This window comes from Streptomyces sp. NPDC127197 (assembly GCF_042672405.1).
Taxonomy (GTDB): Bacteria; Actinomycetota; Actinomycetes; order Streptomycetales; family Streptomycetaceae; genus Streptomyces; species Streptomyces flavusporus.
In genome coordinates this window covers 114,095-171,765 of the sequence record NZ_JBHXVG010000013.1, presented here as the reverse complement: position 1 = coordinate 171,765, position 57,671 = coordinate 114,095, and the positions used below count along the sequence as shown (strand labels likewise).

General features: G+C 69.8%; 49 protein-coding genes, 2 tRNA genes and 1 pseudogene (2 of these 52 running past the window's edge). 32 read left to right on the top strand and 20 right to left on the bottom strand.

The genetic code is table 11. From position 1 onward, the window contains the following. Positions 1-9: the 3' end of a TIGR03767 family metallophosphoesterase gene (locus ACFVJQ_RS21980; protein WP_385786015.1), read on the top strand. 1,761 nt of this gene lie to the left of the window's left edge; 9 of the gene's 1,770 nt are visible here — the last part of the coding sequence; its start codon lies beyond the left edge, outside the window; it ends in the stop codon at positions 7-9. 72 nt (positions 10-81) lie between these two features. On the opposite strand, the gene ACFVJQ_RS21975 is transcribed toward ACFVJQ_RS21980, so the two are convergent. Both ACFVJQ_RS21975 and pepN read right to left on the bottom strand, forming a co-directional pair. After that, positions 82-1,131: a hypothetical protein gene (locus tag ACFVJQ_RS21975; protein ID WP_385510354.1), complete on the bottom strand. Its 1,050-nt coding sequence runs from the start codon at positions 1,129-1,131 to the stop codon at positions 82-84. 357 nt (positions 1,132-1,488) lie between these two features. Further along, positions 1,489-4,068, bottom strand: a complete 2,580-nt coding sequence (pepN, locus tag ACFVJQ_RS21970; RefSeq protein ID WP_385786012.1) for an aminopeptidase N — start codon at positions 4,066-4,068, stop codon at positions 1,489-1,491. Positions 4,069-4,240: 172 nt separating this feature from the next. Here pepN and ACFVJQ_RS21965 point away from each other — a divergent pair, with 172 nt between their 5' ends. After that, the gene (locus tag ACFVJQ_RS21965; RefSeq protein ID WP_385786009.1) at positions 4,241-4,906 is read left to right on the top strand and encodes a DsbA family protein; all 666 of its coding nucleotides are present in this window, start codon (positions 4,241-4,243) and stop codon (positions 4,904-4,906) included. A gap of 115 nt (positions 4,907-5,021) precedes the next feature. Here ACFVJQ_RS21965 and ACFVJQ_RS21960 read toward each other — a convergent pair whose 3' ends face one another. Then, on the bottom strand, positions 5,022-5,663 hold the full coding sequence (locus tag ACFVJQ_RS21960; protein WP_385510358.1) for a superoxide dismutase: 642 nt from the start codon (positions 5,661-5,663) through the stop codon (positions 5,022-5,024). 106 nt (positions 5,664-5,769) lie between these two features. Continuing rightward, positions 5,770-7,155, bottom strand: coding sequence for an amino acid permease (locus ACFVJQ_RS21955; protein WP_385510360.1), 1,386 nt, complete (start codon positions 7,153-7,155; stop codon positions 5,770-5,772). Positions 7,156-7,539: 384 nt separating this feature from the next. Here ACFVJQ_RS21955 and ACFVJQ_RS21950 point away from each other — a divergent pair, with 384 nt between their 5' ends. Then, a complete protein-coding gene (locus tag ACFVJQ_RS21950) occupies positions 7,540-8,124 on the top strand; it encodes a biotin transporter BioY (protein ID WP_385786006.1) in 585 nt (194 codons plus the stop codon). Positions 8,125-8,304: 180 nt separating this feature from the next. On the opposite strand, the gene ACFVJQ_RS21945 is transcribed toward ACFVJQ_RS21950, so the two are convergent. Beyond that, positions 8,305-9,030, bottom strand: a complete 726-nt coding sequence (locus ACFVJQ_RS21945) for a hypothetical protein (protein WP_385786003.1) — start codon at positions 9,028-9,030, stop codon at positions 8,305-8,307. A gap of 107 nt (positions 9,031-9,137) precedes the next feature. Here ACFVJQ_RS21945 and ACFVJQ_RS21940 point away from each other — a divergent pair, with 107 nt between their 5' ends. Continuing rightward, on the top strand, positions 9,138-10,943 hold the full coding sequence (locus ACFVJQ_RS21940) for a protein kinase (protein WP_385786000.1): 1,806 nt from the start codon (positions 9,138-9,140) through the stop codon (positions 10,941-10,943). A gap of 298 nt (positions 10,944-11,241) precedes the next feature. Here ACFVJQ_RS21940 and ACFVJQ_RS21935 read toward each other — a convergent pair whose 3' ends face one another. Further along, a complete protein-coding gene (locus ACFVJQ_RS21935; protein ID WP_385510365.1) occupies positions 11,242-12,696 on the bottom strand; it encodes an amino acid permease in 1,455 nt (484 codons plus the stop codon). A gap of 228 nt (positions 12,697-12,924) precedes the next feature. Between ACFVJQ_RS21935 and ACFVJQ_RS21930 the strand changes: the two genes are divergently transcribed. Next, entirely contained in the window at positions 12,925-13,410 is a 486-nt protein-coding gene (locus ACFVJQ_RS21930) for a ribose-5-phosphate isomerase (protein ID WP_385510366.1), read from the top strand. Positions 13,411-13,595: 185 nt separating this feature from the next. After that, positions 13,596-14,441, top strand: a complete 846-nt coding sequence (locus ACFVJQ_RS21925) for an Fpg/Nei family DNA glycosylase (protein ID WP_385510367.1) — start codon at positions 13,596-13,598, stop codon at positions 14,439-14,441. 31 nt (positions 14,442-14,472) lie between these two features. On the opposite strand, the gene ACFVJQ_RS21920 is transcribed toward ACFVJQ_RS21925, so the two are convergent. Beyond that, complete coding sequence (locus tag ACFVJQ_RS21920; RefSeq protein WP_385785995.1) at positions 14,473-15,726, bottom strand: GNAT family N-acetyltransferase; 1,254 nt, start codon at positions 15,724-15,726, stop codon at positions 14,473-14,475. 163 nt (positions 15,727-15,889) lie between these two features. On the opposite strand from ACFVJQ_RS21920, the gene ACFVJQ_RS21915 reads away from it, so the two are divergent. Both ACFVJQ_RS21915 and ACFVJQ_RS21910 read left to right on the top strand, forming a co-directional pair. Next, entirely contained in the window at positions 15,890-17,074 is a 1,185-nt protein-coding gene (locus ACFVJQ_RS21915) for a PP2C family protein-serine/threonine phosphatase (RefSeq protein WP_224735897.1), read from the top strand. 12 nt (positions 17,075-17,086) lie between these two features. Beyond that, positions 17,087-17,557 (top strand): HD domain-containing protein, encoded by a 471-nt coding sequence (locus tag ACFVJQ_RS21910; RefSeq protein ID WP_385785992.1) that lies wholly within the window; start codon positions 17,087-17,089, stop codon positions 17,555-17,557. Between the two features lie 7 nt (positions 17,558-17,564). On the opposite strand, the gene ACFVJQ_RS21905 is transcribed toward ACFVJQ_RS21910, so the two are convergent. After that, on the bottom strand, positions 17,565-18,629 hold the full coding sequence (locus ACFVJQ_RS21905; protein WP_385785989.1) for an acyltransferase family protein: 1,065 nt from the start codon (positions 18,627-18,629) through the stop codon (positions 17,565-17,567). Positions 18,630-19,071: 442 nt separating this feature from the next. Between ACFVJQ_RS21905 and ACFVJQ_RS21900 the strand changes: the two genes are divergently transcribed. Continuing rightward, complete coding sequence (locus ACFVJQ_RS21900) at positions 19,072-19,266, top strand: hypothetical protein (RefSeq protein WP_129802323.1); 195 nt, start codon at positions 19,072-19,074, stop codon at positions 19,264-19,266. Positions 19,267-19,359: 93 nt separating this feature from the next. On the opposite strand, the gene ACFVJQ_RS21895 is transcribed toward ACFVJQ_RS21900, so the two are convergent. Next, positions 19,360-19,430: transfer RNA gene (locus tag ACFVJQ_RS21895), tRNA-Gly, on the bottom strand. A 164-nt stretch (positions 19,431-19,594) separates the two neighbouring features. Here ACFVJQ_RS21895 and ACFVJQ_RS21890 point away from each other — a divergent pair. From ACFVJQ_RS21890 to clpX, 5 genes are all read left to right on the top strand, one after another. Continuing rightward, a tRNA-Pro gene (locus ACFVJQ_RS21890) sits at positions 19,595-19,671 on the top strand. 170 nt (positions 19,672-19,841) lie between these two features. After that, positions 19,842-21,236, top strand: a complete 1,395-nt coding sequence (gene tig, locus ACFVJQ_RS21885) for a trigger factor (protein WP_385510372.1) — start codon at positions 19,842-19,844, stop codon at positions 21,234-21,236. A 335-nt stretch (positions 21,237-21,571) separates the two neighbouring features. After that, on the top strand, positions 21,572-22,183 hold the full coding sequence (locus ACFVJQ_RS21880) for an ATP-dependent Clp protease proteolytic subunit (RefSeq protein ID WP_165396475.1): 612 nt from the start codon (positions 21,572-21,574) through the stop codon (positions 22,181-22,183). Between the two features lie 76 nt (positions 22,184-22,259). Continuing rightward, positions 22,260-22,940, top strand: coding sequence for an ATP-dependent Clp protease proteolytic subunit (locus ACFVJQ_RS21875; protein WP_129802326.1), 681 nt, complete (start codon positions 22,260-22,262; stop codon positions 22,938-22,940). Positions 22,941-23,132: 192 nt separating this feature from the next. Continuing rightward, the gene (clpX, locus tag ACFVJQ_RS21870; protein ID WP_129802327.1) at positions 23,133-24,419 is read left to right on the top strand and encodes an ATP-dependent Clp protease ATP-binding subunit ClpX; all 1,287 of its coding nucleotides are present in this window, start codon (positions 23,133-23,135) and stop codon (positions 24,417-24,419) included. Between the two features lie 74 nt (positions 24,420-24,493). On the opposite strand, the gene ACFVJQ_RS21865 is transcribed toward clpX, so the two are convergent. Beyond that, positions 24,494-25,456 (bottom strand): hypothetical protein, encoded by a 963-nt coding sequence (locus ACFVJQ_RS21865; RefSeq protein ID WP_385785985.1) that lies wholly within the window; start codon positions 25,454-25,456, stop codon positions 24,494-24,496. A gap of 136 nt (positions 25,457-25,592) precedes the next feature. Between ACFVJQ_RS21865 and ACFVJQ_RS21860 the strand changes: the two genes are divergently transcribed. The 12 genes and pseudogenes from ACFVJQ_RS21860 to ACFVJQ_RS21805 all read left to right on the top strand — a co-directional run bounded on the left by ACFVJQ_RS21860 (position 25,593) and on the right by ACFVJQ_RS21805 (position 43,642). Further along, on the top strand, positions 25,593-28,217 hold the full coding sequence (locus ACFVJQ_RS21860; RefSeq protein ID WP_385785982.1) for a valine--tRNA ligase: 2,625 nt from the start codon (positions 25,593-25,595) through the stop codon (positions 28,215-28,217). Positions 28,218-28,459: 242 nt separating this feature from the next. Further along, positions 28,460-29,980, top strand: coding sequence for a bifunctional folylpolyglutamate synthase/dihydrofolate synthase (locus tag ACFVJQ_RS21855; RefSeq protein WP_385510383.1), 1,521 nt, complete (start codon positions 28,460-28,462; stop codon positions 29,978-29,980). Positions 29,981-29,985: 5 nt separating this feature from the next. Beyond that, positions 29,986-30,339, top strand: a complete 354-nt coding sequence (locus tag ACFVJQ_RS21850; RefSeq protein WP_385510384.1) for a DUF4233 domain-containing protein — start codon at positions 29,986-29,988, stop codon at positions 30,337-30,339. Between the two features lie 69 nt (positions 30,340-30,408). Beyond that, a complete protein-coding gene (gene ndk, locus ACFVJQ_RS21845) occupies positions 30,409-30,822 on the top strand; it encodes a nucleoside-diphosphate kinase (RefSeq protein WP_129802331.1) in 414 nt (137 codons plus the stop codon). A 324-nt stretch (positions 30,823-31,146) separates the two neighbouring features. Then, positions 31,147-32,166 carry a rod shape-determining protein gene (locus tag ACFVJQ_RS21840; RefSeq protein WP_046734341.1) on the top strand — a complete coding sequence of 340 codons (1,020 nt, stop codon included), beginning with the start codon at positions 31,147-31,149 and terminating at the stop codon, positions 32,164-32,166. A gap of 165 nt (positions 32,167-32,331) precedes the next feature. Next, positions 32,332-33,294, top strand: coding sequence for a rod shape-determining protein MreC (mreC, locus tag ACFVJQ_RS21835; protein WP_385510385.1), 963 nt, complete (start codon positions 32,332-32,334; stop codon positions 33,292-33,294). Positions 33,295-33,308: 14 nt separating this feature from the next. After that, entirely contained in the window at positions 33,309-33,986 is a 678-nt protein-coding gene (gene mreD / locus ACFVJQ_RS21830; RefSeq protein WP_385510386.1) for a rod shape-determining protein MreD, read from the top strand. Between the two features lie 82 nt (positions 33,987-34,068). Beyond that, complete coding sequence (gene mrdA, locus ACFVJQ_RS21825; RefSeq protein WP_385785977.1) at positions 34,069-36,324, top strand: penicillin-binding protein 2; 2,256 nt, start codon at positions 34,069-34,071, stop codon at positions 36,322-36,324. Next, on the top strand, positions 36,321-37,520 hold the full coding sequence (gene rodA / locus ACFVJQ_RS21820) for a rod shape-determining protein RodA (protein ID WP_385510389.1): 1,200 nt from the start codon (positions 36,321-36,323) through the stop codon (positions 37,518-37,520). The genes mrdA and rodA overlap by 4 nt, the downstream gene beginning before the upstream one ends. 66 nt (positions 37,521-37,586) lie before the next feature. Further along, on the top strand, positions 37,587-39,089 hold the full coding sequence (locus tag ACFVJQ_RS21815) for a CHAD domain-containing protein (RefSeq protein ID WP_385785974.1): 1,503 nt from the start codon (positions 37,587-37,589) through the stop codon (positions 39,087-39,089). A 69-nt stretch (positions 39,090-39,158) separates the two neighbouring features. Continuing rightward, the gene (locus ACFVJQ_RS21810) at positions 39,159-41,114 is read left to right on the top strand and encodes a TIGR03960 family B12-binding radical SAM protein (RefSeq protein ID WP_385785971.1); all 1,956 of its coding nucleotides are present in this window, start codon (positions 39,159-39,161) and stop codon (positions 41,112-41,114) included. Positions 41,115-41,585: 471 nt separating this feature from the next. Beyond that, positions 41,586-43,642, top strand: a pseudogene (locus ACFVJQ_RS21805) (restriction endonuclease). 114 nt (positions 43,643-43,756) lie between these two features. Here the strand turns inward: ACFVJQ_RS21805 and ACFVJQ_RS21800 are convergent. The 10 genes from ACFVJQ_RS21800 to ACFVJQ_RS21755 are packed head-to-tail and all read right to left on the bottom strand — an operon-like array spanning position 43,757 to position 49,176. After that, positions 43,757-44,164 (bottom strand): gas vesicle protein K, encoded by a 408-nt coding sequence (locus tag ACFVJQ_RS21800; RefSeq protein ID WP_385785968.1) that lies wholly within the window; start codon positions 44,162-44,164, stop codon positions 43,757-43,759. Further along, positions 44,148-44,405, bottom strand: coding sequence for a gas vesicle protein (locus tag ACFVJQ_RS21795; protein WP_385260864.1), 258 nt, complete (start codon positions 44,403-44,405; stop codon positions 44,148-44,150). Before ACFVJQ_RS21795 ends, ACFVJQ_RS21800 begins: the two co-directional genes overlap by 17 nt. After that, on the bottom strand, positions 44,402-45,211 hold the full coding sequence (locus ACFVJQ_RS21790; RefSeq protein WP_385785965.1) for a GvpL/GvpF family gas vesicle protein: 810 nt from the start codon (positions 45,209-45,211) through the stop codon (positions 44,402-44,404). Before ACFVJQ_RS21790 ends, ACFVJQ_RS21795 begins: the two co-directional genes overlap by 4 nt. A gap of 4 nt (positions 45,212-45,215) precedes the next feature. Then, complete coding sequence (locus tag ACFVJQ_RS21785) at positions 45,216-45,692, bottom strand: gas vesicle protein (RefSeq protein WP_385785962.1); 477 nt, start codon at positions 45,690-45,692, stop codon at positions 45,216-45,218. Between the two features lie 43 nt (positions 45,693-45,735). Further along, a complete protein-coding gene (locus ACFVJQ_RS21780) occupies positions 45,736-46,842 on the bottom strand; it encodes an SRPBCC family protein (protein WP_385785959.1) in 1,107 nt (368 codons plus the stop codon). Beyond that, entirely contained in the window at positions 46,835-47,320 is a 486-nt protein-coding gene (locus ACFVJQ_RS21775; protein WP_385785956.1) for a hypothetical protein, read from the bottom strand. Before ACFVJQ_RS21775 ends, ACFVJQ_RS21780 begins: the two co-directional genes overlap by 8 nt. 37 nt (positions 47,321-47,357) lie before the next feature. Further along, positions 47,358-47,615: a gas vesicle protein GvpG gene (locus ACFVJQ_RS21770; RefSeq protein ID WP_385785953.1), complete on the bottom strand. Its 258-nt coding sequence runs from the start codon at positions 47,613-47,615 to the stop codon at positions 47,358-47,360. Positions 47,616-47,656: 41 nt separating this feature from the next. Beyond that, the gene (locus ACFVJQ_RS21765) at positions 47,657-48,370 is read right to left on the bottom strand and encodes a GvpL/GvpF family gas vesicle protein (protein ID WP_385513813.1); all 714 of its coding nucleotides are present in this window, start codon (positions 48,368-48,370) and stop codon (positions 47,657-47,659) included. A gap of 3 nt (positions 48,371-48,373) precedes the next feature. Further along, positions 48,374-48,850: a gas vesicle structural protein GvpA gene (locus ACFVJQ_RS21760; RefSeq protein ID WP_385785950.1), complete on the bottom strand. Its 477-nt coding sequence runs from the start codon at positions 48,848-48,850 to the stop codon at positions 48,374-48,376. Positions 48,851-48,882: 32 nt separating this feature from the next. Beyond that, positions 48,883-49,176: a gas vesicle protein gene (locus tag ACFVJQ_RS21755; RefSeq protein ID WP_385785947.1), complete on the bottom strand. Its 294-nt coding sequence runs from the start codon at positions 49,174-49,176 to the stop codon at positions 48,883-48,885. A gap of 150 nt (positions 49,177-49,326) precedes the next feature. On the opposite strand from ACFVJQ_RS21755, the gene ACFVJQ_RS21750 reads away from it, so the two are divergent. The 6 genes from ACFVJQ_RS21750 to obgE form a co-directional block, all read left to right on the top strand. After that, on the top strand, positions 49,327-50,436 hold the full coding sequence (locus tag ACFVJQ_RS21750) for a hypothetical protein (RefSeq protein ID WP_385785944.1): 1,110 nt from the start codon (positions 49,327-49,329) through the stop codon (positions 50,434-50,436). 48 nt (positions 50,437-50,484) lie between these two features. Beyond that, entirely contained in the window at positions 50,485-51,279 is a 795-nt protein-coding gene (locus ACFVJQ_RS21745; RefSeq protein ID WP_385513809.1) for a TIGR03936 family radical SAM-associated protein, read from the top strand. Positions 51,280-51,544: 265 nt separating this feature from the next. After that, positions 51,545-55,666, top strand: coding sequence for a ribonuclease E/G (locus ACFVJQ_RS21740; RefSeq protein ID WP_385785940.1), 4,122 nt, complete (start codon positions 51,545-51,547; stop codon positions 55,664-55,666). Positions 55,667-55,897: 231 nt separating this feature from the next. After that, entirely contained in the window at positions 55,898-56,218 is a 321-nt protein-coding gene (rplU, locus tag ACFVJQ_RS21735) for a 50S ribosomal protein L21 (protein WP_004931419.1), read from the top strand. A gap of 14 nt (positions 56,219-56,232) precedes the next feature. After that, positions 56,233-56,487, top strand: a complete 255-nt coding sequence (gene rpmA, locus ACFVJQ_RS21730) for a 50S ribosomal protein L27 (RefSeq protein ID WP_030051735.1) — start codon at positions 56,233-56,235, stop codon at positions 56,485-56,487. A gap of 131 nt (positions 56,488-56,618) precedes the next feature. Then, on the top strand, positions 56,619-57,671 hold the 5' portion of the coding sequence (gene obgE / locus ACFVJQ_RS21725; protein ID WP_385513807.1) for a GTPase ObgE. The gene runs 384 nt beyond the window's last position; 1,053 of the gene's 1,437 nt are visible here — the first part of the coding sequence; the start codon lies at positions 56,619-56,621; the stop codon falls past the right edge of the window.

The window sequence follows — 57,671 nt, the reverse complement described above, 5'->3', positions numbered from 1 at the left end:
AAGGGCTGAAACCCTATGAGGAGGGGCCGCCGGGTTCGGCGGCCCCTCCTCTCCCCTCCTGGTGACCGTCCCGGTCCGTCACTACCGGGGCAGCACCACGACATACGCCGCCGGGTCCCGGTCCGCCGACGCCATCAGCGCCGTACGGACGACGGTCGCCTGCTGTTCCATCGAGTCCCGCAGCTTCTTCGGCGTGACGTGGACGACCGTGATGCCCAGCCGCTCCAGGTGCTCACGCTTGCGGGCGTACTCCGACCACAGCCCGTCGTCGTCCTGCCGATGGCCCTGACGCGGCGCCCGGGTGTCCAGCTCGAGCGCGACTGCCTGCTCCGGCCAGTAGGCGTCCAGACCGCCGAGGTGGGGGCCGCCCGGCAGCCGCAGATCGACGTTCCAGACCGGGTCCGGCAGACCGTACTCCCGCACCATCCGGTACAGCCGGTCCTCCGCGATCGCCCGGCCCTCGGCCAGCAGCGAGTCCACCGCGTCCACCACATGCGGTCGGCTCAGCAGCTTCGCGTTGGTCAACTCCCGTACCACCACCGCCGGTTCGCAGTGCCGGCCGCGCACCGCCTCGGTCAGCAGCCGGCGCACGGCGCCCGCATCCGCCAGATCCGCCACCGCGTCGGCCAGCGCGCGCGGCACCGGAGCCACCGGTACGCCGGTGACCTGCTGGGGGGTGGGCAGGGCCGAGGTGCGGACGATGCGCACGCAGCCCGTCGAGCGGAGCCGGCGCAGCCGGGGGACCAGGACGTCGATACGGTCCAGGGAGAGCAGCGGGGGAGCGGCCGAGAAACCGTGCAGGTTCAGCGCCGCGAGACCGGTGATCATCGCCTCGGCGTACACGGGACGGTGCGGTTCGTCCGCGCCCGGTTGGGAGGGCACCCCCGGCGACGACTCGCGGGCCGCGTACATCAGCACCGCGTGCAGCCGCTCCTCGCTGGTCGGCGGGCCGGGGTGGAGGAGGAACACGCCCGGCAGGATCTGCTGCCAGGGGCCGCCGGAGCGGCACTGCTCGTTCATCTCCGAGGCGGGGACACCGTGCGAGCGGAGCTGGGCGGCCGTCATGACACGGCGGTGCACCTCGGACAGGTGACGCAGGGGGCGGGGGGAGAGCGGGGTGTTGTGGTTCATGACCCCGAAGTTCCCGTACCCGAACGGCTCCCTAACCGCTGTTACACGCCCGTCGACAATTCCAGACAAGATCGCCCTAAAGGACGGATGTTCGGATGCCGAAACCCCCTGGTCCGTTCGGGTGGGCCAGGGGGTTACGGGTCCGATTACCCGGATTCAGTAACGAGTTACGACTGCCCCAGCCGGGCCACCCCGCAACCGCTGTGCCCCCACTCGCCCCGCGACCGCTGCCGCTACCGCTGTGGGCAGTCGTTCCGCAGGGCGATGGGGGTCCCCCCGCTCGAGCGAAGCCGAGAGTGGGGGAGGGTGGGCACAGCCTGCAGCGCAGGGCATCCCGGCTACACGCCCCAGCGACAGTTAACCGGCCGCCGCATCACAGGCCTGCCCCCGAAGCGCCCGCGCCATATCGTCCCGCGCCTCCACCACCAGCCGCCGCAACGCCGGCGCGGCCCCCTCATGCGCCGCCAGCCACGCGTCCGCCGCCGCCAACGTCCCCTCGGAGTCCTGCAACCCCGGGAACAACCCCCGCACCACATCCATCCCGATCTGAATCGACCGCTCCGCCCACACCCGCTCGATCACCGCGAAGTACTTCTCGGCGTACGGCGCCAGCAACTCCCGCTGCGACGGCTGCCCGAACCCCGCGATCGTCGCCTCGACCAGCGCGTTGGACAGCACATCCGACTCCACGACCTGCGCCCACGCCTGCGCCTTGACCGCCGCCGAGGGCCGCGCGGCAAGGCAGCGGACCTGGTGGCGCTTGCCGGAAGCCGTGTCGTCGCGCGCCAGCTCCGCCGCCAGCCGCTTCTCGTCGGCGACCCCGTGCGCGGCCAGCGGCTCCAGGAACGCCCAGCGCAGCTCCTGGTCCACGTCCAGCCCGTCGATCTTCTCCGTGCCCTCCAGCAGCCCGAGCAGCAGCTGGAGGTCGGCCTCGACGGCCGCCGTGGCCGCGAAGAACCGCGCCCACGCCAGCTGGTGCTCACTGCCCGGCTCGGCACGCCGCAGCTCGCGCAACGCACCGCCGGCGAGGAGCCGCTCGCCGGTCTCCCGCCAGTCGGGCGCCGCGTAGTGGACGAGCGCCGAGTTCGCCCAGGCGTGCAGCATCTGGAGCACGCCGATGTCGGACTCGCGGCCCCCGTACCGCAGCACCAGGTCGATGAAGTCCCGCGCCGGCAGCAGCGCGTCCCGCGTCATGTTCCACAGCGCCGACCAGCACAGGGCGCGGGCGAGCGGATCGGTGAGGTCGCCCAGCCCGTCCCGGAGGGTGGCGAGCGACTCCTCGTCGAAGCGGATCTTGCAGTACGTCAGGTCGTCGTCGTTGACCAGCACCAACTCGGGCGCCTGCGCACCCGCCAGGTCACCGGCCACCGTGCGCGGCCCGTCGACGTCCACCTCGGCCCGCGCGTACCGCTCCAGCGCGCCCTCCGCACCCCGCCGGTACAGGCCCACAGCCACCCGGTGCGGGCGCAGCTCCGGGTGCGACTCGGCGGCCTCCTGGAGCACCGCCAGCTCGGAGACCCGGCCCTCCGCATCCAGCAGCACCTGCGGCGTCAGCGAGTTGACCCCGGCCGTCTGCAGCCAGGCCCGCGCCCAGGTTCCCATGTCCCGCCCGCTGGTCTCCTCCAGGACCGACAGCAGGTCACCGAGGCGCGTGTTGCCGTACGCGTGCCGCTTGAAGTAGCGCCGTGCGCCCTCCAGGAACGCGTCCTGACCGACGTACGCCACCAGTTGCTTGAGTACCGACGCGCCCTTGGCGTACGTGATGCCGTCGAAGTTGAGCTTGGCGTCCTGCAGGTCGCGGATGTCGGCGGTGATGGGGTGCGTGGAGGGGAGCTGGTCGGCACGGTAGGCCCAGGCCTTGCGGCGGTTGGCGAAGGTGATCCAGCCGTCCTTGAAGCGGGTCGCGCCGACCAGTGAGAAGGCGCCCATGAAGTCGGCGAAGGACTCCTTGAGCCACAGGTCGTCCCACCACTCCATGGTGACCAGGTCGCCGAACCACATGTGGGCCATCTCGTGCAGGATGACGTTGGCCCGGTTCTCGTAGGACGCCTGTGTGACCTTCCCGCGGAAGATGAACTCCTCCTTGAAGGTCACCAGGCCCGGGTTCTCCATCGCGCCGAGGTTGTACTCGGGCACGAACGCCTGGTCGTACTTGCCGAACGGGTACGGGTAGTCGAAGTGGTCGTGGAAGAAGTCCAGGCCCTGCTTGGTGACCAGGAAGACGTCGTCGGAGTCGAAGTGGGGCGCGAGGCCCTTGCGGCACATGGCGCCGAGGGGGATCTCCAGCGTCGTACCGTCGTCGAAGGTGCGGGAGTACGTGTCCGTCACGTAGTGGTACGGACCCGCCACCACGCAGGTGATGTACGTGGAGATCGGCTTGGTCTCCGCGAACCGCCATACCCCGTCGGCGAGTTGGCCGACGCCGTTGCTCCACACCGTCCAGCCTTCCGGCGCCTGCACCTCGAAGCGGAAGGGAGCCTTCAGATCCGGCTGCTCGAAAGTGGCGAAGACCCGGCGGGAGTCGGCGGGCTCGTACTGGGTGTAGAGGTACACCTCGCCGTCCTCGGGGTCGACGAAGCGGTGCAGGCCCTCACCGGTGCGGGAGTAGGCGCACTGGGCGTCGACGATCAGTTCGTTGTCGGCGGCGAGGTCCTCCAGCAGGACGCGGGTGCCGTCGAAGACCTCGCTGGGGTCGAGGTCCCGGCCGTTGAGCGAGACCGCGGTGACGCTCGGCGCGATCAGGTCCGCGAAGCTGCCCGCGCCCGGCTCGGCGCAGCGGAACCGGATCGTGGTCACGGACCGGAAGGTCCGCGGCCCGCCGTCCCCGGCGTCGGCACCCACCGCGGAGCGCACGTCGAGGGACACCTCGTACCCGTCGACGGACAGCAGGGCGGCCCGCTCCCGGGCCTCGTCGCGGGACAGATTCTCACCGGGCACGGGCGGCACTCCCTCAGGCGATGGGGGTCCCCCCGCTCGAGCGGAGCCGAGAGTGGGGGAGGCTACGGCTAACAGGACCGATCCTGCCATGTGCCCCTGACGCCGGGCAGCAGGGAATGCCCGGGGGGACGGTCGATGTTGCGCGTTGAAAGACCGCTTACCGAGGAGAGCCATGTCCGAGACCGCGACGACCTCCGCCAAGAAGACCCGCGTCGACTTCTGGTTCGACCCCCTGTGCCCGTGGGCGTGGATGACCTCCCGCTGGGTGCTGGAGGTGGAGAAGGTCCGTGACATCGAGGTGCACTGGCACATCATGAGCCTGGCGGTGCTGAACGAGGACAAGCTGGACGAGCTGCCCGAGGAATACCGGGAGATGCTCGCGAAGACGGCCTGGCAGCCGGCCCGGGTGGTGACCGCGGCCTGGCAGAAGCACGGTGACGAGGTCCTGGGCCCGCTCTACACCGCTCTGGGCACCCGCTTCCACAACCGTGGCGAGGGTCCGACCCGGGAGGCCGTCGCCGCCGCCCTGGCCGAGACGGACCTGCCCGCGGACCTGATCGACTACTTCGACCAGGAGGACTTCGAGTTCGACGCCCAGCTGCGCGCCTCGCACAAGGAGGGCATCGACAAGGTCGGCCAGGAGGTGGGCACCCCGGTCATCTCCGTCCCGGGCCCCGACGGCGAGGAGGTCGCCTTCTTCGGCCCGGTCGTCACGCCCGCCCCCAAGGGCGAGGAGGCCGCCCGCCTGTGGGACGGCACCCTCGCGGTGGCATCGGTCCCCGGCTTCTACGAGATCAAGCGCACCCGCACCAAGGGCCCGGACTTCAGCAACCTGTGAGCTCCACAAACGGAGGCGGCCCCGCGAGTCACGTCCTCGCGGGGCCGCCCCTTTTCTCCGCCTGCCGCGTGAAAGGTGAGAAGACGATCACGAGGCAGGACGACTCGACGGGCCGTTACGGCGCCAGCAGCAGCACATCCGCACGGGACTTCGCGGCCTCGTAGCGCCGGGCCACGTCCTGCCAGTTGACGACCTGCCACATGGCCTCGATGAAGTCCACCTTCTGGTTCCGGTACTGCAGGTAGAAGGCGTGCTCCCAGGCGTCGAAGACGAGGATCGGCGTCGCGCCCTGGCCGACGTTGCCCTGGTGGTCGTAGACCTGCTCGACGATCAGCCGGCCGCTCAGCGGCTCGTACGCCAGCACACCCCAGCCGGAGCCCTGGGTGGTGGCCGCCGCCTTGGACAGCTGCGCCTTGAAACCGGCGAAGGAGCCGAAGGACTCGGCGATCGCGTCCGCCAGCTCGCCCACACCGTCGGCCGCGAGGGGCTCGCCGCCGCCCTCGCCGGTCATGTTGTGCCAGTAGATGGAGTGCAGGATGTGGCCGGAGAGGTGAAAGGCCAGGTTCTTCTCCAGCCCGTTGATCGAGCCCCACAGCTCCTTGTCACGCGCCTCGGCGAGCTGCTCCAGCGTGTCGTTGGCCCCCTTCACATAGGCGGCGTGGTGCTTGTCGTGGTGCAGCTCGATGATCTCCGGGCTGATCACAGGGGCGAGCGCGGAGTAGTCGTAGGGCAGTTCAGGCAGCGTGTAGACGGGCATGGCGGTCCCCTCCGAACCTCTTATTGCAATGAGCTTGCAACTGCACGCTAGCAACAAAAAGGCCCTCACGTGGGCAACGTGAGGGCCTTTCGGCTGGTGAAACGCGTCAGTTCCGGCTGCGTGACTTCTGCCAGGCGTACCCGATCAGCGCCAGGACCAGCGTCATGCCGCCCGTCGAGTACAGCTGCACCCGCGTGTCCGGCTCCCGCGCCATGAGGACGAAGATCGCGGCCATGCCGGCCAGTGCGACCCAGGTCAGCACCGGGAACGCCCACATCCGCACGACCAGCTTGTCCGGCGCCTCCCGCTCCAGCCGGCGCCGCAGCCGCAGCTGCGAGACCGCGATGAAGATCCAGACGACCAGGATGACCGCGCCGATCATGTTCAGCAGCCAGGGGAAGACGTCGTCCGGCCGCCAGTAGCTCAGCACCACGCACACGAAGCCGAACACGGACGACGCGAGGACAGCGATCCGCGGGACCCCGCCCGACACCCGGCCGAGACCCTTCGGCCCCTGCCCCCGCTCGACGAGTGAGTACGCGATGCGCGAGGAGCCGTAGATGTTGGCGTTCATGGCACTCAGCAGCGCCACCAGGACCACGACGTTCATCAGCTGGCCGGCGCCGGGGATGCCGAGGTGGTCGAGGGCGGCGACGTACGGGCCCTTCTCGACGATCTCCTTGGAGTCCCAGGGGACGAGGGTGACGACGACCGCCATCGAGCCGATGTAGAAGAGGGCGATGCGCCACATGGCCGTGCGGACCGCGCTCGCCACGCCGCTGACCGGGTTCTCCGACTCGGCCGCCGCGATGGTGACCGTCTCCATGCCGCCGTATGCGAAGACCGAGGCGAGCAGGCCGATGATCAGGCCCTCGCTGCCGTTCGGGAGGAAACCCCCTTCACCGGTGAGGTTCACGGTCCCCGGCGCGTCCGTGCCGGGCAGGACGCCCGCGATCGCCAGCACGCCGAGCACCAGGAACAGCGAGATCGCGCCGACCTTCAGCGCCGCGAACCAGAACTCGAACTCGCCGAAGTTCTTCACCGCGGCCAGGTTGGCCCCGCAGAACACCACCATGAACAGCGCCACCCACGCCCACTCCGGCGTGCCCGGCAGCCAGCCAGTGACGATCTTCGCGGCGCCGATGCCCTCCAGGCCGACGGCCGTGCACAGCAGCACCCAGAACGACCAGCCCGCCGTGAACCCGGCCCACGGCCCGATCGCCCGCTCGGCATGCGCGGAGAAGGACCCCGAGGAGGGATGTGCGGCGGACATCTCGCCCAGCATCCGCATCACCAGCATCACCAGGAGGCCGGAGAGGATGTAGGCGACGACGATCGAGGGCCCGGCAGCGGCGATACCGGCGCCGGAGCCGACGAACAGCCCGGCGCCGATCACGCCACCGAGGGCGATCATCGACAGGTGGCGCTGCTTCAGGCCATGGGAAAGGGACGCGTCCGGCTTCGGCGGCGTCTCGACAGTGGTGCTGGGCATGGGCGCGGCTCGTCCATTACGTCGTACGGGAGAGGGGTAAAACGCCCACAGTCTGGGCGGCCATCCCGCTCGCAGGGGCGCGGTGTTCACTATCCGGACACCGGAGATACGGAGTGTACGGCCCCGCTCACGGGGCGGCCTGAGTGCATGGGATGGAGCATGTGGATTGGTGGAACCCTACAGTCCGTTCCCTGTCCGCCTCTCGTGACGCATGCATCCTCACCTCAGTGACCAGCATCACGCCTATCCATGTGTAACCACCACTCTTTGTGCAGAGCCCACCACGCCGCGGCTCCCGCCTTTGTCGAGCGGTGACGGTGTCGGGCTCAGGCGCACTGGGTTAGCGTCACGGGGTCCCGAACCGCCCTCACTCGCGGAGTCCCCATGAGCACCGCTGCCGCCGCCCCCGCCCGCCCGGGACAGGTCCTCGCCGACCTGCTCCCCTCCTCCCGTGTCCGGGACGTCGCCCTGGTGGCCGGCGGTGCCGTGCTCACCGGCCTCGCGGCCCAGCTCGCCGTGCCCGTACCGGGCTCCCCGGTGCCGGTGACCGGCCAGACCTTCGCCGCGCTGCTCGTCGGCACGGCCCTCGGCGCCGGTCGCGGTTTCCTGTCGCTCGCGCTGTACGCGCTGGCCGGCATCGCCGGTGTGCCGTGGTTCGCGGAGGGCGGCTCCGGTGCGGCCGCCCCGTCCTTCGGCTACGTCATCGGCCTGCTGCTCGCCGCCACCGCCGTCGGGGCCCTGGCCCGCCGCGGCGCCGACCGCTCCCCGTGGCGCATGGCGGGCGCGATGCTGCTCGGCGAGGCGATCATCTACGCCGTCGGCGTCCCCTACCTGGCCCTCGCCACCGGCATGTCCGCCTCCGCCGCGATCGCGGCCGGCCTCACCCCGTTCCTGATCGGCGACGCCCTGAAGGCCGCCCTGGCGATGGGCGTGCTGCCCACCGCCTGGAAGCTCGTCAACAAGCGCTGACCAAGCGCTCCGCTGGAAGTGCCGCGATGGTGCCGTCGATCGTCTGCGGCACCATCGCGGCTGGTCGCTCCCCCACTCTCAGCTCCTCCCCCACGCTCGGCTTCGCTCGCGCGGGGGGACCCCCATCGCGGCGGTAGCCGCACATCGAAACAGCCCAGCGCCCCTTCGGGGCGCTGCCCCTCATCCCTCCTGTGGCCGCCTCGGCCGCCGCTGCGACCACCACAGGCCCGCCGCTCCGGCCGTGACCAGCGCTCCGCCGGCCGCGGCCAGCGGCAGGACGTCCCGTCCGGCGCCGGTCCTGGGCAGCTCGTCGCCGCCCGGCGCAACGGGCTTGTTGTCGGTGCCGAGCAGCAGCGGCGTGGCCGGGGCGTTCGGTGACGGGTTCGTCGTACCGAACGGAACCGGGCCCTGCTGCCAGAACGTCTTGCTTCCGTCACCGTTCTGGACGGGCAGGCAGATCTTCCCGGTCCTGCCCAGGTCGTAGGTCGCGTCGACGTCGTACGACTTCGACGCGCCGGCGGCGAGACCGTCGAGCGAACAGCTGAATCCGCTGTTCGAACCCTCGGGCAGATCCTTTTCGGCGATCGGGGAGCAGCCTGGAACATTCCTGACCGTCAGCCCGTCGAAACCGACGACCCAGAGCCTGATCGGCCCGCTGTCCGCTGTCCCCTCATTCTTCACCGTGGCGGTAATCGCCGTTTCCTCCGAACCGTTGTCGACCGAGATCTTCTCGGGCAGCAGCGTGGTCAGTTCCACCCCCGCCGGTGCCTTGTCGACGGCCTTTCCCCCCTTGCTGCTTCCGGGTCCCTGATCGTCCGCACCAGCGGTGAAGGAAAGGATCATCACCGCCGAGAAAGATGCCGCGACCAGCGATCCCGCGATCGTCGTCGTACGACGAGCACTCATGTTCGTCCCCCTTGGCTGCGCCTGAATTCGCAGTACTTGAAGAGGTACCACAAGATTTCTCCGCACTATGCTGGTACGGCCTGAAGTGTGGCCATTGTGTTTCAGTCATGGGGTTGTCGAGGGGGTGCAGCGAATTGCCGGGGAATACGCGAAGTGGCGGTGTTCCAGGGTTATTGGTGACCGGGCGTTATCGGTTGGTCGAGAGCATCGGCCAGGGGGGAATGGGGCGAGTGTGGCGGGCCGCCGACGACATGCTCGACCGGCCGGTCGCCGTCAAGGAAATGCGTATCGACGGCCTGGACGCGGAGGATGCCCGGACCCGCCGTGAACGCACGTTGCGCGAGGCCCGGGCCACCGCCCGCATCGACCATCCCAACGTGGTGCGCGTGTACGACGTCGTGGACGAGGGCGAACGCCTGTGGATCGTCATGGAGTTGGTCGACGGCCGTTCCCTGGAGCGGATCATGGCCGAGGACGGGCCGCTCGGACCGCGCGAGACGGCACGGATCGGACTCGGCCTGGTGGAGGCGCTGCGCCAGGTGCATGCGCGCGGAGTGCTGCACCGGGACATCAAGCCCGGCAACGTCCTGGTCGAGCACGACGCCCGGCGGATCGTGCTCACCGACTTCGGTATCGCGGCGATCCAGGACGCCAAGGCGCTCACCATGGTCGGCATGCTGGTCGGCTCGCCCGACTACATGGCCCCCGAACGGGTCTCCGGCCGCCCGCAGGGACCGCCCTCGGACGTCTGGTCCCTCGGCGCCACCCTCTGCGCGGCGTTGGCCGGCCGCTCCCCCTTCTCCCGCGACACCACCCTGGCCACCCTGCACGCCGTCCTCTACGAAGAACCCGAACTCCCCGTCGCGGCAGGTCCGTTGCGGGACATCCTGGCCGCCCTCCTGCAGAAGGAGCCGTCCGCCCGACCGGGGCTGGAGGAACTGGAGACGGCGTTGCGGCCGGTGGCATTCCCGGAGCCCACGCCGACGGTGACGGAATCCGGGGCGGTGCAGGGGCGGGTGCCCTTGCCGGAGCCGCAACCTGTGGCGAACCCGGTAGCAGAGCCGGAACCCGTGACGCATCCGGCGCCGCAACCGGTGGCGAACCCCGTGCCGGAGCCGCCGGAGCCGGCCCAGGATCAGCCCACACCGCTCCTCGTACAGCCGCCGCACCTGCGCCCACCCCCCGAGGGGCCCCGCCCGGCGGGCGTTTCACTCCTGCGGGCCGAGGCGGTGACGGAACGGCGACCGGCCGCGATACCGCCGGGCAGCGAACTGCCCGGCCCCGCCGTCCCGTCCGCGCCGGCCCGGCGAACCCGGCGCCGCACCACCCTCGTCGCCGCCACCGGCGTGCTCACGGCCGCCGCGGTGGCCGGGATCGTCCTCGCGGCGACCGCGGGATCACCGGACGACACCCGGGCGGACACCGAGCCCCCCGCCTCCTCCGCGTACTCCTCGTCGCCCACCGTCGAGGGCACCTCCAGGCCGCCGAGCCTGCCGCCGGGCGCGCGGGAGGAGGCCGGAGGGTTCGCGTGGACGACCCCCGAGGGCTGGCGCCGGGACGTGAAGACGGGAGCGGAAGTGCACTACACCTCCCCCGACGGCACCCAGGAACTCGTGGCGAAGTCCTCCCTCGCCCGCGGCGACCTCATGGACTCCTGGCGGACCTCGGAACGCAACGCCCACCAGGGCCAGGACTACCGCAAGATCCGCCTGGAGGAGACGACGTTCCGCGGCCACCCCGCGGTGGTGTGGGAGTACACCTTCAGGCTGGAGGGCGTCCCCTGGCACGCCCGCCTGCTGGGCTTCGACGCGAAGGGGAAGTCGTACCAGATCAACACCTGGTACCAGCCGGCCGGAGAGGAAAAGGCCCTCGCGATCTACGAGGACGTGAAGAAGAGCTTCACCCTGCTGTGAGGCACATCGGACGCCCACACAGCCGAGGGCCCCGCGGCGCGACGCCACGGGGCCCTGGGGCCTGTCCGGCGGATCATGCCGCAGACGCGGGGCTTGGCACGCACATCTGCGGCGTTGTCGTCGGTTGCCGACTCCCCCACGCTCGGCTTCGCTCGCGCGGGGGGACCCCCATCGCGTCGACGCCCTCCTCCGCCTTGCAGCTGCACGCACCAAGCCCCGCTCACCGGCGTCGATGAGGCAGCGTCGATTTCCTGCGACCTGATCCGCCGGACAGGCCCTCCACTCACGAAGCGGCGCGTCAGTCGCCCACCGACACCTTGTCAGGAGCACCGACGGCACCCCGGCGCTTCTGCCGGACCACGGCGATCGCCAGCACCACGGCCGCGACCAGCAGCGACAGCAGCACGGTCTTGCGTCCGTCGTGCTCGGTGTCGGTCAGCATGTAGCCGAGCACGAACACGATCAGCGCGGCAGTCGCCCAGGTCAGATACGGGTACAGCCACATCCGCACGACCAGCTTCTCCGGCGCCTCCCGCTGGATGATCTTCCGCATCCGCAGCTGCGAGAAGCAGATGACGAGCCAGACGAACAGCGCCACGGCCCCGGAGGAGTTGACGAGGAACAGGAAGACCGAGTCCGGGAACTTGTAGTTGAAGAACACGGCCACGAACCCGAACACGACGGAGACGAGAATCGCCGTCCGCGGCACACCGCGAGCCGTCGTCCGTGCGAAGGCCTTCGGCGCATCCCCGCGCTCGCCCAGCGAGAACGCCATCCGGGAAGCGGTGTAGAGACCGGAGTTGAGGCAGGACAGCACCGACGTCAGCACGATGAAGTTCATGATCTGACCGGCGTGCGCGATGCCGAGGGAGTCCAGGGCGGCCACGTAGGAGCCCTTCTCGGCGATGGCGGGGGCGTCCCAGGGCAGCAGGGCGACGACGACGAAGATCGACCCCAGATAGAACACGGCGATACGCCAGATGATGCTGTTGGTCGACTTGGTCACGGCTCGCTGCGGGTCCTCGGACTCGCCGGCCGCGAGGGTCGCGATCTCGCTGCCCATGAAGGAGAAGACGACGAGCAGCACACCGGTGAGGATGGCGCCGGGCCCGTTGGGCAGGAAGCCGCCGTGCTCCGTGAGGTTGGAGAGCCCGGCCTGCTCACTGTCGACCCCGGGCAGCACACCGAAGACGGCGAGCCCGCCGACGACGATGAACGCTCCGATCGCGACGACCTTGATACCGGCGAACCAGAACTCGAACTCGCCGTAGGAGCCGACGGAGACGAGGTTGGTGGCGGTCAGCACCACCATCACGATCAGCGCCCACCCCCACTGGGGCACGGCGGGAATCCACCCCTCCAGGATCGCGGCCCCAGCGGTCGCCTCCACCGCCAGCACGACGACCCAGAAGAACCAGTACAGCCAGCCGATGGAGAACCCGGCCCAGGGCCCGAGCGCGCGGTCGGCGTGCGCCGAGAACGAGCCGGACGTCGGATTCGCCGCGGACATCTCACCGAGCATCCGCATCACGAGCACGACGAGCGTGCCGACGAGGGCGTACGACAGGAGGATGCCGGGGCCGGCGGTGGCGATACCGGAGCTGGACCCGACGAACAGGCCTGCCCCGATGACACCACCAATGGCGATCATCGACAGATGACGGTTCTTGAGCCCGGCCTGGAGGCCGTGGCCGGGGTCACCGGTGCCTCCGGGGCCGGTTCCGGCCTTCGTCAGGGTCGGCTGCGAAGTCATGGGACGGGTTTCCTTTGCGCCGGTCGAGCAGTTTCCCCGTACGAGCCCGCCCGAGCGGTATGCGGGGGTGTACGAATCGGTCCAGTGAATCGGAGGCAAACGAATTCGGGAACCTTTGATTCCGGATCGTTACTTGAGGTTTTCTTGAGTTTCTGTAGCGTTACTCACACTCTCCGCCTCGCCGACCCGGCGCGCCCGCCCCGAAACCGGCATGACACACTCGTTTCCATGCGCGTGTACCTCGGCTCCGACCATGCCGGTTTTGAACTCAAGAACCACCTCGTCGAGTGGCTCAAGGCGGCCGGCCACGACCCCGTCGACTGCGGCCCCCACATCTACGACGCCCAGGACGACTACCCGCCCTTCTGCCTCCGCGCCGCCGAGCGCACGGCCGCAGACCCCGAAGCCCTCGGCATCGTGATCGGCGGCTCCGGCAACGGCGAGCAGATCGCCGCGAACAAGGTGAAGGGCGTGCGCGCGGCGCTCGCCTGGAGCGAGGAGACGGCGTCGCTGGGCCGCCAGCACAACAACGCCAACGTGGTCGCGGTGGGCGCGCGCATGCACACCCTCGACGAGGCGACGAAGTTCGTGGAGACGTTCCTGAACACCCCGTTCTCAGGCGACGAACGCCACGTACGCCGCATCGAGATGCTGAGCACGTACGAGACGACCGGCGACCTTCCGCCGATCCCCCCGCATCACCCTCAGCAGTAACCGACTCGGCGCGGGGCTCGCGAGGGGTGCAGGGGACGCAGTCCCCGCCGGGGTCTGGGGCGGAGCCCCCAGGGGCGTTCACCCTGAACGGACCGAGTCGGGCGGGTGGGTGGGCGAGCCCCGCGGGAGCGCAACGCCCCCACCCCTCACCCAACCGGAGGTAACCGCGTAAGAAAGGAGCCGCCGTGCCGGAGGGCCACACCATCCACCGCCTGGCCCAGGACTACGCCGCCCGCTTCAAGAACCGCGGCCCCGTCCACATCACCAGCCCCCAGGGCAAGTTCTCCGACGCCGCCGCCCTCCTCGACGGCTCAACCCTCCACACCGCCGACGCCCACGGCAAACACCTCTTCCTCGGCTTCCGGGACCCCGCCCCCGAGAACACCGACTGGATCCACATCCACCTCGGCCTCTTCGGCAAGGTGACCCTCGGCGAGGCCGGCGCCGACGCCCCCGCACCCCCACCGACGGACACCGTCCGCCTCCGCCTCGTGGGCCCCACCGCGTACGTCGACCTCCGCGGCCCCACCACCTGCGCCCTGATCACGGACACCGAGAAGCAGGCGATACACGACCGCCTGGGCCCGGACCCCCTCCGCACCGACCACCACGCCGACCCCGCCACCGCCTACCGCCGCATCTCCCGCAGCCGTACGACGATCGCCGCCCTCCTCATGGACCAGAAGGTCATCGCCGGCGTCGGCAACGTCTACCGCGCCGAGGTCCTCTTCCGGCACCAGATAGACCCGTACCGCCCGGGCAGGGACATCACCCCCACCGAGTGGGACGCGATCTGGACCGATCTCGTCGCCCTGATGCGCGACGGCGTCCGCACCAACCGCATCGACACCGTCCGCCCGGAACACACCCCGGAGGCGATGGGCCGCCCGCCACGCGTGGACGACCACGGAGGCGAGGTCTACGTGTACCGCAGGGCCAACCAGCCCTGCCACATCTGTGGCGGCGAGATCCGCACCGCCGATCTCGCCGCCCGCAACCTCTTCTGGTGCCCGACCTGCCAGCGAAACTGACCCGCCACCCAGGCCACGACCACCAGAACCGTCAGAACCCGTGCGGCAGCCAAGGCGCCACCACACCCCCGAACCCCACCGACGCCTCCGCCAGCGCCCCTGCCCGCAGCTCCCGCACCCGCCCCGCCGCCGCCAGCGACCCGAGGCTCACCCCGCCGAGATACGCGGCCGCCAACTCCCGTACGGACAAGGCGAGATCAGCCGCATCCGACGTACGCACACACGAGGCGCCCTTCGCATCCCCTGTCAGCCGCCAACGCCCGGCGTTCCAGGGGCAGAAGTCGTCCGCCACCTCGAACACCACGTCCACCGGCGCCTGATAGGTACGCGCCTGAAGCGCGGCCCCGACATCCACCAGCCGTACGTAGAGCGAGTCCCGCAGCCGTGGCTGGCACCGCCGGATGTCGGACACCAGGTACTGCCACGCGTCGTCGACCGGCCGCCCGCGCACGGTCAGCGTCGTCGTCAGGTCGATCCCGAACAGGAACCGCCACAGCGCGGCCTCCGTCACCGGGTCGAGCGCGGCCGAATCCGCCAGCGCCACCGTGCCGTTGTGCCCGGTCACGCCCCATCCCAGCCTGACTCGGAAGCGCGCGTACCCGGTGACCTCCCCGTCCCGTTCGGCGACGACGCACTGCAGCGGCGACGCCCCGTCCCGCTCGCTCTCCGGGTCGAGCAGCCCCACCCGCTCCCAGCCCGGCTGCCGCGCGAGCATCCCGGGACGCCGGGGCACCAGCCGCGCGTAGACCGCCTCGCACGCGTCGAGCACGTCCGCGGGCGCCGCGTACCGCAGTCGTACGTCATCGGTGCCGGCCGGCACCGACAGCCGTACCCGACTCGTGTCGATCTCGGCGCTGAGTCCGAACGTCGCGGCGGCGTACCCGAACCGGCCGTAGATCGCCGGCTCGGAGGCGGTGAGCACCGCCAGCGGCTCGCCCCAGGAGCGGACGTCGTCCAACTGCCGCCGCATCATGGACGTCAGCACCCCGCGCCGCCGGTGCGTGGCGGCGACACTGACCATCGTGACGCCCGCCGCCGGCACCGACGCCCCGCCGGGCACGCTCAGCCGGAACGTGAACGCCCCGGCCGTCCCCACGCAGGCGTCGCCCTCCCAGGCGCCGAGGGACCGGTCGTACTCGGTGAGCGCGTCCCACAGCTCCCGCTCCTCGGCCGACTCCGGCATGCCACCGAAGGCGCGGATCAGGGTGTCGTACCACAGGTCCCATTCGTCCTGCCGCAGCACCCGTAGCTCTGCCGTCGGGCCTGTCGCGAAGTCTGTCGCCATGAGCCCATGCCTACCAGGGCACTGCGGGGCGGGCGAGGGAATTTCTCCCGGACGGCGGCGCGGCGGCTTTCCGTGGAGTTCACTGTGAAGTCGAGCCTCGGACGGGGGACAAGTGGGACCTCCCGTGCCAAGCAGCTGGTCCGATGGATAGGGTCCCGAACTAATGGCAGCAGGACGAGAGCGGCGCGCGGCGGCCGATACGTTCCCGGCCCGGTTGAGGATGAGGTGGCACCGGGCCCGCGTCGGCGTGCGCAGAAGCGCCGTCGACTACTTCCGCGGCGACGGTTCGGACTGGATCGCGCTGGCCGGACTGCTGCTCACCGTCCCGCTGATCACGATCACCACACTCGCCAACTCGGTGTGGTGCTCCCCGGCCGCGCTGGTCCTGCCGATCGTCGCGGGCGGTCTGCTGCTGCGCCCGGCGAGCCTGCTGGGCCTGTACGCGGCGGCGGCCACGGCGCTGATCGTGGAGTCGATACAGCTGGGCCCGTACACGGAGGGGCCTTCGCGCGTGACCCCGGGCGTGGTCCTGGTGGTGGCCGCGTGCGGTTTCTTCGGGCTGCTGATCGCGCAGTTCCGCAGCCGAGTCGGCGTGCCCTGGCGGCGCGGCGGCACCATGCTGTTCGACCTGCGCGAGCGGATCCGGGTGCAGAGCAAGCTGCCGAAGCTGCCGCAGGGCTGGCACCGGGAGATGGCGCTGCGGCCGGCGGGCGGCCAGTCCTTCTCGGGCGACTTCGTGGTCGCGGCCCGCACGAACGGCGGCCGCACCCTGGAGGTCGTCCTCACGGACGTCTCCGGCAAGGGCATGGACGCCGGCTCGCGCGCCCTGCTGCTGTCGGGCGCCTTCGGCGGTCTGCTCGGCTCGCTGCCGCCGCACGCCTTCCTCCCGGCGGCGAACGGCTACCTCCTCCGCCAGGACTGGGACGAGGGCTTCGCGACCTCGATCCACCTGGTCCTCGACCTGGACTCCGGCGACTACGAGCTGTACTCCGCGGGCCATCCGCCGGGCCTCCAGCTCAACGCGGGCAGCGGACGCTGGGAGGAGAAGGCGGCGGAGGGGCCGCTGCTGGGTGTGTACGAAGGCGCCCAGTTCGACTCGGTGAAGGGCTCGCTGCGGCCCGGCGACGTGCTGATGCTGTTCACGGACGGTCTGGTGGAAACGTCCGACCGGGACATCGTCGAGGGCCTCGACCGCCTCACCGGCGAGGCCGACCGCTATGTCGCCGGCGGCTTCCACGGTGCTGCCTGGCACCTCATCGAGGCGGTGGCGAAGGACGTCAACGACGACCGTGCCCTCCTGCTGATCTGCCGTGAGGGCCCGACGGCCCTGGCGGCGGCCGCCCGCTGAGACACTCGACGAGTGACCGAGAACCCGCACCTCACCCTGGCCGAAGTGGAGGCCGTCGCCCGCGCCGCCCACCAGGGGCAGACGGACAAGGCCGGCCGCCCCTACGCCGAACACCTCGCCGCCGTCGCCGACGGCGTCCGTGCCCGCGGCGGTGACGAGGAGCAGATCGCGGCGGCCTGGCTGCACGACGCCGTCGAGGACGAGGCCCTGTCCGAGCAGTGGCTGCACGAGGCCGCACTGAGCCGCCGTACGAAGGACGTGGTGCGCGCGGTCACCAAACGGGCGGGGGAGTCACCGGAGGCGTACGCCGCCCGCATCCTCGCCACGCCGGGCGCACTCCTGGTCAAGGAGGCGGACCTGGCCCACAACGCGGACCCGGCCCGCCTCGCACGCCTCGACGAGCCCACCCGCACCCGGCTGACCGAGAAGTACGCCCTTATGCGCACACTCCTCGGCCTGCCGGACGACCGGCCGTACGACTAGGCCGGGTCTAGGCGTCCGCTTTCGCGAGCTCCTTCTCCCGCGCCCGCTCGCGCTCGCGCGCAAGGTCCGCGGCGTCCCGCTTGAACGCCCACTCCATCTTCGGCTCCATCGCGAACCGGAAGACCCGCTGGACGGGCTTGGTGCACAGCAGCGTGACGGCGACGGCCGCGAGGACGCTCACGAGGATCTCGCCGTACGGCCGGTGCAGCCAGGCGTGCTCGTACCAGCCGCCGTACCCACCGGCCTTGACCAGGAAGCCGTGCAGCAGATAGCCGTACAGCGTGCCCGCGCCGAGCGCCGTGAACCACATCTGCCGGCCCGGCACCCAGGCGAAGAAGCAGGCCGTCAGCAACAGCGAGCAGCCGAACAGCGCGAGCACCATGACCGGCCCGGTCCACCAGGGCGCGCCCAGCTCCTGCGCGGCGTCCCGGTGGTAGAACCACCCGGTGTTCATCCGCGGCACCGCCCACCAGCCGACGACACCCGCGGCCGCGAACACCGGCACCGACAGGATCCGCACCGAACGCCGGCGCACCATCTGGAAGTGCTCGGGCTTCATGCACAGGCCCAGCACGAAGAACGGCAGGAACTGCAACACCCGCTGCAGATCCAGGTCGTTGCCGATTCCCGGGGTGGCGGACGCCAGCATGGCGATACCGAGTGCGAGAGGCAGCGGCCACCGCACCAGCTTCCAGACGGGGGTGGTCAGCCGCCAGATGAACAGCGCGATCAGGAACCAGGTCAGATACCAGGGGTCGAGCAGGCTGATCTTCTGTTCCGGGTCGTCGCCGAAGTAGCGCTCGCCGAGCGAATAGGCGGTTTCGAAGACGATGTACGGCACCACGACACCGGTGATGAGCCGCTGGAGCCGGTCCGCGCGCATGTCGAAACTGCGGGAGAAGAAGCCCGAGATGACGATGAACGCCGGCATGTGGAACGCGTACACGACCATGTACGCGGCCTCCAGGGTCCGGCTGTCCCCCTTCAACGGCTCCCATGCGTGGGCCACGGCCACCAGGACGATCGCCAGATACTTGGCGTTGTCGAAGAAGGCGTCGCGCTGTCGAAACATCTGAGGCACCCTAGCGTCGTCTGCGGGTTCCCGTGAAACCCTCGGCGTCATTCCTGCTTTTCCGCCGCGCCTACCCGAGTTTCCGCAGAGTTGGCATGGTGGACGACGTGACGGTCAACACAGTCGGTCAACACGGCGGATGACGGAATGTCCGCTTCCTCTCCCTTTATGCGCAACAAATCGAATTCCCTGCGAACGCGTTGTATGGAGACGGAAACGAACCAGCCGAATTCCTTGCGCAGTTGACTGTCGAATTGCCTCGCCGACTGCGACAGGGGCGTATGTACGCCCGGACGAGTCCGGACTTGTCGGACACGGGTGTGGCGGACGATGCGTCACGGCCCGCATACCGGGGCCGTGTTGGTGGCACGATGGTTCTGCCGGGGGTGCGCGGGCTGCATCCCAGGCCGGGAGAGCGGACCGACCGAGGGTGTGATCAGTTGTGGCCATTTCGCTGTCAGTGGTGCTGCTATTGGCGATCATCCTGGTGGTGATGATCAGGGCAGGAAACATCAAGGCGGGCCCGGCGATCGTTGCGGTCCTCTTCGGCTTCTTCCTCGCCTCGACCGGCATGGCCGACGACATTCAGCGCTTCCTGGACTCGATAGCCCAGACCATCAACGAGATCCAGTTCTGACCGGCCGGCCTCGGCGCTGATCAAGAGCGGACGTACGCGACCTGTGGAACACGAAGGGCCCGGTTCCGAGGAACCGGGCCCTTCGCCATGCAGAGCGGGCGACGGGAATCGAACCCGCGTAGCCAGTTTGGAAGACTGGGGCTCTACCATTGAGCTACGCCCGCACACAACGCGCCGCAGGTCAGCCGACCGCGGCACTGCAGGCATCGTAGCGGGTCGGCCCCCCTCACCGCACACCCCATCCGTACGGACGCCGACACCGCGCCGGTGCTCGGGAAATGCGGCAGCCGCGCTGCCTGCGGGCATGTACCCTACGTGTCGCACCAGACGGGGTGTGGCGCAGCTTGGTAGCGCGTCCGCTTTGGGAGCGGAAGGCCGTGGGTTCAAATCCCGCCACCCCGACCACCCATCCGATCACTTTGCGTGATCGCCTTTTGGGTCGTGTAGCCGCTGCCGTTACTATGCAAGCTGCACGCCCGTGTGTCTCATCACTGATAGTCCTCCGGGCGGCCACATCCGCCGGACCCGTCGGGTCCCGGCAGAACCCGAGAAGTCAGCCACAAGGAGACCGAACCGTGAAGAGCGCCGTGGAGAACCTGAACCCGACCCGGGTTCGGCTCACTGTCGAGGTGCCCTTCGAGGAGCTCAAGGACAGCCTCGACGCGGCGTACAAGAAGATCAACCAGCAGGTCACGGTGAAGGGCTTCCGCAAGGGCAAGATCCCGGCCCGGGTCATCGACCAGCGGTTCGGCCGTGGCGCCGTGCTGGAGGAGGCCGTCAACGACGCGCTTCCGAAGTTCTACACGGAGGCGGTCAACGAGGCCGAGATCGACGTGCTGGGCCAGCCCGAGGTCGACATCACCGAGCTGAAGGACGGCGAGACGCTGAACTTCACTGCCGAGGTCGACATCCGCCCGGCCATCGAGATCCCGGACTACTCCGGCATCGAGGTCGAGGTCGACGCCGTCGAGGTCACCGAGGAGGACGTCGACAAGGCGGTCGAGGAGCTGCGTGAGCGCTTCGCGTCCACCTCCCCGGTCGAGCGCGCCGCCGAGGACGGCGACGTCGTCACGATCGACCTGGAGGCCAAGGTCGGCGGCGAGGTCCTCGAGGACGGCGTGGCCGAGGGCGTCTCGTACACCATCGGCTCCGGCGAGCTGCTCGACGGCATCGACGACGCCGTGAAGGGCCTTGAGGCGGGTGGCGAGGCCACCTTCACCTCCGAGCTCAAGGGCGGCTCCGCGGCCGGCCAGGAGGCCGAGGTCACCGTCAAGGTCAGCCAGGTCGCCGCGCGCGAGCTGCCCGAGCTGGACGACGACTTCGCTCAGCTCGCCTCCGAGTTCGACACCCTCGAGGAGCTGAAGGCCGACAGCCGCAAGCGCCTGGAGAACATGAAGCAGTTCGACCAGGCCACGCAGGCCCAGGAGCGCGTCCTGGAGAAGCTGCTCGAGCTGGTCGAGGTCCCCGTCCCCGAGAAGCTGCTCGAGGACGAGATCAACACCCGTAAGCACAACCTCGAGCACCACCAGCTCGCCCAGATGGGCCTGACCCTCGACAAGTACCTGGAGATCCAGGGCAAGACCGCCGAGGAGTTCGAGACCGAGACCCGCGAGGCCGCGGTCAAGGGCATCAAGACCCAGTTCGTGCTCGACGAGCTCGTCAAGCAGGAGAAGCTCAACGTCAACCAGGAGGAGCTCACCGAGCACCTCATGCGGCGCGCGGCCTCCTCCGGCATGTCCCCCGACCAGTTCGCGCAGGCCGTCGTCGAGCAGGGCCAGGTCCCGCTCCTGGTCGGCGAGGTCGCCCGCGGCAAGGCCCTGGCCGTCGTCGTCGAAGCCGCGACCGTCAAGGACACCAACGGCGAGATCGTGGACCTGGAGGACGAGGACGAGGTCGAGACCGCCACCGAGACGGTCGAGGCCGTCGAGGGCACGGCCGAGGCCGAGGCCGAGGAGAAGACCGAGGGCTGAGCCCACGGCCACGGCACCTTGTAAGCCGTACGAAGGGCCCCGGGTCGCATAACGCCCCGGGGCCCTTCGACGTACGGTGGGACAGTGCCCTAAGGGGCGCGGGGAACTGCGCGATCAACCCTCCACGACCCGCAGCCGCCCGCGAACCGGAGTCACCACGGCGCTACGCCCCCGGCGAACACTCCCCTTCGCGGGATTCCCCGAACGGACCCGCGCGTTAGGGTCCATGAATACGGGGGCAGGGAACTCGGCGAAACCGCCGGAGGCCCCCGCAGGGAAACGTGAGACGGCCCGGCGCCGTCGTAAGACGAGCAGGTGGATACGTGACGAATCTGATGCCCTCCGCCGCCGGCGAGCCTTCCATCGGTGGTGGCCTCGGCGACCAGGTCTACAACCGGCTGCTCAACGAGCGGATCATCTTCCTCGGCCAGCCGGTCGACGACGACATCGCGAACAAGATCACCGCACAGCTGCTGCTCCTTGCCGCGGACCCGGACAAGGACATCAACCTCTACATCAACAGCCCCGGCGGATCGATCACGGCCGGTATGGCGATCTACGACACGATGCAGTTCATCAAGAACGACGTGGTGACGATCGCCATGGGCCTCGCGGCCTCGATGGGGCAGTTCCTGCTCAGCGCGGGCACTCCCGGCAAGCGCTTCGCCCTGCCCAATGCCGAGATCCTGATCCACCAGCCGTCCGCCGGCCTGGCCGGCTCGGCCTCGGACATCAAGATCCACGCCGAGCGGCTGCTGCACACCAAGAAGCGCATGGCCGAGCTCACGGCCCTGCACACCGGCCAGTCGGTCGAGCAGATCACCCGCGACTCGGACCGCGACCGCTGGTTCGACGCCCATGAGGCCAAGGAGTACGGCCTCATCGACGACGTGATCGCAACGGCGGCCCACATGCCGGGCGGCGGCGGCACCGGAGGCGGCTCCTAAGGGCCGCTCGGGCCCGCAAGGCCCCCGCGTCCCTTCCAGCCCCCAGCCACCGCTCCAGCCCCCTTCAGGAGACACCGTGAACGACTTCCCCGGCAGCGGCCTCTACGACCGTACGCGTGCCGAGTACACCGGCCCGGCGGCCGAGTCCCGCTATGTCATCCCGCGCTTTGTCGAGCGCACCTCCCAGGGCATTCGCGAGTACGACCCGTACGCGAAGCTCTTCGAGGAGCGCGTGATCTTCCTGGGCGTCCAGATCGACGACGCCTCCGCCAACGACGTCATGGCGCAGCTGCTGTGCCTTGAGTCGATGGACCCCGACCGGGACATCTCGGTCTACATCAACAGCCCCGGCGGCTCCTTCACCGCGCTGACGGCGATCTACGACACGATGCAGTTCGTGAAGCCGGACATCCAGACGGTCTGCATGGGCCAGGCGGCCTCCGCCGCCGCCGTCCTGCTGGCCGCCGGCACGCCCGGCAAGCGCATGGCGCTGCCGAACGCGCGTGTGCTGATCCACCAGCCGTACAGCGAGACCGGCCGCGGCCAGGTGTCCGACCTGGAGATCGCCGCGAACGAGATCCTGCGGATGCGCTCGCAGCTGGAGGAGATGCTGGCCAAGCACTCCACCCAGTCGATCGACAAGATCCGTGAGGACATCGAGCGCGACAAGATCCTCACCGCCGAGGACGCGCTGGCGTACGGTCTGATCGACCAGATCATCTCCACGCGCAAGATGAACAACGAGTCGGTCCGCTGACGCGGATCCTGTATCGTCTGCCGCCCCTTGGCGCGCTGTGTCACCGTGCATCGCAAGGTGCACGTCAAAGTGAACCGTGCCAAGGGGGGCCCGAACGGGGGGCTCGGCAAGGTACCGTCGGACATAAGGCAGCACCAGGAGCCGCTGGACTCATCGCGTCCAGGCGTCTCCCAGGCGAAGGGGAAGCACACCGTGGCACGCATCGGTGACGGCGGCGATCTGCTCAAGTGCTCGTTCTGCGGCAAGAGCCAGAAGCAGGTCAAGAAGCTCATCGCAGGCCCCGGTGTGTACATCTGCGACGAGTGCATCGATCTCTGCAACGAGATCATCGAGGAAGAGCTCGCGGAGACCAGCGAGGTGCGCTGGGAGGAACTGCCCAAGCCGCGCGAGATCTACGAGTTCCTCGAGGGGTACGTCGTCGGCCAGGAGCCCGCCAAGAAGGCCCTCTCCGTCGCGGTGTACAACCACTACAAGCGTGTGCAGGCCGGTGAGAACGGCGGCGCCCAGGGCCGCGACGACGCCATCGAGCTGGCGAAGTCCAACATCCTGCTGCTGGGCCCCACGGGCTCGGGCAAGACCCTCCTCGCCCAGACCCTGGCCCGCATGCTGAACGTCCCGTTCGCGATCGCCGACGCCACGGCGCTGACGGAGGCCGGCTATGTCGGTGAGGACGTCGAGAACATCCTGCTGAAGCTGATCCAGGCGGCGGACTACGACGTCAAGAAGGCCGAGACGGGCATCATCTACATCGACGAGATCGACAAGGTGGCCCGAAAGAGCGAAAACCCGTCGATCACCAGGGATGTCAGCGGAGAGGGAGTCCAGCAGGCGCTCCTGAAGATCCTCGAGGGCACCACGGCCTCGGTCCCGCCCCAGGGCGGCCGCAAGCACCCCCACCAGGAGTTCATCCAGATCGACACGACGAACGTCCTGTTCATCGTGGGCGGCGCCTTCGCCGGTCTGGAGAAGATCATCGAGTCCCGGGCCGGCGCGAAGGGCATCGGCTTCGGCGCGACGATCCGCTCGAAGCGGGAGCTGGAGGCCAAGGACCAGTTCGAGGACGTCATGCCGGAGGACCTGGTCAAGTTCGGCATGATCCCCGAGTTCATCGGCCGCCTCCCCGTCATCACCTCCGTCCACAACCTCGACCGCGAGGCCCTGCTCAAGATCCTGGTCGAGCCGCGCAACGCCCTCGTGAAGCAGTACCAACGCCTCTTCGAACTCGACGGCGTGGAACTGGACTTCGAACGCGAGGCCCTGGAGGCCATCGCCGACCAGGCCATCCTCCGCCAGACCGGCGCGCGAGGCCTGCGCGCCATCATGGAGGAAGTCCTCATGTCCGTGATGTACGAGGTCCCGTCCCGCAAGGACGTCGCCCGAGTCGTCATCACCGCGGACGTCGTCCACTCCAACGTCAACCCGACGCTCATTCCGCGGGACGCGCGAGGGCGGGGGACCGGCGAGCAGAAGTCGGCGTAACGCCGCAGCGGCAGAGCAGACAAGCGAAGGGGCCCCGGTCAATCGACCAGGGCCCCTTCGGCGTTGAGTGGGTGTCAGGCCTTGACGCGGACTTCCTCGCGGAGCTTGGTGGTGATGTCGATTGCGGTGTCCTTGTTGACACCCGTGCCGTTGTTGTCGCCGGGCGAGACCATGGCGACCGTGCTGTAGTCGGCCCAGGCGCAGAACCAGTCGGTCGACTCCTTCTTGGTGAGCGCGTTGGTGCTCTTGGTCGACTGGCACTTGGCGACCGCGCCGTCGATCTCGACCTCCTCGGGCTCGCCGACCAGCTCCGCGTTCTGCATGGTGTTCGAGTCACCTGAGGAGGACTCCTTGACCTCCTTCTGGATGGAGGCGAAGAACTTGTCCAGGGTGCTCTGGGGGTCGGCGATCTCGCCGTAACCGCCCACCATGGTGAAGCCCTTGGCGGTCAGCAGCTCGGACTGGTCGGGAATGGTGGAGGGGTCCTGCGGGTCGTAGTTGCTGAAGTCGGCGGTCGACCACTGCCCGACGACGGCCGTACCGCTCTTGACGCCGCTCTCCTCCATGTCCTTCGCGGTGTCGGAGTCGCTGACCTGGTTTCCCTCGCCGACCCGCTTGTACTCGGTGAGCGCCGTCGCCGGCGTCGTCAGCTTGTGCGGGCCGTCGTCCTCCAGGCCGCCCGCGCCGCCGCCCCCGCCGATCACGAAGTACGCCCCGACGCCGATCGCCGCCACGACCGCCACCGCGCCGATGATGAGGCCCGTCTTCTTCTTGCCGCCGCTCGGGGCCGGGGGCATCGGGGCGCCGTACGGGGCCTGGCCGTAGGGAGGCTGCTGGCCGTACGGGGGCTGCTGGGGCGGGACGCCCTGCGGGGGCTGCTGGGGGTAGCCGTAGCCGGGCTGCGGCGGGGCGGGCTGCTGAGGGTAGCCGTAGCCGGGCTGCGGAGCCTGCGGCTGCTGGCCGTACGGACCCGGCTGGCCGTACGGTCCGGGCTGCTGGGGCTGCCCGCCGTACGGGCCCGGCTGGTTGTAGCTCATTACTGGGTTCCCCTCCAGATGCTTATGTGTTCCTGACATCCTGGCGCAGACACAGCGCACGCATCGCATCGGGGGGCGCACCGTTACAGAGAAATCGAGTTTCGGGACACGCCCGCGACACCCCTAAACTGACCCCGTGACCGAGAACGCTCAGCAGCAGCCACCAGCGCCCACGACCGAACTGCCGACCCAGTACGCGCCGGCCGAGGTAGAGGGGACGCTGTACGAGCGCTGGGTAGAGCGGGGTTACTTCGAGGCGGACGCGAAGAGCGACAAGCCGCCGTTCACCGTTGTCATCCCGCCGCCGAACGTCACGGGCAGCCTGCACCTGGGGCACGCCTTCGAGCACACCCTCATCGACGTCATCACCCGCCGCAAGCGGATGCAGGGGTACGAGACGCTGTGGCAGCCCGGCATGGACCACGCCGGTATCGCCACGCAGAACGTCGTCGAGCGGGAGCTCGCGAAGGAGGCCAAGTCCCGGCACGACCTGGGACGCGAGGCCTTCGTCGAGCGGGTCTGGCAGTGGAAGGCCGAGTCCGGTGGGCAGATCTCCGGGCAGATGCGGCGCCTCGGCGACGGCGTTGCCTGGTCGCGTGAGCGGTTCACCATGGACGAGGGCTTGTCCCAGGCCGTTCAGACCATCTTCAAGCGGCTCTACGACGACGAGCTGATCTACCGCGCCGAGCGCATCATCAACTGGTGTCCCCGGTGCCTCACCGCCATTTCCGACATCGAGGTCGAGTACCAGGACGACGACGGCGAGCTGGTCTCCATGAAGTACGGGGACGGGGACGACACCATCGTCGTCGCCACCACCCGTGCCGAGACGATGCTCGGTGACACGGCGGTCGCCGTCCACCCCGACGACGAGCGGTACCGGCACCTCGTCGGCAAGCTCATCAAGCTGCCGCTGACCGACCGTTCCATCCCGGTCGTCGCGGACGAGCACGTCGACCCCGAGTTCGGCACGGGTGCCGTCAAGGTCACCCCGGCACACGACCCGAACGACTTCGAGATCGGCCAGCGGCACGACCTGCCGGCCGTCACGATCATGGACGAGCACGCCGTCATCACCGCCCACGGCCCCTTCCAGGGCCTGGACCGGCTCGAGGCCCGCTCCGCGATCGTCGCCGCGCTGCGCGCCGAGGGCCGGATCGTCGCCGAGAAGCGGCCGTACGTCCACTCCGTCGGCCACTGCTCGCGCTGCAAGACCACGATCGAGCCCAGGCTCTCCATGCAGTGGTGGGTCAAGGTCGGCCCGCTCGCCAAGGCCGCCGGTGACGCGGTCCGCGAGGGCAAGGTCACCATCCACCCGCAGGAGATGGAGAAGCGGTACTTCGACTGGGTCGACAACCTCCACGACTGGTGCATCTCGCGGCAGTTGTGGTGGGGTCACCGGATTCCGGTCTGGTACGGGCCGAACGGCGAGGTCGTCTGTGTCGGTCCCGACGAGGAGCCGCCGACCGGTGAGGGCTGGCGTCAGGACTCCGACGTCCTCGACACCTGGTTCTCGTCCGGCCTGTGGCCGTTCTCCACGCTCGGCTGGCCGGAGCAGACCGAGAGTCTCGCGAAGTTCTACCCGAACTCCGTCCTGGTCACCGGCTACGACATCCTCTTCTTCTGGGTCGCCCGCATGATGATGTTCGGGCTGTACGCGATGGACGGCACCCCGCCGTTCCACACCATCGCCCTGCACGGCATGGTCCGTGACCAGAACGGCAAGAAGATGTCGAAGTCCTTCGGGAACGTCGTCAATCCGCTGGACTGGATGGACAAGTACGGCAGCGATGCGCTCCGGTTCACCCTCGCGCGCGGTGCCAACCCCGGCGTCGACGTCCCGATCGGTGAGGACTGGGTCCAGGGGTCCCGGAACTTCGCCAACAAGATCTGGAACGCCACGCGCTTCGCGCTGATGAACGGCGCGACGGTGGAGGGTCCGCTGCCGGACGCGTCGAAGATGTCGTCGACGGACCGGTGGATTCTGTCGCGACTGAACTCGGTGGTCGCCGAGGTCGACGCGTACTACGAGGACTACCAGTTCGCGAAGCTGTCCGACGCGCTGTTCCACTTCGCGTGGGACGAGGTGTTCGACTGGTACGTCGAGCTGTCCAAGACGACGTTTGCCGGCGGCGGTGAGGCGGCTGAGGTCAGCAAGCGGGTTCTGGGTGAGGTCCTGGACGTCACGCTGCGGCTGCTGCACCCGGTCGTTCCGTTCGTCACGGAGACGCTGTGGACGACGCTGACCGGTGGTGAGTCGGTGGTTATCGCCGAGTGGCCCAAGGACAGCGGGTTCCGGGACGCGGACGCCGAGCGGGAGATCGAGACGCTGCAGGCCGTCATCACCGAGGTGCGGCGGTTCCGGGCGGACCAGGGGCTGCAGCCGGGGCAGCGGGTTCCGGCCCGTCTCGCCCTCGACGGCTCGGTCCTCGCCGTGCACGAGGCCGCGATCCGTCAGCTGCTGCGTCTCCAGCCGGAGGGGGAGGGCTTCGCGGCGACCGCGACATTGCCGGTGGCGGGGGTCGAGGTCGCGCTGGATCTGTCCGGCGTGATCGACGTTGCCGCGGAGCGGAAGCGGTTGGCCAAGGATCTTGCTGCTGCGGAGAAGGAGAAGGCGCAGGCTACGGCGAAGCTGGGGAACGAGGCGTTTCTGGCGAAGGCGCCGGATCATGTCGTGGACAAGATCCGGGGGCGGCTGGCCAAGGCCGATGAGGATATTGCGCGGATTCAGGCGCAGCTGGAGCGGTTGCCTTCGGCGTAGGTGGCGGTTTTACGTCGGTGCAGGCCCCCGGAACTTTTTGGTTCCGGGGGTCTCGTGCTGGGTGGGGGGCGATGCGCGGCCCGGCGCTGCGGGGTGCCGCTGCGCCCACCCTCCCCCACTCTCGGCTTCGCTCGAGCGGGGGGACCCCCATCGCCCCAGCGGCACGACTGCCCGCAGCTGGGGCGGCAGCGGCACGACCGCCCGCAGGCACGTCGAGGCCCGGCCCTCCGTAGACTGGCTTCGTGAGCGAGCTCCCCCCGAACGACAGTCACGATCAGCCCGACCCCGTTGAGGCGTTTGACGAGATCATCGCCGCCGAGACCGAGCGTGACCCCGACCTCGCGGTGATCGAGGCCGGCAGCCGGACCCTGCGGACGCAGGGCGGTCCGCCGCAGGCCGATGTGCCGGGGCGGCCCGAGGATCCCGAGGTCGACAAGGCGCTGCGGGAGGTCGAGGCGGAGCTTGCGACGCGGTGGGGCGAGACCAAGCTGGAGCCGTCCGTCGCGCGGATCTCCGCGCTGATGGATGTGCTCGGGGAGCCGCAGCGGTCGTACCCTTCGATCCACATCACCGGCACCAACGGCAAGACCTCCACCGCCCGCATGATCGAGGCCCTGCTGGGCGCTTTCGAGCTGCGTACCGGGCGGTACACGTCCCCGCACGTGCAGTCCGTCACCGAGCGGATCAGCCTCGACGGGGCGCCGGTCTCCGCCGAGCGGTTCATCGAGACGTACCACGACATCAAGCCGTACATCGAGATGGTCGACGCCCAGCAGGAGTTCCGGCTGTCCTTCTTCGAGGTGCTGACCGGCATGGCGTACGCCGCCTTCGCCGACGCGCCCGTCGATGTCGCTGTCGTCGAAGTGGGCATGGGCGGCTCCTGGGACGCCACCAACGTGATCGACGGGGACGTCGCCGTCGTCACCCCCATCGACCTCGACCACACCGACCGGCTCGGTGCCACGCCCGGTGAGATCGCCGCTGAGAAGGCCGGGATCGTGAAGCCCGGCTCGACCGTGATCATGGCGCAGCAGCCGGTGGACGCGGCGCAGGTGCTGCTGAAGAAGGCCGTCGAGGTCGATGCGACCGTGGCGCGGGAGGGGCTCGAGTTCGGGGTGGTGGACCGGCAGGTCGCCGTCGGCGGGCAGCTCGTCACCCTGCGCGGGCTCGGCGGTGAGTACACCGAGGTGTATCTGCCGCTGCACGGCGCCCACCAGGCGCACAACGCCGCCGTCGCGCTCGCCGCCGTCGAGGCCTTCTTCGGGGTGGGCGCCCAGCGGGCCGAGCCCCTCGACATCGACACGGTGCGCAAGGCGTTCGCGGCCGTCGCCTCGCCGGGGCGGCTGGAGGTCGTACGGCGGTCGCCGACCGTCGTGCTGGACGCCGCGCACAATCCGGCGGGGGCCCGCGCGGCCGCCACGGCGATCGGGGAGGCCTTCCAGTTCAGCCGGCTCATCGGGGTCGTGGGCGCAAGCGGCGACAAGAACGCACGCGGGCTGCTGGAGGCCTTCGAGCCGGTCTTCGCCGAGGTCGTCGTCACACAGAACTCCAGCCATCGCGCGATGGACGCCGACGAGCTGGCCGCGATCGCCGTCGAGGTGTTCGGCGAGGAGCGCGTCCAGGTCGAGCCGCGGCTGCCGGACGCGCTGGAGGCCGCGATCACCCTGGCCGAGGAGGAGGGCGAGTTCGCGGGCGGCGGCGTGCTCGTGACCGGCTCCGTCATCACCGTCGGTGAGGCCCGACTGCTCCTGGGGAGGGGCTGACTCTCGTGCGTACGCTCTGTGCTTCGACCCTGATCGGCGAGTTCTTCGTCATCGGCTTCGCCGGGTTGGTCGCGATGAAGGACCCCGACCTGTCGATGTCGACGGTCTGGACGGTCAGCGGCATCGCGATGTTCCTGTGTCTGCTGCTGTGCGGTCTGGTCACCCGGCCGGGCGGCGTGGCCCTCGGCTGGGCCCTGCAGATCGGTCTGATCGCCTCCGGTTTCGTCGTCCCGACCATGTTCTTCATGGGTGCGATGTTCGCCGCGCTGTGGTGGGCGTCGGTGCACTACGGCAGGAAGATCGACGAGGCCAAGGCACGATTCGCGGCCCAGGCCGGCTCATCGGCTGACGCTGCGTAACAGGCGCCGGGACCAGCCCTGTAGCCTCATCTCCACCCCGCACACCTTTTCCTTCGAAGGAGCCCCGTCGTGACCCAGCGGACCCTCGTCCTGCTCAAGCCCGACGCCGTCCGTCGCGGCCTGACCGGCGAGATCATCAGCCGTATCGAGCGCAAGGCCGGCTGGCAGATCACCGCGCTGGAGCTGCGCACCCTGGACCAGGAGACGCTGGAGCAGCACTACGGCGAGCACAAGGGCAAGCCCTTCTACGAGCCGCTGGTGGAGTTCATGGCCTCGGGCCCGGTCGTGGCGATGATCGTCGAGGGCGAGCGGGTCATCGAGGGCCTGCGCGCGCTGGCCGGTCCGACCGACCCGATCGCCGCGGCGCCCGGTTCCATCCGCGGTGACTACGGCGTGATCGTCCGTGAGAACCTCATCCACGCCTCCGACTCCGAGGAGTCCGCCGAACGCGAGGTGAAGATCTTCTTCCCCGGCCGCGCCTGACCGGTCGCCGTAGAAGCGGAACGAATTCACCGAGGGCCCTTCTGAGGGGCCGTCACCTTTCCCAGCCGCCTGACCTGGGACGGCCGCGCATTCCCGGCCGTCCCCCGGCATACACGTGCCGATCGGGGGAACGAGTGCCCCCGATGGCCCGTCTCCACAAGCGAGGCGACACGCCATCTGCCGACAATGGCGAAGACCCTCGCGCAGTGGGCGGGGAGGCGCGTCTACGATGGAAGCCTTCACGTCACAGCAACCCACTTCGCCGACCTGAAAAGCCCTCAAAAGCTCCGTGGGAAGGCCAGACGAATCCTGATGGGGAACTCAATGTCGTTCATCGGCCGTGACATGGCTGTCGACCTCGGGACCGCCAACACGCTGGTGTACGTCAGGGGTCGCGGGATCGTACTCAACGAGCCGTCCGTCGTCGCGATCAACACCAACACCGGTGGCATCCTCGCGGTCGGTGCCGAAGCCAAGAAGATGATCGGGCGCACGCCGGGCAACATCGTTGCCGTACGTCCACTGAAGGACGGCGTGATCGCCGACTTCGAGATCACCGAGCGGATGCTCCGCTACTTCATCCTGAAGATCCACAAGCGGCGGTATCTGGCTCGTCCGCGGGTCGTCGTCTGTGTGCCCTCGGGCATCACGGGCGTCGAGCGCCGTGCCGTCATCGAGGCGTCGTCCCAGGCCGGCGCCCGCCAGGTGCACATCATCGAGGAGCCCATGGCCGCCGCCATCGGCTCCGGCCTGCCGGTCCACGAGGCCACGGGCAACATGGTGGTGGACATCGGCGGCGGCACCACGGAGGTCGCGGTCATCTCCCTCGGCGGCATCGTCACCGCCCAGTCCATCCGCGTCGCGGGCGACGAGCTGGACAACGCGATCATCCAGCACATCAAGAAGGAGTACTCGCTCCTGCTGGGTGAGCGCACGGCCGAGCAGATCAAGATCACGATCGGTTCGGCGTACGAACTCGACTCCGACGAGCACACCGAAATCCGCGGCCGGGACCTCGTCTCCGGACTGCCCAAGACCGTCGTCATCTCGGCCGCCGAAGTACGCAAGGCGATCGAGGAGCCCGTCAACGCGATTGTGGACGCGGTGAAGACGACGCTCGACAAGTGTCCGCCGGAGCTGTCCGGCGACATCATGGACCGCGGAATCGTGCTGACCGGCGGCGGTGCCCTGCTGCGCGGCCTGGACGAGCGGTTGCGCCGCGAGACCGGTATGCCGATCCACATCGCCGAGGACCCGCTGGACAGCGTGGCGCTCGGTTCCGGCAAGTGCGTCGAGGAGTTCGAGGCGCTCCAGCAGGTACTGGACGCCCAGCCGCGCAGATGACGTAACTCTTCGACTCCGCCGTACGAGATGATTCCCCCTCGTACGGCGGATCGTTGATATAGAGGCATAAGCTGCCACAAAACAGCCCGCCGGGTTTCCCTGGGGATTCCTTTCGGGCTCACCCGATTTCCCGGATTCCTATGAGGAAGGGCACGGCCGCCGCACGTGAGGGACACACGAGAGAGCCGGCTGCTCCTGGTGCTGCTGATCGCCATTGCGTTCGCACTGATCACGGTGGACATCCGCGGCGGGGAGGACTCACCGGTCGACGGTGCCCGACAGGCCGCGGCCACGGTCTTCGGCCCGATCGAGAACGGGGTGTCCTCCGCGGTCGACCCGGTGGGCAACGCGATCGCCGCGATCCGTGACTCCGGCGAGCGGCACGACCGGCTCGCCGAGTTGGAGCGGGAGAACGCGGCCCTCAAGGCCAGACTCGGCAGCGACGACCGCAATCGCAGCCGGCTGCAGCAGCTCGACAAGATGCTGAAGGTCGCCGGCGCCGGCCAGTACGGCATCAAGGGCGCCGAAGTCATCGCCATAGGAGCCGCGCAGGGCTTCTCCTGGACCATCACCGTCGACGTCGGCGCGAACGACGGCATCCAGCGCGACATGACCGTCCTCAACGGCGACGGCCTGGTCGGCCGGGTCACCACCGTCGGCCCGAACACCGCGACCGTCCTGCTCGCCAGCGACCCCGACTTCACCGTCGGCACGCGGATGGAGGGCAGCGACGAGCTCGGCTTCGCCTCCGGGCAGGGCGATCGCCCGCTGCGCGTCGAACTCCTCAACGGCAAGGCCCGGATCAAGAAGGGCGACCGCCTGGTCACCTTCGGCTCGCAGGCCGACAAGCCGTTCGTGCCCGGGGTGCCCGTGGGCGTCGTCTCCCGCGTCGACCCCTCCGGCGGCGGTCTGACCCGCACCCTGTACGTCACGCCGTACGTCAGCTTCACCAAGCTCGACGTCGTCGGCGTCGTCGTCCAGGCCCCCGAGAAGGACCCGCGCGACACGGTGCTCCCGGCCAAGCCCAGGCCCACGCCGACGCCCACCGTGACGGTGACGGTGACCCCGGGCGCGGAAACCTCGGAGGAGCCCACCGACGGGCAGTCCCAGCAAGAGCAAGACCAGTAGGGGGAGCTGAACTCATGCGCTTCAACAGGATCCTGCTCTCCTCCACCCTGGTCGTCGTCGCCCTGGTGCTCCAGGTGAGCGTCCTCGCCCGCCTCCATCTGCCGGGCGCCGTCCCCGACCTGATGCTGCTCACCGTGCTGGGCCTCGCCCTGGTCTACGGCCATGTCGGCGGCGCCCTCATCGGCTTCGGCGCCGGGCTCCTCGCCGATCTGGCCCCGCCCGCCGACCATGCCGCCGGCCGCTATGCGCTGGTGCTGTGCGTCATCGGCTATCTGGCCGGCCTGGTGAAGCCGGAGAACGGCCAGGTGAAGTCGGCCACCGCACCGATGGCGGTCGTGGTCGCCGCAGCGATCGGCAGCACGCTGCTGTACGCCGGGGTGGGCGCCCTCGTCGGCGACACCGCCGCCCGCCATGTCGGCCTGCCGAGCCTGCTGTTCACGGCCGCCCTGTACGACCTGCTGCTCGCCCCCTTCGTCGTCCCCGGCGTCATGGCGCTGGCCCGGCGCGCCGAGAACGACCCGCTGGAGTCCGGCTCGGCGTCCAAGGCGACCGACATCTCCTCCGGCTGGCTCTCCTCCGGCACCGGCCTGCGCATCGGCAGCCAACGCGGCGGACTCGGCGGCCTCAAGGTGAAGGCGGCCCGCTCGCGGATGGCTCGGGCCGGACGCATCAAGGGGGTCAAGCGGCTGTGAACGCAGGGGAGTTGGCGACCGCCGGGGCTCACAGCTTCGTCGTATATCACTCGTACACACACGGAGAGGGGGAGCAGCCGCAGTGACCAACATCCCCGAGACCGGCCGGACCCCACGGGTCCAGACCCGGCTCATCGTCATCCAGGTTCTCGTCCTCTCCCTCCTCGCCACGCTCGGCGGCCGCCTGTGGTACCTCCAGATCCGCGAGGGCGAGGCCTACGCCAAGGAGGCGTCCGGCAACCACGTCCAGCAGGTCGTCCAGCCCGCCGTACGCGGCTCGATCCTGGACGCGCGCGGCGTGCCGCTCGCCGACAACGAGACCCGGCTCGTGGTCTCCGCCTCCCGTACCGAACTGCTGAAGATGAAGGACGACGGCGAGGGCGTCCTCACCAAACTGGCCGGAGTGCTGGGCATGCAGCCCAAGGAGGTCATGGAGAAGGTGCGGCTGTGCGACGCGCAGACGCCGCAGCCGTGCTGGAACGGCTCGCCGTACCAGCCGATCCCCATCACCGACGAGGCCACCCCGCGCCAGGCCCTGCAGATCCGTGAACGCGCCGAGGACTTCCCCGGCATCACCGCCGAACCGCAGGCCGTACGCCGCTACCCGAGCCCCGGCGCGGCCAACACCGCCCAGGTCCTCGGCTACCTCTCCCCGGTCACCGACGACGAGATCCAGCAGTCCGAGGACACCGACTCGCCGTATCTGCGCTCCGACCAGGTCGGCCGGTCCGGCCTGGAGCGGCAGTACGACAAGGAGTTGCGCGGCAAGGCCGGTGTCACCCGCTACGAGGTCGACAACCTCGGCCGGGTCATCGGGCAGGCCGAGTCCGACGCCGCCGAGCCCGGCTCCAACCTGGTCACCAGCATCGACGCACGCGTGCAGCGGGTCGCCGAGTACGAGCTGAACGAGGCGATGAAGGCCGCCCGCAAGGAGTGGGACCGCAACACCAACGAGCGGTACAAGGCCGACTCCGGCGCCGTCGTGGTGATGGAGGCGAAGACCGGCCGGATCGTCGCCATGGCCTCCAACCCGACGTACGACCCCAACGCCTGGGTCGGCGGCATCTCCGCCAAGGACTACGCGAGCCTCACCGGGAAGAAGTCCAACTACCCGCTGCTCAACCGGGCCATACAGGGTCAGGCCGCGCCCGGCTCGATCTTCAAGGTGGTCTCCACCGCGGCCGCCGTCCAGGCCGGCTACGCCTTCGACGGCCGCTACAACTGCTCCAGCGCGTACTCGGTCGGCGGCCAGGTCTTCAAGAACTTCGAGTCCCAGAACCACGGCCCGATCGACCTCGGCCGCGCCCTCGAGGTCTCCTGCGACACCGTCTACTACCAGCTCGCGCACAGCGAGTGGAAGAAGGACGGCGGCATCAACCCCAAGGGCAAGCCGAAGGACTGGTTCTACAAGGCCGCCCACCAGTTCGGCCTCGGCAAGGAGACCGGTATCGACCTGCCCAACGAGGTCACCGGCCGGGTCCCCGACCGCCAGTGGAAGCAGCAGTACTGGGAGGCCAACAAGGACGCCTGGTGCAAGACGGGCAAGAAGGACGGCGACTACGTCGAGCAGATCGCCTACGAGAACTGCCTCGAGGGCAACAAGATGCGCGCCGGTGACGAGATCAACTACTCGATCGGCCAGGGCGACACCCTGGTGACGCCGATTCAGATGGCCACGATCTACGCGGCCATCGCCAACGGCGGCACCCTGTACGACCCGACCGTCGGCAAGGCCGTCGTCAGCGCCGACGGCAAGCAGGTCTCGGAGATCGAGCCCGAGTCGCACGGCAGGCTGCCGGTCACCCGGCAGACGCTGGCGCAGATGGACAAGGCTCTCGAGGGCGTCGCCACCCGCGGTACCGCCGCCTGGCGGTTCGCCGATGTCGGCTGGCCGCAGGACAAGATCCCGATGCACGCCAAGACCGGCACTGCCGAGGTCTACGGCAAGCAGACGACCTCGTGGTTCGCGACGTACACCGACGACTACTCGATCGTCATGACCATCTCCCAGGGTGGTACGGGTTCCGGCGCCTCGGGCCCGGCCGTGCGCAACATCTACGACGCGCTGTACGGCGTCTCCGACGACGGCACCATCAACAAGAAGAACGCCCTGCTGCCCACCCCGCAGAAGGCCCTCCCGAAGATTCATGCGGACGGTTCGATCACCGCGCCCAAGATCTCCAAGGACCCGGCGAAGGAACAGCAGGCCAGCCAGAAGGCGCCCGAGGACGCGGACGGTGAGGTGCAGACCGCGGCGACCGTGCAGACGCCGACCACGGGCAATCGCGACACGCGCAGGCGGCAGGGCCGCAGGGGACGCCGGAGGATGCTCACATGACGGGCGCGAACAGCTTCCACGTCTCCGGATACGGGCCCGAACGGGCCGGCTGGACACGGCTGTTCGCCCGTGACTCGCTGGCCCGGCGGCTCGACTGGACGATACTGCTCGCCGCGATCGCGCTGTCGCTGATCGGCTCGGTTCTGGTGTACTCGGCGACCCGCAACCGCACCGAGATCAACCAGGGCGACCCGTACTACTTCCTGATCCGGCACCTGCTGAACACCGGCATTGGCTTCGCGCTGATGATCGGCACGGTCTGGCTCGGCCACCGGACACTGCGTACCGCCGTGCCGATCCTGTACGGGGCGTCGGTCTTCCTGGTGCTGCTGGTGCTCACTCCGCTGGGCACCACGGTCAACGGCGCCCACTCATGGATCCAGATCGGCGGCGGCTTCTCGCTCCAGCCGTCGGAGTTCGTGAAGGTCACGATCATCCTCGGCATGGCGATGCTGCTGGCGACCCGGGTGGACGCGGGCGACCGGCAGCACCCCGACCACCGCACGGTCGTCCAGGCACTGGGCCTGGCCACCGTGCCGATGCTGATCGTGATGCTGATGCCCGACCTCGGATCGGTCATGGTCATGGCCGTGATCGTGCTCGGTGTCCTGCTCGCGTCCGGAGCATCCAACCGGTGGGTGTTCGGGCTGCTGGGGGCGGGCACGATCGGTGCGATCGCCGTCTGGCAGCTGCACATCCTCGACGACTACCAGATCAACCGCTTCGCGGCCTTCGCCAACCCGGACCTCGACCCCGCGGGCGTCGGCTACAACACCAACCAGGCGCGCATCGCGATCGGTTCGGGCGGGCTGACCGGGTCGGGCCTGTTCCAGGGCTCGCAGACGACCGGACAGTTCGTGCCGGAACAGCAGACCGACTTCGTCTTCACCGTCGCGGGCGAGGAACTGGGCTTCCTCGGCGGCGGACTCATCATCCTGCTGCTCGGCGTGGTGCTGTGGCGGGCATGCCGGATCGCCCTCGACTCCACCGAGTTGTACGGCACCATCGTCGCCGCCGGGATCGTGGCCTGGTTCGCCTTCCAGTCCTTCGAGAACATCGGCATGACGCTCGGCATCATGCCGGTGACCGGTCTGCCCCTGCCGTTCGTGTCGTACGGCGGTTCGTCGATGTTCGCGGTGTGGGTGGCGGTGGGACTGCTGCAGTCGATCCGGGTGCAACGCCCGCTGTCCGCGTGACGTTTCTCCCGTATTAACCCGGGGCTTGCCCTGCCGTCAGACCTCGACTCCCACTAGATTCAGGTCATGGCGGATACGAAGCGTGAGATCGAGCGCAAGTACGAGTCCGACGACAGCGGGCTGCCCGACCTGACCGGTGTCGCCGGGGTGGCGGCCGTCATCGACAAGGGCCTCGCCGAACTGGACGCCACCTACTACGACACCGCCGACCAGCGCCTGGCCGCGTCCTCGATCACCCTGCGCCGCCGCACCGGCGGCTCGGACGCCGGCTGGCATCTGAAGTTCCCCGTCGCGGCCGATGTACGGGACGAGATCCGGGCGCCGCTCTCCGACCAGGTGCCCTCCGCCCTGGCCGGGCTCGTCCGCTCCCGGGTACGCGACGCAGAGCTGGAACCGCTGGTGCGGTTGCGGTCGGCCCGGGACGTACGCCATCTCGTGGACGCCGACGGACGACTGCTCGCCGAGGTCAGCGTGGACGCCGTACGAGCCGATCGGCTCACCGCACGCGGCGGCGCAGCGGAGTGGACCGAGATCGAGGTCGAGCTCGCCGACGGGGGTGACCCGGCGTTCCTCGACAAGGTCGACAAGCGGCTCCGCAAGGCCGGCGTGCGCCCCTCCCGGTCGGCGTCGAAGCTGGCCCGGGCCCTGGAGGAGACCGGCGGGAAGAAGAAGCGCCGGACGCCGGACCGCACCGAGCCCGTCACCGCCGGTGACCATGTCCTGGCGTACCTGCGGGCCCAGCGGGACGCCGTCGTCGAGCTCGATCCGGCCGTACGCCGGGACGTGGAGGACTCGGTGCACCGCATGCGGGTCGCCACCCGGCGGATGCGCAGCACTTTCAGGACGTACCGGAAAGTCCTCGACCGTGCCGTCACCGACCCCGTCGGCGAGGAACTGAAGTGGCTCGCGGGCGAGCTGGGCGCCGGCCGGGACCAGGAAGTGCTCGCCGAGCGGCTCACCGCCATCCTCGGGGAACTGCCACCCGCCCTGGTCACCGCACCGGTGCGCGAGCGGCTGCACAGCTGGTCGCAGTCCCGGAGCGGAGACTCCCGGCGGCGGATCATCGACGTCCTCGACGGCCCCCGGTACCTGGCGCTGCTGGCCGCGCTGGACGCCCTGATCACCGACCCGCCGCTGCGCAAGGGGGCGGCCGGAAAGCCGTCGAAGGTGGTCGCCGACGCCATGCACGAGGCCTTCGACGCGGTGTCGGGGCTGGTCGAGCAGGGCCTCGCCACACCTCCCGGGCACGATCGCGACCTGGCGCTGCACGAGGCCCGCAAGAAGGCCAAGCGGGCCCGGTACGCGGCGGAGGCGGCGGCCCCCGCACTCGGCCGGTCGGCGTCCCTGCTGGTCTCGTCCATGAAGGAGCTGCAGGGCCTGCTCGGGGAGCACCAGGACAGCGTGATGAGCCGGGAGGCCCTCAAGGAGCTCGCCGACCAGGCACACGCCGCGGGGGAGAGCTCGTTCACGTACGGCGTGCTGTACGGCAGGGAGGAGCAGCGGGCCACGGCGGTGGAGGAGGAGCTGCCGGGGGCGTGGGAGCGGATGAGAGGCGGGGCGGGGATCTGAGCGTACGGGCGAGGGGCCCGGCCGCGTTACGCTTGATGGTCACCCCTGTCAGCTCACGAAAGTCCCACGATGTCTGTCGAGTCGGTTTTCCCGCAGCTCGAAGCCCTGCTCCCGCATGTGCAGAAGCCGATCCAGTACGTCGGTGGAGAGCTCAACTCCACTGTCAAGGACTGGGACGCCTGTGATGTCCGCTGGGCGCTCATGTACCCGGACGCGTACGAGGTCGGTCTGCCCAACCAGGGCGTCATGATCCTTTACGAGGTCCTCAACGAGCGCGAGGGCGTCCTCGCCGAGCGGACCTACAGCGTGTGGCCGGACCTCGAGGCGCTGATGCGTGAGCACGGCGTCCCGCAGTTCACCGTGGACAGCCACCGGCCGGTGAAGGCCTTCGACGTGCTCGGCATCAGCTTCTCCACGGAGCTGGGCTACACGAACATGCTCACCGCCCTGGACCTCGCCGGCATCCCGCTGGAGGCGAAGGACCGCACCGTCGACGACCCGATCGTCATGGCCGGCGGCCATGCGGCCTTCAACCCCGAGCCGATCGCCGACTTCATCGACTGCGCGGTCATCGGCGACGGCGAGCAGGCCGTCCTGGAGGTCACCGAGCTCGTCCGCGCCTGGAAGGCCGAGGGCCGCCCCGGCGGCCGCGAGGAGCTGCTGTTCCGGCTGGCGAAGACCGGCGGGGTGTACGTCCCCGGCTTCTACGACGTCGAGTACCTGCCCGACGGCCGCATCGCCCGCGTCGTACCGAACAGGTCGGGTGTGCCGTGGCGCGTGTCCAAGCACACGGTGATGGACCTCGACGAGTGGCCGTACCCCAAGCAGCCCCTCGTCCCGCTGGCCGAGACGGTCCACGAGCGCATGTCGGTGGAGATCTTCCGCGGCTGCACGCGTGGCTGCCGCTTCTGCCAGGCCGGCATGATCACCCGCCCGGTGCGCGAGCGCTCCATCACGGGCATCGGCGAGATGGTCGACAAGGGACTGAAGGCGACGGGCTTCGAGGAGGTCGGCCTGCTGTCCCTGTCGTCGGCGGACCACTCCGAGATCGGCGATATCGCGAAGGGCCTGGCGGACCGCTACGAGGAAGACAAGATCGGCCTGTCGCTGCCGTCCACCCGGGTGGACGCCTTCAACATCGACCTGGCGAACGAGCTCACGCGCAACGGCCGCCGCTCCGGCCTGACCTTCGCGCCGGAGGGCGGCTCGGAACGCATCCGCAAGGTCATCAACAAGATGGTCTCGGAAGAGGACCTCATCCGGACCGTCGCCACGGCGTACGGCAACGGCTGGCGCCAGGTGAAGCTGTACTTCATGTGCGGCCTGCCGACGGAGACCGACGAGGACGTGCTGCAGATCGCCGACATGGCGACGAAGGTGATTGCGAAGGGCCGCGAGGTCTCCCGCTCGAACGACATCCGCTGCACGGTGTCGATCGGCGGGTTCGTGCCGAAGCCCCACACCCCGTTCCAGTGGGCGCCGCAGCTGTCCGCGGAGGAGACCGACGCCCGCCTGGAGAAGCTCCGGGACAAGATCCGCGGCGACAAGAAGTACGGCCGCTCCATCGGCTTCCGCTACCACGACGGCAAGCCGGGCATCGTCGAGGGCCTGCTGTCGCGGGGTGACCGGCGGGTGGGCGCGATCATCCGCGCCGTCTACGACGACGGCGGCCGCTTCGACGGCTGGCGCGAGCACTTCTCCTACGACCGCTGGATGAACTGCGCGGAGAAGGCGCTGGCCCCCTTCGGCGTCGACGTCGACTGGTACACGACGCGCGAGCGCACCTACGAGGAGGTCCTGCCCTGGGACCACCTGGATTCGGGGCTGGACAAGGACTGGTTGTGGGAGGACTGGCAGGACGCCCTCGACGAGACAGAGGTCGAGGACTGCCGGTGGACGCCCTGCTTCGACTGTGGGGTGTGTCCGCAGATGGACACGGCCATACAAATCGGACCGACCGGGAAGAAGCTGCTGCCTCTGACGGTCAAGAACGCTGCGCCGGCGCCGAGCGGGCACGGGCACTGAGGTGAGCGACGCACTCGTTCGGGTGATGGATGCCCTGGCGGGGGCGAGTGAGGACGAGGTGGCGGCTGCGCTGGCTGCTGTCGGGGCGTCGAGTAGTCGGCAGCCGGTGACGCAGTACCGGGCCCGAACACCTCTGCCGGGTCCTGGAGGGACCGCGGACATCCACTCAGAGGTGGAGTGGATCTGAGCCCCCTGCGGTCCTGCTGAAGCCTCCTGGCGATCATTGGAGCCCCCTTCGATTCGGAGGGGGCTCAGTGGTGTCTGGTGCGCCCTGAGGGCACTGCACGGCGCGACCTCGCCTTCGCGCCGCTGGGGGCGGTGACCTGCCCGAACTGTCGATTCGGGTTGCCTGTGGCAAGTTGATATCCAGGACGGCGATTGCTGGATAAAGTCGTCTCGTTACTGCTGGTTGTGGGGGCAACCAGAGCTCCGTCGGCGGTGCCGACGTCCTGGGGAGGGGGCCTGTAGCGCATGAGTCGTCGCTCTGCCGGTTTTGTCGGCGTCTGGGCTGAGATGCAACGTCAGCAACAGCGCCAGATGGAAGCTGAGATCAGACAGCGTCGGGAGGAGGCGCGACAAGCGCAGGCCTATCAGCGCCTTGCTGCTCAGGGCCACCGCGACTACCGCCAGGCGGAGGCCAGGCGCCGTACGGAGGAGCTGGAAGCTCAGGTCGCGACCTTGCAGGGGGTGCTGGCCGCTGGTTGTCAGGCGCCAGCCTTCAGAGCGTCGTCCCTGATGCGCTCGGAAGAGATCGCGCCGTTCGATCCGGGTCCTCTCGCGTGGCCGGTGCGCATGCCGGATCCGAGCCAGTACCAAGCTCAGGGAGGCTGGACGGCGAACCGGCGCGCACAGGCACAGGCTGAGGCTCGGGCTCGTTTCGAGCGTGACTGGCAAGCCGCACAGGCTGCCGAAGCGCAGCGACAGCAGCAGTTGGCGGCCTTCCAGCGGGCCTACGAGCAGAGGGCTGAGACTCAGCGGTCGGAGGTGCGTCGGCACAACGCTGGCATCGCCGAGGTGACCGAGGGGGTCAGGCGGGGTGATCCTGACTCCGTAGTCGAGTACTTCTCGGCGGCTCTCTACGCGTCGACGGCGTGGCCCGAAGGGTTTCCGCGGCAGGTCTCGGCGGCGTACGACACTGCGGCGCGGCAGTTGGTGCTGGACTGGGAGATGCCCGGGTACGACGTTGTCCCGGAAGCGAAGTCAGTGAGGTACGTACCCTCCCAGGACCAGGACAAGGAAACGGCACGTCCTGTGAGCCAGCGCCGTGCGCTGTACCGAGAGGTGTTGGTGCAGAGCATGCTGCTGGTCCTGCACCAGCTCTTCGCAGCGGACGAATACGGCATCCTCGACTCGGTGGCCCTGAACGGCTTCGTGGACGCCCACGATCCAGCGACAGGCAGGCAAGCGCACATCTTTCTGGCGACCGTCATGGCGCCGCGGGCGGTGTTCACCGATCTCCACCTGGAACAGGTGGACGCTGTCAGCTGCTTGACGGGCGCATTGCGGGGGCAGCTTGCGAGCCGGCCTGACCAACTCACCGCTGTACGGCCGAGCCGGCAGCCCCAGGACGTCGGAAACCGTGTCATCACCCATGGCGGCGATGAGGAACCGGATCTGTATGACATGGATCCGATCACCTTTGAGTCCCTTGTTGCCGACCTGTTCCGTGCCATGGGCATGCAGGCCGTGACGACGCAGCGCTCGAATGACGGTGGCGTGGATGTCGACGCGTTGGACCCGACGCCCATCCGAGGCGGCAAGATCGTCGTACAGGTGAAGCGCTACCGCAGCACGGTGCCGCCCACGGCGGTGCGCGACTTGTACGGCACGGTCCAAGATGCCGGCGCCAACAAGGGCGTTCTGGTGACCACGTCAGGCTTCGGCCCTGGCTCGCATACGTTCGCTCGCGGCAAGCCCCTGGAGCTCATCTCGGGCAGCGAACTTGTCGACCTGTTGCACAGCACGGGCTTCGCGGACGCCTGGGAGAGGGCGGCCGAGGGGCCCCAGCGCAGCCGACGCCCTCTGATCCTGCAACTCCGCCCGATGACTACAACGTGTTGGGCATGAGATGGTCCGGCAACGTTGCATTGGATGTATGCGCGCTTGTCTGTCGCGGAAACCGAGTCCTCAGCGAAGACCACTTCATCTTCTTCAACAACGCGCAGACTCCGGACGGCTCGGTACGCGCAGTGCCGGCTTCGGCGCCGGACAAAGCGGCAATTCGTGTCTCATTCGACGCGCTGCCGGAAGGGGCTGATCGGTTCGTGCTGGTGGCGGCTGTTGATCCAGAGGTGAACCCGGAGGCCGACCTGTCCGGGTTCACGGATGCCTGCATCCGGTTGCTGGACCCGGCGATGACCGAACTCGGTCGGCTTGAGGTCTCCGACGGCCGCTCCCGTGAGACCGCGTTGGTGCTCGGCTCCTTCCGGCGCAGGCCAAGTGGCGACTGGGACTTCGTGCTCGGTGGGAAGGGCTACACCGGTGGTCTTGAGCAGCTCGTCCAGGATTACGGCATCGAAGTGGCGTAACGCCACTCGGCCCATGCGTAGTGCTCGCCATGCCCGCAGATGGACACGAGTATCCAGATCGGCCCGACGGGCAAGAAGCTGTTGCCGTTGAGTGTGGTCAACGGGCCGACCATGTCAGGGCGGTAGAAGCGGACCGAGTGGGCCCAGGTCGAGGTTGAGGTCCTCCATCGTGAGGTCGTAGCGGCGGCAGAGTTCCGTCATGCGGTCGTGGAGGATCATCAGGGTCAGCCCCAGTCGTTCCTCCTGCTCCTCGGTGAGGCCGCCCTGGTCGACGCGGTGCAGGGCCTGGCGTTCCATGAGCTGGCGGAGCAGCTCGACGATGGTGAGGACGAGCTTGACCAGGTCGCGTTCCACCGTCTCCGGATCGGTGCGGAGGCGGCGGGCGACCGAGGACCGGTGGTCCTGGTTGCCGAGGGGTGGCAGCTCGTCCGGCCGGGCGGGGAGGAGCGCGAAGGCGCGCTGCGCGGCGTCGACGACTTCCTCCAGGCGGTCGGCGTGCGGGCGGTCAGCGGGGTTCGTCATGCCGGTCGTCGCCTCCGACGAGGGTCGTTCCGGGGAGGGGCGCTTCTGGAACGAGGGCCTCCCACTGCTGCTCGTGCACGCCGACGATCACCGCGCGCAGCGAGATCCTGACCAGGTCGATGTCCGCGATCGACAGGACGATGTCGCCGGTGAGCACCGCACCGCCGCTCAGCAGCCGGTCGAGCAGGTCGATCAGGGCGACCTGGCGCTGGGCGAGCGGGGGATCCTCGTACGCGGTCACCGCTGTCGCGCTCCCTCCGGGGGCTGGGGTTCCGGCGCCTGGGCGAACGAGTACGGCACCCACGGGCCGGTGACCTCCACCCGTACGCCCGGGAATCCCTCGGCGGCCTGCAGGACCCGTTCACGGAACTCCTCGGCGAGACGGCGAGGAACGAGATAGGCGTCGTTGGCGACGTTCTCCCCGGTTCCGCCGGCCAGCCTGCCCTGCTGGGGCCGGTGCCGGACGTGTGCCACGGCGAGGTTCCAGACCTGGTCCTCGATGTGGCGGACGGCCTCGGCGGCGGACGACCAGGCGTCCTCGCGCGCGTGCTGCTGGTGCCGGCGTTGGCGCAGGTAGGCGCGGCCGGAGTCGGGTTCGTCGGCCGGGGTGGCCGCCTGCGGCCGAGCGGCTGTACGGGAGGCGTCGGCGTAGACCTTCACGCCCCACTCGACATGGCCGGCGAGCCGGTCCAGCAGCGCGGTGAAGGTCTTCTCCTGTTCGCCGAGCATCTCGCGGACCCGGGCGTCGTCGAGGTACACCGTCGCCAGGCGGAGCGGGAGCACCGTGGTGTGAGCGCCAAGGGTTTCGACGACGTGGTGGTGGGCCCGGGCCACGGTCTCCAGCCAGTCCAGGTCCTCCAGGTGAGCCTTGAGAGCGGCCTCGGAGAAGTCGGCCCCTGGGACCGGGCTGACCGCTGCCGCCACGTCGCCGTGGTGAACCAGCGTGACGGGCGCGTCCGCGACCCCGCGCACGCCGGGGAGTGCGTCCCGCTCCAGGGCAGCGACGGGCCGTACGACGGCGTACGCGTAGCTGAGCTGGTCGTCCATGGCGTCAACTCCGGCGGTCGTCGTCCTCTGCGGTTCTGCGGCTCCTGCGCCGCGGCTCCGCCGTGGTCTCCCGCTCCCGCTCACGCTCGCGGTCGTGTGAACGGCGGCGGCTGCCCGAACCGCCTTCGGGCAGCTCCGCCTGCGACTCAGCCACCTGCTTGCGCAGCTCCTTGATCTCGTCGCGCAGCCGGGCGTTCTGCTCCTCGAGGTCGCGCGTGCCGTCGGCGCGGGACGACAGGGCCGGGTCGCGCTCCCACCAGTCGATGCCGATCTCCTTGGCCTTGTCCACGGAGGCGACCAGCAGGCGGAGCCGGATGGTGAGCAGTTCGATGTCGAGCAGGTCGATCTTGATGTCGCCGACGATGACGATGCCCTTGTCGAGCACGCGCTCGAGTATGTCGGCAAGGTTCGCACCCTGTCCCTGGCCGTACGGCTGGAGCGTGCGCGCGGGGGAAGGGCCGGCGGAGTGGGGCTCGGTCACGGCGTCCTCGACCTCGTTCCTGAGAGTGGCTCGGCGCCTTCGGCTACCTGCGGCGCCGAGGGCTCTCATCGGCGGGTGCTTCTTCTTCGTCTTCTTCGTCGCGGTCTTCGGGCTCCTCGTTCTCCTCCTCTTCTTCCTCGTCCTCGTCCCGCTCGTCGTAACGGTCCTCGGGCTGCTCCTCGTACTCCTCCTCGTCCCGCTCGCCCTTCTCCTCGTCCCGCTCGCCCTTCTCCTTGTCCTCCTTGTCGCGGGGCCGCTCTTTCTCCTCCCCACGGGCCTCACGGCGCTCTTCCTCGGCCTCCTCCTCCGGGCCGCGGACCACCTCGCCCTCGCGGATCTCGCCGCGCCAGGCGCCCGTGGCCTTGCCGCGCATCATCACGAACTTGCGGAAGAGCTTCAGATCGAGCCGGGTACGGCGGCCCTGGGCCCGCAGCAGGCTCCCGGCCCTCTCGACGACGCCCTTGGGGAAGTACTCGAGGACCAGCAGCACCTTGGTGAGGTTCTCGGCCAGCGGATGGAAGGTGACCACGCCCCTGGTGGTTCCCTTGGCCGCCTCGGAGGTCCAGGCGATCCGCTCGTCGGGCACCTGCTCCGTGATCGTCCCGGTCCAGGTGCGGCTCGCCTTGCCGATCTTGACCTGCCACTGGGTCGTGGTGTCGTCCTGCTGCTCGACGTCGACCACGCCCTTGGTGAACCGGCCGAACTCCGTGAACTGCGTCCACTGGTCGTATGCCTCGCGCACCGGGACGCCGATGTCGATGTCCTCGATGATGGTGAGGCTCTTGGGCCCGCCGCCGGACGGCGGCCCGTGCTTCTTGCCGGCTCCGGCGACGTCCTTGACCTTCTCCGCCACGGTGTCCTTGGCGTGCGCGGCGGTCTCCTTGGCCTGGGACGCGACCTGCGCGCCGAGTTGCCCGCCGAGCTTCCTGCCGCCCTTGCCGACGGCATGGACGAGATTGCCGGGACCTATGTGGGCGGAGCCGAGTCGGCTCGCCGCCTCGCCCATCTTGTGTCCGACACCTGTCAGGGCGCGTTCCAGGCGGGCCTCGGCGTAGGACCCCAGCTCCTCCACCAACCGGTTCGCGCCCGGGTTCTTCAGCGTTCCGGTACCGGCCGACGAACCGCGTTCGGCCGTGCCGCCGTCAGCCATCGTCCGACCTCCTCGCTCGCTTGGTGCCGCGCGACTTCGCAGAGGACGTCCTGCCCTCTTCCCTGTCCCGCTCGTCGTCTTCGCGGGCCTCGCGCGGTTCTTCCTCGTCCCGCTCGTCGTCTTCGCGGGCCTCGCGCGGTTCTTCCTCGTCCCGCTCGACGGCCTCGCGCTCCTCGCGCGGTTCCCTCTCGTCCCGCTTTCCCTGGAGACCGAGCGTGCGTTCGTGCAGGGTGTCGGCGAGATGGTCGGCCTGGGCGTTCAGCACGGAGCTCGCCGCGGCCTTGCTCGCGCTCGTCAACTCGGTGCGGACCTGCCGGTTGAGGTTGCCGAGCACGGGGGTGAGGGCCTTGGCGAGGTCGCCGCCCTTGGCCCGCCTGGCGGCCATCGCCAGGGCGAGCCCCAGGGCGACCCTGGCCTTCCTCCTGCGGCCCAGCACATAGCCGCCGATCAGGGCAGTTCCGATCTTGGCGCTGTTCATGATGCCTTTCTCCTTGCCCCGTGACCGCCTTCCCCCGTCATGGCTGCTGGACTTGCCGGAGCTGGTACACCCTGATCTCCTCCAGCCGCTGCAACAGCTCCTGCTCGCGCTGTGCGAACTTCTCCTCGTCGATACGGCCCTCGGTCCGCGCCCGCTCCAGGTCGGCGAGCTCCGCTTGTACCGGGGCAGGGTCGTAGGCTTCCTGCTCGGCTGCGCGCACGACCTTGTCGAGCACCCAGCCCACGCCCCGCATGGGAGCGAGGGGAAGGGCCAGGATCTCGAAGACCAGTCCCACGGTGCCTCCTTGTGTCGTTCGGTTGTGCCCGCCGACTGCCGTCACGCGAAGCTGTAGGGGGGCAGCGGGCCGCCGATCCGGAGCTCGACTCCCTCGGGCAGCTGCTCGGACAGCTCCCGGCCGGCCTCCGCGAAGGCCTCGGACTTCTCGCGGTCCACGAGGAACGAGGCGTTGACGAAGTACTGCTCGGAGGGCGGCGACAGACTCTCCGCGTACACGAGCGGTCGCAGAGCGGCGACGATCTGCGCGGCGAGCGCCTCATGGCGGCTCTGCACCTCCTGGGCCACGAGCTGGCCGAGTTCCAGCCGCTGCTCGTAGCTTCCGCCGCCCTCGCGGGTCGCCTCGTTCAACTCGCGTACCCGCGGGGACTCTTCGACGATCTGCCGCAGCAACGCGTCCTCGTCCTGTACGCCCTTGACGTTGAACTCCACGCGGTCGGTGAGCACCGCCAGCCGCTGGGCGTATTGCTCGGCGCCCTGTTCCAGAACGGCGCGTACGGCGTCCTCGTCCTGGGCGACGAAGCCGAAGCTCAGCGGCAGCGAGACGCCGTCGGACCACAGCCGCTCCTGCACCGCGTGGTGTGCCTCGATGTCCCGGCGTGCGATCGACAGGTCGTCCGGGGCCTCACTGACGACGGCGCACAGCGAGTCGCCGTGCACCACCCGCAGCTCGGAGGGCGACTCGCCGACGCCCTCCAGGTCGTCGAGCCGCAGGGGGTGCGATGGCTTGGTGATGGCGTAGACGTACAGCGACATCGCTCACTCCTCGCGCTCCTTGGAGGAACGGCGTTCCGAGCCGCGCTCGATGGGCTCGCGCTCCCGCTCCCGCCGTTCCTCCTTGCCTCGCCGAGGTCGTTCTCCGCTTTCGATCTCGTCGTGGCGGCCCTTCTGAAGGGACTCCGTGAATGCTTCGACGGCTCCGCTCAGAGCGCCCTTGCTCTTGCCCTTGGCGCCGCCCTCGGTGACGCGCTCCATCACGTCGGGCAGCTGTGCGGGGGCTTTGCGGCCCGCTTCGAGGTCCAGCCGGTTGCACGCCTCGGCAAAGCGCAGGTACGTGTCGACGCTGGCCACGACGACGCGCGCGTCCACCTTGGCGATCTCGATGCCGACGAGGGACACCCGCACGAAGGCGTCGATCACCAGCCCGCGGTCCAGGACCAACTCCAGCACGTCGTACAGGTTTCCGGAGCCCTGGGTGGGGGCGGGTGCAGCGCCGCCGCCCGGTGTGATGGTCACGGTGTTCTCCCTTCGGGGAAGGGATGACCACGTCAGTGGTCGCCCCGGTCGAGCTGGGCGCGTGTGTAGCGGCGCCCGCGTTCATAACCCATCAGCTGGCCGGCCGGGTCCAGGACGACCTCGTAGCTGGCCATCACACTCGTGGTCTCCGGGATGCGCTCCAGCTCCACGACCTCGACCTCGGCCTCCCAGCCCTGGTCCGTCGGCTTCAGTGCCGAAACGGACTCCGGGGGCCGCCCGAGCAGCTCGGTGAGCTGCTCGGTCGCCTGCCGCATCGCCTCAGCGGCCGACACCCGCTCTGGCTGCTCACTGTCGTTCGTGATCATTCACCTTCTCGGGCATATCGCCACCAAACGTCTTCAAGTAACCCGTGTCTCCCGAAACATTCGTCTGTATCTCCTCGGCCGACAGAGATTTCAAGGGATCCGGATCGGGGCGAGGGGATCCGGATCGGAGGCTGTGGCGTCTACGACGGTATGGATCTGGAAAAGCCGTCGGCTCAGCAGGCGCCCGAGGGGTGTCTCGCCGTCGCGATCCGCATTTCGGTGCGGATCGTCGTGCTCGTGCTCGTCCTCCCGGTGCGGATGGTCTGGGACGCGCTGGCCGTCGCCGGGCGGTTCCTCGGCGACACGGTGTTCAGGCCGCTGGGGCGGGCGCTGCTGTGGCTCGGGCGGGCGGTGTTCGTCTGGCCGTTCGTCGCCCTGTGGCGGTACGTCGTCGTGCCGGCCGGCAGGGCGCTCGCCTGGCTGGGGAACGTGCTCGTCGTGGCGCCGTGCGTCTGGCTGTACCGGTACGTCCTGACGCCGGTCGGACACGGGATCGCGTGGGTGGCACGGGGGATCGGGGCCGGGCTGGCATGGGTGTACGCGCGCGTGCTGACGCCCGTCGGGCACGGGATCATGTGGCTGCTCAAGGGCATCGGAGCCGTGCTCGCCGCCCTCGGGATCGGGGTGTACACCGCCGTGGCGTGGCTCGTGCGGTACCTCGTCGTCGTTCCCGCGCGGTGGCTGTACGAGTGGGTCCTCACCCCCGTCGGGCGGGCGGTCGCCTGGTGCGCGAAGGGGCTCGTGTGGCTCCTGGGCGTGATCGTCACCGGGATCGGCGTGGCCCTGTACTGGACGGCACGGATCCTCCTCGTCCTGCCCGCGCTCGCGTTGTGGCGCTGGGTACTGGTGCCGGTCGGGCGGGTGCTCGCCGTCATCGGACGGGAGGTCGGGGCGGCGCTCGGGCACGCCTGGCGGGTCGCCGGGCACATCTCGCTCGCCGTCGGTCGGTTCCTGGGGACTCTCTTCCGGTGGATCTTCGTGGAGCCGGTGCGCTGGGTGTACCGCAGCGTGCTGACGCCCGTCGGGCACGTCGTACGGGACACGGTTCTGCGGCCCGCCGCCGAGGCCGCGCGCGCCGTGGGGCGGACGACGCAGCAGGCGCTGGCCTCGGCCCGGGCATCCGTACGGCAGGCGCGGGCCGACGTCCGGCGCATGCTGTTCGGCGAGCCCCGGCAGCGGGAGGCGGTGGCCCGACGGGAACCCGCGGCCGCCGGCACACGTACTCTTGGTAGCAGTACGACCGCACTCACTAAGGACTGAACGACACTGGGCAAGCGACAGCCCGAAGGCCCGCCGCCGGCACCCGCGGTGCAGCGCGTCCGACTGCGCTACACCAAGCGCGGCCGCCTCCGGTTCACCAGCCACCGTGACTTCCAGCGCGCCTTCGAGCGTGCGCTGCGCCGCGCCGAGGTGCCCATGGCGTACTCGGCGGGGTTCACCCCGCACCCGAAGGTGTCGTACGCCAATGCCGCACCCACCGGCACGGGCAGTGAGGCGGAGTACCTGGAGATCGCCCTCACCGAACCGCGCGATCCGGAGACCCTGCGCGCGCTCCTCGACGAGTCGCTGCCCGACGGGCTCGACATCGTCGAGGCGGTCGAGGCCCGCACCTCGGGGCTCGCCGACCGGCTGACGGCCTCCGTCTGGGAGCTGCAGCTGGACGGCGTGGACCCGGCCGACGCCGCCCGCGCGGTGGCCGCCTTCAACGCGGCCGAGACCGTCGAGGTCCAGCGGCTGACCAAGAACGGCGTCCGCACCTTCGACGCCCGCCCGGCCGTTGCGAGCCTGGACAGCGCGGCAAGCTCTGAAATGCACAGTTCGCCTGCTGATAGGCCGACGGACCAGCCCTGTGCGATACTGCGGCTGGTTGTTCGGCACGTGACGCCTGCCGTACGACCCGACGACGTCCTGTCCGGTCTCCGCGCCGTGGCCGACCTGGCGCCGCCGGTCCCCGCAGCGGTGACCAGGCTGGCGCAGGGGCTGTTCGATGAAGAGACCGGCACGGTGACCGACCCGCTCGCGCCCGACCGCGAGGCAGTCACGGCCGCCCCGGCCACCACTCCGGGAGCCGCCGATCCTGCCGCCGCGAAGGCGTCGGCGTAAGGAAGGTTCCGCGCAGGGACGCACGTCGTAGCGCCGCCCTCGTACTCGGGAGCCACCTGGGTCGGGCAGCGCACCGACCACAAGACTTTCGCCAGGCCGTACGCAACACGGCATACGGAACCGGCGAGACAGGACTACAGAGAGCTCCCGTGCGGCGCCCGCGCCCCGGACGGCGGCAGTCGCGCATCGCGCGAGCCGCGGACGTCACCGGCATACCCGCCGGACCAGGTGCGGCGCCCGGGAGCCTGACGGGAGAAACGCCCGCATGCTCGAGCCGATCGAACCCACTGAGCCCACCACGGGCCCCGAACTGAACACCCCCAGCGACACCCTGCCGCCGCGCCGTCGGCGCCGTGCCGCTTCCCGCCCGGCGGGACCGCCGACCGCCACCTCCGGCACCCCGGCCGAAACCGTCACGCCGGCCATACCGGCTGCCGAGTCCACCGAGATTGCTTCGGCGGAGGCCGAGGAGGCGGTCGAGGTCATTGAGGCCCAGGAGACCGAGGCCGCCGCTGAGACTGTCGAGACCGCTGCTGCCGCCGGTGACGAGGCCGCCGCGCCTGCCGGTCGTACGCGTCGGCGTGCGACTCGCCGGGTCTCCGCGCCTGCCGCGTCCCCCGCCGCCGCGGAGGCCGCCGAGACCGTGGTGCCGGTGACGGCCGCGGCTCCGGCCCCTGCCGAGGTTCCCGAGGAGAGCGCGGCTGCCGAAGTCGCCGAAGTCACCGAGGAGCCCGCTCCGCCGCGGGCCCGGCGCCGGGCCACCCGTCGTGTGTCGGCGCCGGTCGCGTCCCCGGAGGGCGCCGAGGCCACCGAGACGGTGGTGCCCGCGACCGCTCCGTCCGCCACGCCGGTGAGCGAGGCCGCCGAGGCACCGGCCGCCGAGGCCGAGCCCGCCGAGGCCGAGCCCGCTGAGGAGGTTGCGCCGGCCGGTCGTACGCGTCGGCGTGCGACCCGTCGCGTGTCCGCGCCCGTCGCGTCCCCCGCTGCGGCAGAGGCCGTCGAGGAGCCCGCTGCCGCGCCGCAGACCGAGGCCGCCGCGCCCGCACCGGAGACCGCCGAGGAGGCGGCTCCGCGCCGCACCCGTCGGCGTGCCACCCGCAGGGCCGCCGCACCGGCCGGGGAGCCCACGAGCGAGCGGACGCCGTCCGGTGCCGAGGAAGCCGAGGCACCCGCCGCTGCCGAGGTTCCCGCCGGGCCCGAGACGCCCGCCGCCGTCGAGGTGCCGGTGACCGCGGCCCCCGCCGTCGCCGCCCCCGAAGCCGTCGCCGACCAGGGCGGCGAGGGCGGTACGTCGCGCCGTGCCCGGCGCCGGGTCGTGCGCAAGGCCGCCACCGGGTTCGCCGCCCCCGCGCAGCAGGACGTCGCGGAGGGCGAGGCCGAGTCGCCGCGTCGGCCCGCACGGCCCGCGGTCGCCGTGTTCCAGGCGCCCGTGTTCACCGAGCCGCAGTTCCAGACGCCCGAGCGGGCCGCCGCCGAAGCGGCCGCCGAGGCGGCGGAGGAGGCCCCTGAGGCCGAGGAACTCCCCGAGGAGCAGCCCGGGCCGCGGCGTCGCCGCCGTCGCCGGGGTGCCGAAGAGCCCGAGGCGCAGGCCGCCGAGACCGTCGTCGAGGACGAGGCGGAGGAGGAGGCCGAGGAGGCCGCCGAGGGTGACGAGGGCGAGGAGACCGGAGCGCGTCGCCGTCGTCGTCGCGGTGGCCGGCGCCGTCGCCGGGGCGAGTCCGCCGAGGGCGAGTCCGGCGAGGGCGACGAGGTCGAGGAGCTCGCCGCCGAGCAGGCCGCGCAGGACGCCGAGGACACCGCCGAGCAGGTCGAGGAGGACGCCGAGGAGGACGACCGGGGCGCTGAGTCCGGTGGCTCGTCCACCAGCAGCCGGCGTCGCCGTCGCCGGCGTCGTCGCGCCGGCGACTCCGCCCCCGACACCGAGCCGTCCGCCGACGACCCCGAGCGCACCGTCGTCAAGGTCCGCGAGCCCCGCCCGAAGGCCGAGCCGTCCGACGAGGTGCAGTCCATCAAGGGCTCGACGCGTCTGGAGGCCAAGAAGCAGCGCCGCCGCGAAGGGCGTGAGCAGGGCCGCCGCCGCGTTCCGATCATCACCGAGGCCGAGTTCCTGGCCCGCCGCGAGGCCGTCGAGCGCGTCATGGTGGTCCGGCAGAACGGCGACCGTACGCAGATCGGCGTCCTGGAGGACGGCGTGCTCGTCGAGCACTACGTCAACAAGGAGCAGTCGACCTCGTACGTCGGCAACGTCTACCTCGGCAAGGTGCAGAACGTGCTGCCGTCGATGGAGGCCGCCTTCATCGACATCGGCAAGGGCCGCAACGCGGTTCTCTACGCGGGTGAGGTGAACTTCGAGGCGCTGGGCATGGCCAACGGGCCGCGGCGTATCGAGTCCGCCCTGAAGTCGGGCCAGTCGGTCCTCGTCCAGGTGACGAAGGACCCGATCGGCCACAAGGGCGCCCGCCTCACCAGCCAGGTCTCCCTCCCCGGCCGCTACCTCGTGTACGTCCCCGAGGGCTCGATGACCGGCATCAGCCGCAAGCTGCCCGACACCGAGCGGGCCCGGCTGAAGACCATCCTCAAGAAGATCGTCCCCGAGGACGCGGGCGTCATCGTGCGCACCGCCGCCGAGGGCGCGAGCGAGGACGAGCTGCGCCGGGACGTCGAGCGGCTGCAGGCGCAGTGGGAGGACATCCAGAAGAAGGCGAAGAACGGCAACGCGCCGACGCTGCTGTACGGCGAGCCGGACATGACCGTCCGCGTCGTGCGCGACATCTTCAACGAGGACTTCTCCAAGGTCATCGTCAGCGGAGGCGACGCCTGGCAGACCATCCACGGCTACGTCGCGCACGTCGCGCCGGATCTGGCCGAGCGGCTGCAGAAGTGGACCAGTGAGGTCGACGTCTTCGCCACGTACCGGATCGACGAGCAGCTCGCCAAGGCGCTGGACCGCAAGGTCTGGCTGCCCAGCGGCGGTTCGCTGGTGATCGACCGGACCGAGGCGATGGTCGTCGTCGACGTCAACACCGGCAAGTTCACCGGCCAGGGCGGCAACCTCGAGGAGACCGTCACCAGGAACAACCTGGAGGCGGCCGAGGAGATCGTCCGCCAGCTGCGGCTGCGCGACCTCGGCGGCATCATCGTCATCGACTTCATCGACATGGTGCTGGAGTCCAACCGCGATCTGGTGCTGCGCCGCCTGCTGGAGTGCCTGGGCCGGGACCGGACCAAGCACCAGGTGGCCGAGGTGACCTCGCTGGGGCTGGTGCAGATGACCCGTAAGCGGGTCGGGCAGGGGCTGCTGGAGTCGTTCTCCGAGACCTGCGTCCACTGCAACGGCCGCGGTGTCATCGTGCACCTGGACCAGGCGGTCACCACCGGTGGCGGCGGCAAGCGCAAGAAGCGTGCACGGGCCGGTGCCGAGCAGCCGGAGCAGCCGCACGAGGTCATCGTCGGCGGGATGGTCGAGGTCGGCGAGACCGCCGAACAGGAGGCGGAGACCGAGGCCGAGGTCGCGGCCGAGGCCGCCGAGCCGGTTGCCCTGCCCGCTCCGGAGTTCGCGCCGGACGAGGAGCTGTACAGCAGCGTCGCCGAGGCGGAGGCCGCGGCCACCCGCGGTCGTTCGCGGCGCCGGGCGAGCCGGCGGGCGTCGGCTCCGGCCGGTGCGCCGAGGAGTGAGGCGGACGGTGGCCCTGTCCAGGCCCCGACGGCTCAGGACGTGACGACAGCGGAGGAGGTCGCGCGTCCGGTACAGGTGGAGCCGGCCGCCGAGGCGCACGCCGAGCCCGTGGCCGTCGAGGACCCGGTCGTCGAGGCGCCGCCGGCCGCCGAGGCCGCTGAGGAGGCCGCGCCCAAGGGCCGTACCCGTCGTCGGGCCACCCGCAAGGTGTCCGCGCCGGCCGGTTCGCCCGCGTCGGCGTCGGCGGAGTCGGCTGTGGTGACGGTCCCCGAGACCGCGCCGGAGGTGCCGGAAGCCCCGGTGACGCCGGAGCCGGCCCAGGCCGAGGTGCCGCAGACCGAGGCGCCCGCCGAGCCCGCCGCCCCGGCACGTCCGCGGCGCCGTGCGGTGCGCAAGGCCACCGCGCCGACCGCGTCCGAGGAGGCGGCCGTCGTGGTCGTCCCCGCGGCACCGGCGGCGGAGGAAGCCGTCGAGGCCGAGGGCGAGGAGGCGGCCCCGGCCAAGAAGACGGCCCGTAAGACGGCCAAGAAGGCGACCGCGAAGAAGGCCGCCACCAAGAAGACCGCGGCCAAGAAGACGGCCGCAAAGAAGGCGACGGCCAAGAAGGCGGCGAAGACCACCGCCAAGACGGCCGCGAAGTCGGCGTCGAAGAAGACCGCGGCGGCCCAGCAGACGCTGCCCTCCGTCACGGCCTCCACCGACGAGGACTGACGTCCGTGTGCGGTGTGCTGCCGGGTGACCGGCCGCACACCGCACGGGCCCGGCCCGGTTTGACCCCTTCGGCCACGGCCCCGTAACCTTGACCGTCGGCGTGTCCACAGACGCGCCACATCCCCGTAAACCTCTTCCTCCCGGGCACGGCGTGACCGGGAGAGGCTGCCCGCCTGCCGCGGGTGGCTGGACTGCGGGGGTGCCGTTCCCGAGCGAGAGAGTGAGATCCGCGTGTACGCCATCGTGCGCAGCGGTGGTCGCCAGCACAAGGTTGCTGTCGGCGACATCGTTGAGGTTGACAAGATTTCCACTGCCAAGGTTGGCGACACGGTCGAGCTCTCGACCCTGCTCGTTGTCGACGGCGACGCTGTGACCAGCGACCCGTGGGTGCTGGCCGGCATCAAGGTCCAGGCCGAGGTCGTGGACCACCACAAGGGGCAGAAGATCGACATTCTGCGCTACAAGAACAAGACCGGCTACCGCCGTCGTCAGGGCCACCGCCAGCAGTACACGGCGATCAAGGTCACTGAGATCCCCGCGGCTGCGAAGTAAGGGACTGAGGAGAGATGGCACACAAGAAGGGCGCATCGTCCACCCGTAACGGTCGTGACTCCAACGCTCAGCGCCTCGGCGTGAAGCGGTTCGGCGGTCAGGTCGTCAACGCGGGCGAGATCCTGGTCCGCCAGCGCGGTACCCACTTCCACCCCGGTGCGGGCGTCGGCCGTGGCGGCGACGACACGCTGTTTGCGCTGCAGGCCGGTGCGGTGGAGTTCGGCACCAGCCGTGGCCGCAAGGTCGTGAACATCGTTCCGGTCGCCTGATCGGAAACTTTCGCGAGGCGGACCTCACTTCCCTTCGGGGAAGCGGGTCCGCCTTTCGCGTGTTTCATTCGGTAAGACTTATTCGTACTCCCCCAGCCTTCGGCCGGGGGGACCCCCAGGAGGCACATCCCATGACCACCTTCGTGGACCGCGTCGAACTGCATGTCGCCGCGGGTAACGGAGGCCACGGCTGTGCCTCCGTCCACCGTGAGAAGTTCAAGCCGCTGGGCGGGCCCGACGGCGGCAACGGCGGGCGTGGCGGCGACGTCATCCTCACCGTCGACCAGTCGGTCACCACCCTGCTCGACTACCACCACTCCCCGCACCGCAAGGCCACCAACGGCAAACCCGGCGAGGGCGGCAACCGCTCCGGCAAGGACGGCCAGGACCTGATCCTGCCGGTGCCGGACGGAACCGTCGTGCTCGACAAGGCGGGCAACGTCCTCGCCGACCTGGTCGGGCAGGGGACGTCGTACGTCGCCGCGCAGGGCGGCCGGGGCGGGCTCGGCAACGCGGCGCTGGCCTCGGCGCGGCGCAAGGCGCCCGGGTTCGCGCTGCTCGGCGAGCCGGGGGATGTGCAGGACGTCGTCCTGGAGCTGAAGACGGTCGCCGATGTGGCGCTCGTCGGCTATCCGAGCGCCGGCAAGTCGTCGCTGATCTCGGTGCTGAGTGCGGCCAAGCCGAAGATCGCGGACTACCCGTTCACCACGCTGGTGCCCAACCTCGGTGTCGTGACCGCCGGTTCGACGGTGTACACCATCGCCGACGTGCCCGGACTGATCCCGGGCGCCAGCCAGGGCAAGGGGCTCGGCCTGGAGTTCCTGCGGCACGTGGAGCGGTGCAGCGTGCTCGTGCATGTGCTGGACACGGCGACGCTGGAGTCCGACCGCGACCCCGTCTCCGACCTCGACGTCATCGAGGCCGAGCTGCGCGAGTACGGCGGGCTCGACAACCGGCCGCGGATGGTCGTCCTGAACAAGATCGACGTCCCGGACGGCAAGGACCTCGCCGAGATGGTGCGGCCGGACCTCGAGGCGCGTGGCTACCGCGTCTTCGAGGTGTCGGCGGTGGCGCACACGGGGCTCAAGGAGCTGTCGTACGCGATCGCCGAGCTGGTCGCCAAGGCGCGGGCGGCCCGGCCGAAGGAGGAGGCGACGCGGATCGTCATCCGGCCGAAGGCCGTG

What these genes read in the sequence shown, in the direction of transcription:
- ACFVJQ_RS21810 (WP_385785971.1), top strand. Translation starts at nt 39,159, where the DNA reads ATGTCTGTCGAGTCGGTTTTCCCGCAGCTCGAAGCCCTGCTCCCGCAT.
- ACFVJQ_RS21755 (WP_385785947.1), bottom strand. Translation starts at nt 49,176, where the DNA reads ATGATCACGAACGACAGTGAGCAGCCAGAGCGGGTGTCGGCCGCTGAG.
- rpmA (WP_030051735.1), top strand. Translation starts at nt 56,233, where the DNA reads ATGGCACACAAGAAGGGCGCATCGTCCACCCGTAACGGTCGTGACTCC.
- ACFVJQ_RS21740 (WP_385785940.1), top strand. Translation starts at nt 51,545, where the DNA reads ATGCTCGAGCCGATCGAACCCACTGAGCCCACCACGGGCCCCGAACTG.
- rodA (WP_385510389.1), top strand. Translation starts at nt 36,321, where the DNA reads ATGACGGGCGCGAACAGCTTCCACGTCTCCGGATACGGGCCCGAACGG.
- ACFVJQ_RS21800 (WP_385785968.1), bottom strand. Translation starts at nt 44,164, where the DNA reads ATGACGAACCCCGCTGACCGCCCGCACGCCGACCGCCTGGAGGAAGTC.
- ACFVJQ_RS21940 (WP_385786000.1), top strand. Translation starts at nt 9,138, where the DNA reads ATGGGGTTGTCGAGGGGGTGCAGCGAATTGCCGGGGAATACGCGAAGT.
- ACFVJQ_RS21815 (WP_385785974.1), top strand. Translation starts at nt 37,587, where the DNA reads ATGGCGGATACGAAGCGTGAGATCGAGCGCAAGTACGAGTCCGACGAC.
- ACFVJQ_RS21950 (WP_385786006.1), top strand. Translation starts at nt 7,540, where the DNA reads ATGAGCACCGCTGCCGCCGCCCCCGCCCGCCCGGGACAGGTCCTCGCC.
- ACFVJQ_RS21915 (WP_224735897.1), top strand. Translation starts at nt 15,890, where the DNA reads ATGGCAGCAGGACGAGAGCGGCGCGCGGCGGCCGATACGTTCCCGGCC.
- ACFVJQ_RS21905 (WP_385785989.1), bottom strand. Translation starts at nt 18,629, where the DNA reads ATGTTTCGACAGCGCGACGCCTTCTTCGACAACGCCAAGTATCTGGCG.
- ACFVJQ_RS21975 (WP_385510354.1), bottom strand. Translation starts at nt 1,131, where the DNA reads ATGAACCACAACACCCCGCTCTCCCCCCGCCCCCTGCGTCACCTGTCC.
- ACFVJQ_RS21880 (WP_165396475.1), top strand. Translation starts at nt 21,572, where the DNA reads ATGCCCTCCGCCGCCGGCGAGCCTTCCATCGGTGGTGGCCTCGGCGAC.
- mreD (WP_385510386.1), top strand. Translation starts at nt 33,309, where the DNA reads ATGCGCTTCAACAGGATCCTGCTCTCCTCCACCCTGGTCGTCGTCGCC.
- ACFVJQ_RS21780 (WP_385785959.1), bottom strand. Translation starts at nt 46,842, where the DNA reads ATGGCTGACGGCGGCACGGCCGAACGCGGTTCGTCGGCCGGTACCGGA.
- ACFVJQ_RS21935 (WP_385510365.1), bottom strand. Translation starts at nt 12,696, where the DNA reads ATGACTTCGCAGCCGACCCTGACGAAGGCCGGAACCGGCCCCGGAGGC.
- ACFVJQ_RS21840 (WP_046734341.1), top strand. Translation starts at nt 31,147, where the DNA reads ATGTCGTTCATCGGCCGTGACATGGCTGTCGACCTCGGGACCGCCAAC.
- ACFVJQ_RS21930 (WP_385510366.1), top strand. Translation starts at nt 12,925, where the DNA reads ATGCGCGTGTACCTCGGCTCCGACCATGCCGGTTTTGAACTCAAGAAC.
- ACFVJQ_RS21750 (WP_385785944.1), top strand. Translation starts at nt 49,327, where the DNA reads ATGGATCTGGAAAAGCCGTCGGCTCAGCAGGCGCCCGAGGGGTGTCTC.
- ACFVJQ_RS21865 (WP_385785985.1), bottom strand. Translation starts at nt 25,456, where the DNA reads ATGAGCTACAACCAGCCGGGCCCGTACGGCGGGCAGCCCCAGCAGCCC.
- ACFVJQ_RS21775 (WP_385785956.1), bottom strand. Translation starts at nt 47,320, where the DNA reads ATGAACAGCGCCAAGATCGGAACTGCCCTGATCGGCGGCTATGTGCTG.
- ACFVJQ_RS21765 (WP_385513813.1), bottom strand. Translation starts at nt 48,370, where the DNA reads ATGTCGCTGTACGTCTACGCCATCACCAAGCCATCGCACCCCCTGCGG.
- ACFVJQ_RS21955 (WP_385510360.1), bottom strand. Translation starts at nt 7,155, where the DNA reads ATGCCCAGCACCACTGTCGAGACGCCGCCGAAGCCGGACGCGTCCCTT.
- ACFVJQ_RS21790 (WP_385785965.1), bottom strand. Translation starts at nt 45,211, where the DNA reads ATGGACGACCAGCTCAGCTACGCGTACGCCGTCGTACGGCCCGTCGCT.
- ACFVJQ_RS21965 (WP_385786009.1), top strand. Translation starts at nt 4,241, where the DNA reads ATGTCCGAGACCGCGACGACCTCCGCCAAGAAGACCCGCGTCGACTTC.
- ACFVJQ_RS21960 (WP_385510358.1), bottom strand. Translation starts at nt 5,663, where the DNA reads ATGCCCGTCTACACGCTGCCTGAACTGCCCTACGACTACTCCGCGCTC.
- ACFVJQ_RS21945 (WP_385786003.1), bottom strand. Translation starts at nt 9,030, where the DNA reads ATGAGTGCTCGTCGTACGACGACGATCGCGGGATCGCTGGTCGCGGCA.
- ACFVJQ_RS21920 (WP_385785995.1), bottom strand. Translation starts at nt 15,726, where the DNA reads ATGGCGACAGACTTCGCGACAGGCCCGACGGCAGAGCTACGGGTGCTG.